Origin of the sequence: Aquimarina pacifica, assembly GCF_000520955.1 — a bacterium.
Taxonomy (GTDB): Bacteria; Bacteroidota; Bacteroidia; order Flavobacteriales; family Flavobacteriaceae; genus Aquimarina; species Aquimarina pacifica.
Window position 1 is genome coordinate 57672 of the sequence record NZ_JACC01000022.1, and the last position, 57671, is coordinate 115342.

At 33.3% G+C, this 57671-nt stretch carries 49 protein-coding genes, 1 tRNA gene and 1 pseudogene (2 of these 51 cut by a window edge); 19 read left to right on the forward strand and 32 right to left on the reverse strand.

Annotation, left to right across the window (positions count from 1 at the left end; all coding sequences use genetic code 11):
* On the reverse strand, nucleotides 1-2053 hold the 5' portion of the coding sequence (locus DZ60_RS0112460) for a CHAT domain-containing protein (RefSeq protein ID WP_025742400.1). The gene continues 1214 nt to the left of window position 1, outside the view; only the first 2053 of its 3267 coding nucleotides appear in the window; its start codon is at nucleotides 2051-2053; its stop codon lies beyond the left edge, outside the window.
* A gap of 170 nt (nucleotides 2054-2223) precedes the next feature.
* On the opposite strand from DZ60_RS0112460, the gene DZ60_RS0112465 reads away from it, so the two are divergent.
* Nucleotides 2224-2595, forward strand: a complete 372-nt coding sequence (locus tag DZ60_RS0112465) for a BlaI/MecI/CopY family transcriptional regulator (protein WP_025742401.1) — start codon at nucleotides 2224-2226, stop codon at nucleotides 2593-2595.
* On the forward strand, nucleotides 2592-4433 hold the full coding sequence (locus DZ60_RS24275) for a M56 family metallopeptidase (protein ID WP_025742402.1): 1842 nt from the start codon (nucleotides 2592-2594) through the stop codon (nucleotides 4431-4433). The genes DZ60_RS0112465 and DZ60_RS24275 overlap by 4 nt, the downstream gene beginning before the upstream one ends.
* A 156-nt stretch (nucleotides 4434-4589) precedes the next feature.
* Here the strand turns inward: DZ60_RS24275 and DZ60_RS0112475 are convergent, their stop codons facing one another.
* Nucleotides 4590-4931: a hypothetical protein gene (locus DZ60_RS0112475; protein WP_025742403.1), complete on the reverse strand. Its 342-nt coding sequence runs from the start codon at nucleotides 4929-4931 to the stop codon at nucleotides 4590-4592.
* Between the two features lie 547 nt (nucleotides 4932-5478).
* On the opposite strand from DZ60_RS0112475, the gene DZ60_RS0112480 reads away from it, so the two are divergent.
* Nucleotides 5479-6357, forward strand: coding sequence for a pseudouridine synthase (locus tag DZ60_RS0112480; RefSeq protein ID WP_025742404.1), 879 nt, complete (start codon nucleotides 5479-5481; stop codon nucleotides 6355-6357).
* 40 nt (nucleotides 6358-6397) lie between these two features.
* On the opposite strand, the gene DZ60_RS0112485 is transcribed toward DZ60_RS0112480, so the two are convergent.
* The 6 genes from DZ60_RS0112485 to DZ60_RS0112510 form a co-directional block, all read right to left on the reverse strand.
* Nucleotides 6398-7819, reverse strand: a complete 1422-nt coding sequence (locus tag DZ60_RS0112485; RefSeq protein WP_025742405.1) for a glycosyltransferase 87 family protein — start codon at nucleotides 7817-7819, stop codon at nucleotides 6398-6400.
* A 117-nt stretch (nucleotides 7820-7936) separates the two neighbouring features.
* Nucleotides 7937-9409 (reverse strand): cellulose synthase family protein, encoded by a 1473-nt coding sequence (locus DZ60_RS0112490; RefSeq protein ID WP_025742406.1) that lies wholly within the window; start codon nucleotides 9407-9409, stop codon nucleotides 7937-7939.
* Nucleotides 9410-9414: 5 nt separating this feature from the next.
* Nucleotides 9415-10107: a glycosyltransferase family 2 protein gene (locus DZ60_RS0112495; RefSeq protein WP_025742407.1), complete on the reverse strand. Its 693-nt coding sequence runs from the start codon at nucleotides 10105-10107 to the stop codon at nucleotides 9415-9417.
* Nucleotides 10108-10590, reverse strand: a complete 483-nt coding sequence (locus DZ60_RS0112500) for a toxin-antitoxin system YwqK family antitoxin (RefSeq protein ID WP_025742408.1) — start codon at nucleotides 10588-10590, stop codon at nucleotides 10108-10110.
* Between the two features lie 225 nt (nucleotides 10591-10815).
* Entirely contained in the window at nucleotides 10816-12417 is a 1602-nt protein-coding gene (locus DZ60_RS0112505; RefSeq protein WP_025742409.1) for a 4Fe-4S binding protein, read from the reverse strand.
* Between the two features lie 48 nt (nucleotides 12418-12465).
* Nucleotides 12466-13767: an NAD(P)/FAD-dependent oxidoreductase gene (locus tag DZ60_RS0112510; protein WP_025742410.1), complete on the reverse strand. Its 1302-nt coding sequence runs from the start codon at nucleotides 13765-13767 to the stop codon at nucleotides 12466-12468.
* Nucleotides 13768-14030: 263 nt separating this feature from the next.
* On the opposite strand from DZ60_RS0112510, the gene DZ60_RS0112515 reads away from it, so the two are divergent.
* Together DZ60_RS0112515 and DZ60_RS0112520 are read left to right on the forward strand one after the other, a co-directional pair.
* Nucleotides 14031-14753, forward strand: coding sequence for a DUF547 domain-containing protein (locus DZ60_RS0112515; RefSeq protein WP_025742411.1), 723 nt, complete (start codon nucleotides 14031-14033; stop codon nucleotides 14751-14753).
* A 267-nt stretch (nucleotides 14754-15020) separates the two neighbouring features.
* Nucleotides 15021-16016 (forward strand): glycoside hydrolase family 113, encoded by a 996-nt coding sequence (locus DZ60_RS0112520; protein ID WP_025742412.1) that lies wholly within the window; start codon nucleotides 15021-15023, stop codon nucleotides 16014-16016.
* A 4-nt stretch (nucleotides 16017-16020) separates the two neighbouring features.
* On the opposite strand, the gene DZ60_RS0112525 is transcribed toward DZ60_RS0112520, so the two are convergent.
* The 9 genes from DZ60_RS0112525 to DZ60_RS0112570 form a co-directional block, all read right to left on the reverse strand.
* Nucleotides 16021-17277, reverse strand: a complete 1257-nt coding sequence (locus tag DZ60_RS0112525; RefSeq protein WP_025742413.1) for a sensor histidine kinase — start codon at nucleotides 17275-17277, stop codon at nucleotides 16021-16023.
* Nucleotides 17278-17646: 369 nt separating this feature from the next.
* Complete coding sequence (locus DZ60_RS0112535; RefSeq protein WP_034229579.1) at nucleotides 17647-18360, reverse strand: TIGR04283 family arsenosugar biosynthesis glycosyltransferase; 714 nt, start codon at nucleotides 18358-18360, stop codon at nucleotides 17647-17649.
* A gap of 46 nt (nucleotides 18361-18406) precedes the next feature.
* On the reverse strand, nucleotides 18407-19120 hold the full coding sequence (locus DZ60_RS0112540; protein WP_025742415.1) for a DUF547 domain-containing protein: 714 nt from the start codon (nucleotides 19118-19120) through the stop codon (nucleotides 18407-18409).
* Between the two features lie 274 nt (nucleotides 19121-19394).
* Nucleotides 19395-20363, reverse strand: coding sequence for an arsenosugar biosynthesis arsenite methyltransferase ArsM (arsM, locus tag DZ60_RS0112545; protein ID WP_025742416.1), 969 nt, complete (start codon nucleotides 20361-20363; stop codon nucleotides 19395-19397).
* Nucleotides 20364-20481: 118 nt separating this feature from the next.
* A complete protein-coding gene (locus DZ60_RS0112550; RefSeq protein ID WP_025742417.1) occupies nucleotides 20482-21294 on the reverse strand; it encodes a purine-nucleoside phosphorylase in 813 nt (270 codons plus the stop codon).
* Complete coding sequence (locus tag DZ60_RS0112555) at nucleotides 21287-21940, reverse strand: TIGR04282 family arsenosugar biosynthesis glycosyltransferase (protein ID WP_051477644.1); 654 nt, start codon at nucleotides 21938-21940, stop codon at nucleotides 21287-21289. The genes DZ60_RS0112550 and DZ60_RS0112555 overlap by 8 nt, the downstream gene beginning before the upstream one ends.
* Complete coding sequence (locus DZ60_RS0112560) at nucleotides 21904-22401, reverse strand: rhodanese-like domain-containing protein (RefSeq protein ID WP_025742419.1); 498 nt, start codon at nucleotides 22399-22401, stop codon at nucleotides 21904-21906. Before DZ60_RS0112560 ends, DZ60_RS0112555 begins: the two co-directional genes overlap by 37 nt.
* A gap of 1 nt (nucleotide 22402) precedes the next feature.
* Complete coding sequence (gene arsS, locus DZ60_RS0112565; RefSeq protein ID WP_025742420.1) at nucleotides 22403-23470, reverse strand: arsenosugar biosynthesis radical SAM (seleno)protein ArsS; 1068 nt, start codon at nucleotides 23468-23470, stop codon at nucleotides 22403-22405.
* Between the two features lie 94 nt (nucleotides 23471-23564).
* A complete protein-coding gene (locus DZ60_RS0112570) occupies nucleotides 23565-23900 on the reverse strand; it encodes an arsenosugar biosynthesis-associated peroxidase-like protein (RefSeq protein ID WP_025742421.1) in 336 nt (111 codons plus the stop codon).
* Nucleotides 23901-24147: 247 nt separating this feature from the next.
* Between DZ60_RS0112570 and DZ60_RS0112575 the strand changes: the two genes are divergently transcribed.
* Nucleotides 24148-25164 carry a LacI family DNA-binding transcriptional regulator gene (locus DZ60_RS0112575; protein WP_025742422.1) on the forward strand — a complete coding sequence of 339 codons (1017 nt, stop codon included), beginning with the start codon at nucleotides 24148-24150 and terminating at the stop codon, nucleotides 25162-25164.
* Nucleotides 25165-25223: 59 nt separating this feature from the next.
* Nucleotides 25224-26900 (forward strand): glycerol-3-phosphate dehydrogenase/oxidase, encoded by a 1677-nt coding sequence (locus tag DZ60_RS0112580; protein ID WP_025742423.1) that lies wholly within the window; start codon nucleotides 25224-25226, stop codon nucleotides 26898-26900.
* 18 nt (nucleotides 26901-26918) lie between these two features.
* Here DZ60_RS0112580 and DZ60_RS0112585 read toward each other — a convergent pair whose 3' ends face one another.
* Entirely contained in the window at nucleotides 26919-27785 is an 867-nt protein-coding gene (locus DZ60_RS0112585; RefSeq protein ID WP_025742424.1) for a phosphatase PAP2 family protein, read from the reverse strand.
* A gap of 335 nt (nucleotides 27786-28120) precedes the next feature.
* Entirely contained in the window at nucleotides 28121-29467 is a 1347-nt protein-coding gene (locus DZ60_RS24280; protein ID WP_025742425.1) for an RICIN domain-containing protein, read from the reverse strand.
* A 353-nt stretch (nucleotides 29468-29820) separates the two neighbouring features.
* Here DZ60_RS24280 and DZ60_RS0112595 point away from each other — a divergent pair.
* A pseudogene (locus DZ60_RS0112595) lies at nucleotides 29821-30015 on the forward strand (cobaltochelatase subunit CobN); the annotation flags it as partial.
* Nucleotides 30016-30454: 439 nt separating this feature from the next.
* Here DZ60_RS0112595 and DZ60_RS0112600 read toward each other — a convergent pair.
* Nucleotides 30455-30527 (reverse strand) — tRNA-Phe (locus DZ60_RS0112600).
* A 98-nt stretch (nucleotides 30528-30625) separates the two neighbouring features.
* On the opposite strand from DZ60_RS0112600, the gene DZ60_RS0112605 reads away from it, so the two are divergent.
* From DZ60_RS0112605 to DZ60_RS0112635, 7 genes are all read left to right on the forward strand, one after another.
* On the forward strand, nucleotides 30626-31357 hold the full coding sequence (locus DZ60_RS0112605) for a type III pantothenate kinase (RefSeq protein WP_025742427.1): 732 nt from the start codon (nucleotides 30626-30628) through the stop codon (nucleotides 31355-31357).
* The gene (locus DZ60_RS0112610; protein WP_025742428.1) at nucleotides 31354-32598 is read left to right on the forward strand and encodes a hypothetical protein; all 1245 of its coding nucleotides are present in this window, start codon (nucleotides 31354-31356) and stop codon (nucleotides 32596-32598) included. Before DZ60_RS0112605 ends, DZ60_RS0112610 begins: the two co-directional genes overlap by 4 nt.
* 19 nt (nucleotides 32599-32617) lie before the next feature.
* On the forward strand, nucleotides 32618-33988 hold the full coding sequence (locus DZ60_RS0112615; protein ID WP_025742429.1) for a tetratricopeptide repeat protein: 1371 nt from the start codon (nucleotides 32618-32620) through the stop codon (nucleotides 33986-33988).
* Nucleotides 33989-34008: 20 nt separating this feature from the next.
* Nucleotides 34009-34545, forward strand: coding sequence for an LPS export ABC transporter periplasmic protein LptC (lptC, locus tag DZ60_RS0112620; protein WP_051477647.1), 537 nt, complete (start codon nucleotides 34009-34011; stop codon nucleotides 34543-34545).
* 9 nt (nucleotides 34546-34554) lie between these two features.
* Entirely contained in the window at nucleotides 34555-34749 is a 195-nt protein-coding gene (locus DZ60_RS0112625) for a hypothetical protein (protein ID WP_025742431.1), read from the forward strand.
* Nucleotides 34750-34752: 3 nt separating this feature from the next.
* Nucleotides 34753-36021 (forward strand): hemolysin family protein, encoded by a 1269-nt coding sequence (locus tag DZ60_RS0112630; RefSeq protein WP_025742432.1) that lies wholly within the window; start codon nucleotides 34753-34755, stop codon nucleotides 36019-36021.
* A gap of 225 nt (nucleotides 36022-36246) precedes the next feature.
* Nucleotides 36247-38367, forward strand: a complete 2121-nt coding sequence (locus DZ60_RS0112635; RefSeq protein WP_025742433.1) for a peptidylprolyl isomerase — start codon at nucleotides 36247-36249, stop codon at nucleotides 38365-38367.
* 236 nt (nucleotides 38368-38603) lie between these two features.
* Here the strand turns inward: DZ60_RS0112635 and galE are convergent, their stop codons facing one another.
* Nucleotides 38604-39620 carry a UDP-glucose 4-epimerase GalE gene (gene galE, locus DZ60_RS0112640; RefSeq protein WP_025742434.1) on the reverse strand — a complete coding sequence of 339 codons (1017 nt, stop codon included), beginning with the start codon at nucleotides 39618-39620 and terminating at the stop codon, nucleotides 38604-38606.
* A 42-nt stretch (nucleotides 39621-39662) separates the two neighbouring features.
* On the reverse strand, nucleotides 39663-40118 hold the full coding sequence (locus tag DZ60_RS0112645; RefSeq protein WP_025742435.1) for a GAF domain-containing protein: 456 nt from the start codon (nucleotides 40116-40118) through the stop codon (nucleotides 39663-39665).
* A 315-nt stretch (nucleotides 40119-40433) separates the two neighbouring features.
* Between DZ60_RS0112645 and DZ60_RS0112650 the strand changes: the two genes are divergently transcribed.
* Nucleotides 40434-40979 (forward strand): DUF3347 domain-containing protein, encoded by a 546-nt coding sequence (locus DZ60_RS0112650; RefSeq protein ID WP_034229597.1) that lies wholly within the window; start codon nucleotides 40434-40436, stop codon nucleotides 40977-40979.
* Nucleotides 40980-41177: 198 nt separating this feature from the next.
* A complete protein-coding gene (locus DZ60_RS0112655) occupies nucleotides 41178-41951 on the forward strand; it encodes a M15 family metallopeptidase (RefSeq protein WP_025742437.1) in 774 nt (257 codons plus the stop codon).
* Nucleotides 41952-42242: 291 nt separating this feature from the next.
* Here the strand turns inward: DZ60_RS0112655 and aceA are convergent, their stop codons facing one another.
* Both aceA and aceB read right to left on the reverse strand, forming a co-directional pair.
* The gene (aceA, locus tag DZ60_RS0112660) at nucleotides 42243-43520 is read right to left on the reverse strand and encodes an isocitrate lyase (protein ID WP_025742438.1); all 1278 of its coding nucleotides are present in this window, start codon (nucleotides 43518-43520) and stop codon (nucleotides 42243-42245) included.
* Between the two features lie 115 nt (nucleotides 43521-43635).
* Nucleotides 43636-45234, reverse strand: coding sequence for a malate synthase A (aceB, locus tag DZ60_RS0112665; protein WP_025742439.1), 1599 nt, complete (start codon nucleotides 45232-45234; stop codon nucleotides 43636-43638).
* A gap of 127 nt (nucleotides 45235-45361) precedes the next feature.
* On the opposite strand from aceB, the gene DZ60_RS0112670 reads away from it, so the two are divergent.
* Nucleotides 45362-46837, forward strand: a complete 1476-nt coding sequence (locus tag DZ60_RS0112670) for a helix-turn-helix domain-containing protein (protein ID WP_025742440.1) — start codon at nucleotides 45362-45364, stop codon at nucleotides 46835-46837.
* A 53-nt stretch (nucleotides 46838-46890) separates the two neighbouring features.
* Entirely contained in the window at nucleotides 46891-47886 is a 996-nt protein-coding gene (locus DZ60_RS0112675; protein WP_025742441.1) for a Gfo/Idh/MocA family protein, read from the forward strand.
* A gap of 304 nt (nucleotides 47887-48190) precedes the next feature.
* Here DZ60_RS0112675 and DZ60_RS0112680 read toward each other — a convergent pair whose 3' ends face one another.
* From DZ60_RS0112680 to DZ60_RS0112715, 8 genes are all read right to left on the reverse strand, one after another.
* Nucleotides 48191-49387, reverse strand: coding sequence for a nucleotidyltransferase family protein (locus DZ60_RS0112680; RefSeq protein ID WP_081740489.1), 1197 nt, complete (start codon nucleotides 49385-49387; stop codon nucleotides 48191-48193).
* Nucleotides 49384-50061 (reverse strand): glycosyltransferase family A protein, encoded by a 678-nt coding sequence (locus DZ60_RS0112685; protein WP_025742443.1) that lies wholly within the window; start codon nucleotides 50059-50061, stop codon nucleotides 49384-49386. The genes DZ60_RS0112680 and DZ60_RS0112685 overlap by 4 nt, the downstream gene beginning before the upstream one ends.
* A complete protein-coding gene (locus DZ60_RS24285) occupies nucleotides 50051-50767 on the reverse strand; it encodes a glycosyltransferase family 2 protein (protein WP_025742444.1) in 717 nt (238 codons plus the stop codon). Before DZ60_RS24285 ends, DZ60_RS0112685 begins: the two co-directional genes overlap by 11 nt.
* 20 nt (nucleotides 50768-50787) lie before the next feature.
* Nucleotides 50788-51195 (reverse strand): PqqD family protein, encoded by a 408-nt coding sequence (locus DZ60_RS0112695; RefSeq protein ID WP_025742445.1) that lies wholly within the window; start codon nucleotides 51193-51195, stop codon nucleotides 50788-50790.
* 129 nt (nucleotides 51196-51324) lie between these two features.
* The gene (locus DZ60_RS0112700) at nucleotides 51325-52980 is read right to left on the reverse strand and encodes an ATP-binding cassette domain-containing protein (RefSeq protein WP_025742446.1); all 1656 of its coding nucleotides are present in this window, start codon (nucleotides 52978-52980) and stop codon (nucleotides 51325-51327) included.
* Nucleotides 52981-53000: 20 nt separating this feature from the next.
* Entirely contained in the window at nucleotides 53001-54035 is a 1035-nt protein-coding gene (locus DZ60_RS0112705; RefSeq protein ID WP_025742447.1) for a hypothetical protein, read from the reverse strand.
* Between the two features lies 1 nt (nucleotide 54036).
* Complete coding sequence (locus tag DZ60_RS24290; protein WP_025742448.1) at nucleotides 54037-54738, reverse strand: glycosyltransferase; 702 nt, start codon at nucleotides 54736-54738, stop codon at nucleotides 54037-54039.
* A gap of 8 nt (nucleotides 54739-54746) precedes the next feature.
* A protein-coding gene (locus tag DZ60_RS0112715; RefSeq protein WP_025742449.1) for a CHAT domain-containing protein crosses the window boundary here: on the reverse strand, nucleotides 54747-57671 show its 3' portion. 321 nt of this gene lie beyond the right edge of the window; the window shows 2925 of its 3246 coding nt (coding positions 322-3246); its start codon lies off the right edge, out of view; the stop codon is at nucleotides 54747-54749.

The window sequence follows — 57671 nt, forward strand, 5'->3', positions numbered from 1 at the left end:
TTAGTTGATAATATTTTGGATAGTTTTTTTCTAATACAAGAAGTAAAGAGTCTTGTCTTCTGTTTATATCAAAAAGTTCATTTTCATACCTTTTTATTTTAGAAGAGTCAATAGTTGCCTTTGACTGTACTTCAATAATTTTTGATTGATAGTAAGCTTTATCTGTTTTTAGGTTTTTCTCTATTTCAAGTAAAGCCGCTGGCAATCCAGAAACTTCCTTGGCATCCATATCAGCAAGTAGTTCTTTTAATATATTGGCCTTGCTTTTCTCAGCATAAAATAAGGCTTTTTCTAAGTTTTCTTCTTTTTGACTGTCTTCATAAAGTAATAACTGAGCTGTTATTGCATCGGCATAGATTTCTTTTCCTAATTTAACCAAAGATAGTTTGTCTTCGTAGTTTTGAAATGACTGACGAACTTTATCGATTATCAAGGGGATTTTATTGTAAATAGCAACACTTTGTAGTATATCTTGTTTTTTATGATTGTGCTTATATCGAGACGCTAAAACGCTAGCTTTGCCTTTTAGAGAGGTTAGTAATATTTCTAAATTATAATATTGATGTAGGTCTAAGCTTTTGTTATCTGATTTTTTACTGTCCTTAGTATTTGCCAAAATGGCGTTGTCATAGGATGCAATGGATTCATCGTACTTTTGTTGTTTATAATAAACTTCAGCGATATGATTTTGAAGGTCAGATGTTCGTAAGTCCGTTACTCCATATGCTGTTTTATGCATTTCTAAACTTTTTCTAAAGTAAGATAATGCTTTGTCATATTCGCATTTGTCAATATATAACTGTCCTAAGGGAACATATGCTTGGGCGGTTTTGATATGATGTTCACCGAACATGTTTTTTGTAATGTTTAGGCTCTTTGTTAAAAAAGCCAATGCTGTGTCATATTCTTTCTTTAATGAATACATGGAGGCGAAGTTTCTGTATTGTACAGCGATCTTGTCATGGTTTTTTCCATAAATACCTTCATACACTTGCAATGCTTTTTGATTATATAGTAACGCATTTTCATAATCATTTGTTTGTGTCAGAACAGACGAAATATTAGCATAGTTGTCACCGATTTCGGGATTATTTTCTCCATAAATTTCAAGCCCTATTTGTAGGCATTGCTGATAATATTGCAAGGCTTTATCATATTCTTTGTTTTCGTACATAAGAGCACCAAAGTTTTTGTATAACATATTTAATCCATAGTTGTCTTTCTCTCTGGTTAGAATAGTTAATGCTTGTTGATACTGTTGTAATGCCTTGTCATTTTGTTTGATTTTTTCATATGCAGAACCCTTATTAACGTAGCTATAGCCTATGTATAAATGATCTTCACCATAGTTTTTGATAGATATTTCTGAAAATTTCTTGTAATATTCTAATGCTTTTTTGGGTTGGTCAAGGGAAGAATAAATGCCCCCAATATTAAAATACGTATTCCCAATTTTTTGATTGTAGGGATCTGTTATTTTTAAGTAAATATTCACTTCCTTTTTATAAAACGTAATAGCCTTATCATATTCAGCGATAGCACTATATATCCTTGCAAGATACCCATACGACTGGGCTATCTTTAGATGATTTTCTGGAAATATTTGTTGCCGTATTTTCAATGCTTTTAAACGATAAATAATCGTGTTGTCATAATCAGAGAGTTTTTCGTAATAAAACCCAATATTGTTGTAAGCATAGGCCTCATCCTCAGTATCTTTTAGCTGATGTGCTGAAATTATTTTTAAGGCGGTTTCAGCATCTTTCTTGGATGCGTTAATATTTCCTATCCGCCATTTGTTGTGAGATAATTTGCTATAACAACTAACTACTTTTTTCCATGTTTTGACCTTTTTATAAAGCGGTAAAGCTTGTTTAAAAAACTTTAAAGAGGTTTCATATTTTCTTTCGTGTAGTAAAGAATCAGCTTTTTGATAGTATTGAGAGGCGAGTAGCGTATCGATTTTTACCTGAGCTTGTATTGAATTAAATGACAGAATGCTAATAATGATACAAATTTGAGTTATGATAATAACAGAAATATGTTGCTTCATGAGTATTTGATGTTGTTGAGGTTATAGAAACAAAGAACGTAAAAATGTTAGTTTATTGGGTGTTAAAAATATTGTCTGGCTAATTTGTTGAATGTATCGTGAAAATAAAAATTTGCAATTTCGGATTCTTTACTCTACATTTGTAGAACTATCTCTAATAATGTAGAACAATGCAATTGTCAAAAACAGAAGAACAACTTATGCAATATCTCTGGAAACTAGAGAAAGCCTTTATGAAGGATTTACTTGATGAATTTCCAGAACCTAAGCCGGCAACCACTACAGTAGCAACATTGCTTAAGAGAATGACCGACAAGGGATTTGTGCAGTATACGTTGTATGGCAAGTCAAGAGAATATTATCCGTTGGTCAAAAAGACGGATTATTTTTCTAAGCATGTAAATGGTTTAATAAAGAACTTTTTTAACGACTCAGCGTCGCAGTTTGCATCATTCTTTACTTCAGAAACGAATCTTTCGACTTCTGAATTAGAAGAACTCAAAAAAATTGTAGATCAACAAATCCAAAAACAAAAGAAATGATTATCTATCTACTAAAATCGTCCCTTTGTATGCTATTGCTATGGGGATTCTATGTATTGTTTTTAGAAAAAGAAAACATGCATTATGTCAAAAGATGGTACTTGATGTTTAGTTTGTTTTTTGCATTGATTATTCCTTTGGTCACATTTTCTTATGAAACCGAAGCTATTGTTGAAGCAGAAACCATGGCTCCTGTTGTTACTCAAGAAGTCATAGCGGCTAATGTTGTTAATGACCAGATTGCAGGAGCTTCATACCCATATTGGATGTTTTTATTATGGGGTATTTACGGGATAGGGGTTTTAGTTTTTGGTTTTAGATTTGTTAAGCATCTCAAATGTCTTACTAGAGAAATCAAAAGAAATGAGCAATTAGAAGAGCCATCTCATATCAATGTATTGGTTCCTGATACTATAATACCACATACTTTTCTGAATTATATTTTTGTTCCTAAAAAGGAATATCATGAAAAAAGAATCCCAGAAGAAGTGTTGCTTCATGAAAAAACACATGTGAGTCAAAAGCATACGCTAGATATACTTTTTGTAGAAATTCTACAAGTACTCTTTTGGTTCAATCCATTATTAGTTTGGATTAAAAAATGTATAAAGTTAAATCACGAATTTCTAGCAGATCAGACAGTGCTTAAACGTGAGTTTTCAGTTCAAAATTACATGAACTTACTCGTAACATATCCAAACGGTCCTCATCAGGCCGGTTTTGCGAGTCCTATTAATTATTCATTAACCAAAAAACGAATTCTTATGATGTCACAACAATTTTCTAAAAAAAGAGCAATAGCTCGAATACTATTGCTCTTACCGGTTTTATTAGGGTGTATGCTGTTATTTAATAATAAAATTGTCGCTCAGCAAACGAATGTAGCACATGTAAAAATTGCAGATAATACAGATCCCGATAAAAAAATTAAAATTCGTGTAAAGGGAGAGCAAATTACTGTCAATGGTACGGCAACTGATTTATCTGGTTTTACAAAAGCAATCGATGAAGTTACAAGACAATGGAAAGATGATGAGTTAAAAGCTGCTCAATTTGATATTCAAGTAATGAATTCGAATGATCAATTCCTTGACAAGTTAAATGCGGCTTACGAAAAAACACGTTTACATATATCAAATCCAGATGGACACAGCCTTATTCCACCTGCGCCACCAGCAGAGCCCAAATCACCAAAATCAGATACAAGTACAGTTCCTGCACCCCCACCAGTAGCTAAAGAACCGGTGTTAGAAGAAAAAGCCGTTCCTTCTCCTCCTAAAGTAAAGAAATACCCTTGTGGAGGTAAAAAAGTGACTGTTATCGTGCCGAGCGAATCTTCGGTTCATTCTTCTTCTTATTATGAACAAGAGATTGTAGAAGCATTAGAAAAAGCTGAACAGGCAAGAGCAATGGCAGAAGAAGAAGAAGAAATGATACTCATCGCAGATGCTGGCGATGAACATGAGATTGTGATTCTAGATGCTAAGAAAGATCAGTATGCTGCATTAGAAGCAGTATATGAGGCTAAAGCGTTTGAAATAATTGATGTAGAACGAATTCGTCATGAAGCACGTATGGCGCAAGAGGCATCATTACAAGTAAGAGAAGAGGCAATGAGAAATGCAGAAAAAGCCAGATTAATAGCCGAGGAAAGGGTACATGTTCATGCAGAAAAGGTACGTGAGGAAGCCAGAAAATATGCAGAAAAAGCTCGAAAGCAGGCAGAAAAAGAACGCCAGAAAGCATATAAAGTTAGAGATAAAGCTTTGAGACAAGCAGAAAAGGCACGCGAAGAAGCTCGAAAAGCAGCCTATAAGGCAGCAAAAAATGCTAAATAGAAAGTTTAAACAATAATAAATACAATAAAAAGAGGCTAATCTCTCATTACTATACTATGTAGTAATTAGGATTTAGCCTCTTTTGTTATTATACCACTAACTGACTTTCAATGGTATTAGGTATTTTTTGTATACCTAATCGGGAAGGGGAAATTTTTATGACTTTAATATCTTTAATCTCATTCGGTATATTTTTCCGGTTTCAGTATTGATATTCGTCTTTATTTTTTTGTAGTTCAATCTGCCTTTTACATAATCATCCACTCCCATTTTTTCAGAATTTACAGTAAGCACAACGATTTCTCCATTGGCATTCAAAGTAAATTCAACGTTTGCCTTAACTTCATTTTGTTCGATGTCCATTTTAGGAGCTTCTAGAAGTGTCGTGATTTCTTGTCTTAATTGTTGTTTTGGGTTTGCATCGATTGTATTATTTGCGAATACTTGTGATGAAACAATAATTACCAATGCTGCGAATACTACTTTTACGTTTTTCATTTTTTTTAGTTTTTTGTTTGCAGGTTAAAATAGATTATGAAACTATTTGTTCATTTTTACAGGGCAAATGTAGTCGGGATCAGGGGTTCCTTTTTCAATTAAATGTTTCTAAAAAGTTTATAAATTGTTACTATTACGTTAAGTATTGATTTTTAGTTTAAAATTAAAATTTGACATATTTGTATGTTTAAGAAGTTATTGTATTGTGAATTATGCAAATTTCAATCATATTTATGTAAATAATTATTTTTTAAATATATAATTTTGATAAATCAATAATTTAATAAAAGTTTTTAATATTATCTAAATGTTAAGAGTAGGATTTTACTTACGTCAGCATGTTGCGTATATGAGTTTACGACTTGCTCTTTTTTATGGATTCGGTTTTTATTTTTTTAGTGTACGATTAGTGTTGTAAAGGGTGTTTTTCTAAACTATTTTTATATACTGTAGTATCACTACCAAATGGTGGTATACATGAAGTTAGGAGAATAATAAATGTAAAACCTAAGGTGTAAAGAATTATCTTTGCAAAAAATTAAAGATTATGAGTCGAGGGCAAGGTCCTGATAAGGGAAAATCAAGAGGGAAAAGAGATGGTAATGCAGGAAGTAATCCTAATGCAAGAGATAAAAATGTGTCCCGACAAGGAAGTAAGCCATACAGAGGTAAAAGTTCTCAGAAGAAGTCAAATACATCGCCGAAGAAACTTGTTGATTCTGATGAGATGAGACTTAATAAGTATGTGGGAAACTCTGGAGTGTGCTCAAGACGAGAAGCTGATTTGTATATTCAAACAGGTAGTGTGTGGGTGAACGGAAAACCCATTACTGAGATGGGGTATAAAGTAAAGCTTACAGATGAGGTGAAATTTGATGGACGTGTCATCACGCCATACAAGAAAGAATATGTGCTTCTTAATAAGCCTAAAGGGTTTGTAACCAGTACAAGCCCAGAGAAAACAAGAACAGTAATGGATTTGGTGTCTAATGCTTCAAAATCAGTGTTAAAACCTGTCGGTAGGTTAGAACGTAATACTACTGGGTTGCTTTTGTTTACTAATGATGTCGATTTAGAAAAGAAACTTACGCATCATAAAAGCGGAGTGCGTAAATTATTTCATGTAGAATTGGAGCGTAATCTAAAGTTTGAAGACTTACAGAAAATAGAAAAAGGGATAAAGTTAGAGGAAGGTTTTATTACCGTTGATGAGATTTCTTATATAGAAGGAGTGTCTAAAAATGAAATAGGGATTGAATTACAGTCTTCTAAGAATGGTATTATTCATAAGCTTTTTGAACACCTTAATTATAGTGTGGTCAAGTTAGATAGAGTGATTTTTGCTGGATTAACAAAGAAAGATCTTCCTAGAGGGCACTGGAGAATTCTTACAGAGCAAGAAGTGGTTAATTTGCGAATCATGTAAAGCGGCGCTTTAAAGTAATTTTAGACAGATTAATATGTAATTACATATTATGTAATACGGGCATATCTAGTGGTTTCTTTTTGAATAACTCCCATATAAAAAGCGCGAATACTAATACATACTCAAGGCCAACCATCCACAAATTTTCTTTAAAATCAGGATGTATATAAGCCGTATAGCTAAGTATTACTGTAAGGGACCAGAGAATAGGGAACCTGTATTTGGTGAAGATACATAGTGATAACGGAACTGCAATATACCATGGGTGGACCGTAGTTGATAGAAAATAATAGATGCATATGCCTAATAGCATTGCAGTGATTAGTTGCTTCGTATCTCTATTTTTTCTAAAGAATGTTATGCATAGTAATATGATGATTACTATTAATGGAATTATTTTACCGGTAGTCTCTATGATATTCCATCCTACAATTTGATAACCGATCCATCTGATCACAAAATAAATACTGGCATTAAATTCGAAATTCTGAAACCATAGACGAATAGTACTGCTAAAGTTAGTAAGGAAAGATCCTGATAAAAACGGAGCAAAAGTTAGAAAGACGGTCATCAGAACTATACTATAAAATCGAAACAATTTTGATATTCCGGTGGTTGTGAGTTGATTGTTTGTGGTCGTGTTAAAAACAAGCTTTTGAAAAAATAAAGGCAAAAATAACAACGGAATTAGTTTTACTGATATAGAAAGTCCTAAGATAATGGCAGCCCAATACCAATATCCTTTATGTAAGAGGTATAATGAGTATATGATGAAAAAGACCATAATTCCTTCAAAATGAAGGTTGCCGGTACATTCGATAATAATAAAAGGATTAAGGATGTACCAGAAGATTCTTTCTTTTGGTAAGTCTAAAGCTTGTAGTAGTTTTTTTCCGAAGAAAAAAGTACCTATATCTGCAAGTATGAGTAGTGTTCTGAATACCATAGCAGAGCCTATAATACTTTTGCCGGAAAATATAGCCGCAATAGCATAACAGAATTGAGAGATGGGTGGGTAATTGGTGTAGTGACTACCATTAAGTTGCCCCATACCATTATACAGTTCTTGGGCTTGGGTAATAGGAATATTTTCTTGAGTAACCCAGACTTCGGGTAGCGATAAGTAAGGGTTTAATCCTTCTATCAACATTCTACCATCCCAGATAAACCTGTAAAAATCTTGAGATAAATTAGGGACTGCGAAGAAGAAAATAATTCGATATATAAGTGCCGAAACTGCTAATATTTTCCAATGAGTTTGTGTTCGGTGGATACTTGCGTAAGATAGGGCAAATAGGCTAACCCATACACTAATTAGTAAGGTGACATCTGTACGTTCTACTTGGTAAGCGAATCCCCAATATAGGGAACAACTGAGTACGAGTAAGGATATAGAAAACCAATATGATTCGTCTAATTTGCCTAAAAATTTACCTAAAGAAGAAATTGAGAAACGATACATAAAACAAACATACTTGTTTTTTGTTAATTCAGTTCTATGTCATGGTCTGTTATGATTTTCAATACCACCACATATGTTTTTACTAATAATTTCTTCTTGCTATTCTAAGAATATGGCTTAAAACTTAGATGTAACGGATTTAAAAAATACAAATGCGAACCCCAAGAATAACATAATATGAAATAAGAATAGACCAAAATCCTGAAGAGCAAAGGCGCTATATAGGGCAAAACCAAAATAACCCATTAAAAATGCTTCTAGGATAGTGTTTCCTGAAATATTTTTATTAATATACTTATTCTCTTTCCATGAGCCCTTTAGTGCTTCTATATTAAATTTGGGAGTACGAACAAATTCACTTTTCTTACCAAAATGACCTTCTAATACTGCCATAGAATTATGTACAGAGAATCCCATTGCAATAGAGAAAAAAGTAAAGAACATTTTTATGTATTCTAGGAAATTCCAGAATCCTTTGCCATGTATTTTTTTGAATGTATGCCAATAACAAAAGAAAAATATAACTGTACTTAGTGCAAAAAATGCAATTACGTTAAAATACCAGCTAAATAGAGGGTTGTTATTTTTTATGTACATTACGGGTACGCTAAGAACTGCTACCAAAAGTACTAACAAGAACATGCTGCTATTAAGAAGGTGGAAAAAGCTATGAAATTTGGTTTTAAGCGGTACCGTTTTATCTTTGAGAAGTTTCCAGTATAGTTTCTGAAAATTTTCTGCTGCGCCCTTATTCCATCTAAATTGTTGAGAGCGAGCTGCACTAATAACTACAGGTAATTCTGCAGGAGTTTCTACTTCTTCGAGGTATTTGAACTTCCATTTTTTAAGTTGTGCTCTGTAGCTTAAGTCTAGATCTTCGGTAAGGGTGTCTCCTTGCCAATTTCCTGCGTCTTCAATGCATTCTTTTCGCCAAACACCTGCGGTTCCATTAAAATTAATGAAATGATCTTTAAAATTACGCCCTACTTGCTCCATGGTAAAATGGAAATCTAAAGCAAATGCTTGAATTTTTGTAAGCATTGAGTAGTCTCTGTTGATATGACCCCATCGGGTTTGTACAACCCCAATTTTTTTATCTTTAAAATAAGGAATGGTTTGTAATAACCATTTTTTTCCGGGTAAAAAATCAGCATCAAAAATGGCAAAAAATTCTCCTTTTGCTATTTTTAAACCTTCTTTAAGTGCCCCAGCCTTAAAACCAACTCGGTTCTCTCGGCGTATGTGTGTAATATCTAATCCAGTTTCCTGAAGTTTTTTGATATGTGTAGCGGTAGAAATAACAGATTCATCTGTCGAGTCATCTAATACCTGAATTTCTAATTTATTTTTAGGATACTCAAGTTCGGCAATATTGTCTAAGAGCCGATCCATTACATATAGTTCATTGTATACGGGCAATTGTACCGTAACATAAGGGATTTCTTCTTCTTTAGAAAAATCAAAAGTTACAGAATCATCTGAGTGCTTTCGAGATTTTAGATAATTAAAAAGAAGATTCAGTTGGGCCAGGCTATACAAGAATATGATTAGCAAGGCAAGTGTGTAAATTATGATGATAGCAATATCCATTCGTACTACGTAAAGCTATATTTAAAAATCCAATTCAAAATCTTAACGCCTGCAAATATAGCACCTTTTATGGTTCCTGAAACTTTTGAGACACCAATTCTCCTTTTGTAACGTACAGGTATCTCTGTATAGCTGTGTTTATTCTTTAAGATTTTTAACTGCATTTCTACTGTCCAGCCATAGGTTTTGTCAGTCATACCAAGAGATAACAGCGTATTGTATTTGATTGCTCTAAAGGGACCAAGATCGGTAAATTTTGCACCAAAAAAAAGTTTCATTAAACTTGTAGCGAGCCAATTTCCGAATATTTGAGGAAAGGTCATTGAGCCAGATTCTCTTAATCTCTTTACTCTGGATCCGATAACCATATCGATGTCTTGTTCTATTATCGGTAAAATTATCTTACTAAGTTCTTCAGGATAGTCACTATAATCCCCATCTAAAAAGACAATAATATCAGGTTTGATATCTTTTGAAGCGATATACTCCATACCCTTAAGACATGCATAACCATATCCTTTTCTTGGTTCTTTAACAACAGTAGCGCCGGCATTTTTTGCTACTTTTTCTGTGTTATCGGTAGAATTATTACTTACTACCACAATCTCATTAACAATATCTGGGATTTCTTTTATAACATGACCTATAGAGTCTTGTTCATTATAAGCCGGTATGATTACGTGTATGATTGGAGGCATTTATAGGGATGCATTGGGATTATCTCTTTTAAAACTAAAAATATCAGTCCACTCACCAGTTTTCTTATCCTTGATATATTGTTCAGCTTTAAAAAGTTTATTGTTTTTATACAATAGACAAAACCCTTCTTTTTTATTGTTTTTATATTGATGCTTTCGAGTTATTCGGGATGCAATATCGTAAATAATCCACCATTTTTCTGCTTTATCATTTATAAAATGCCCTTCTTTGAGAATTTTTCCATTTGTTGAATAAAAATACCAATATCCTTCTTTCTTATTGTCTTTATAAGATCCTTTATGAGAAACTTTTCCGTTGGGGTGATAAAAATACCAAAAACCTTCTTTTGAAGTAGTGGATTTCCAACCTTGGGTTTTGGTTAAACCATTATTATAGTAGTCATAATGATACTTTTTTTGGGCGATACTGATATTTCCTGTCAATAAAAATAAAAACAAGAAAACTAAATAGTGTTGATTCATAAGTACGCATATTAGAAGTGATTATTTTAGACGAGAACTCCTAGTACTACTAACAGGTTTTAACAAATACTTATGATAAGTAAAGGTTTCTGGGGTGGTCTACTTTTTTTTGGACATTATAGGTTAGTGAAACGGGATGGTTTTATATAAGAATTCTCATCTGGTCTACAAATAAACATTTGAACATCAGATGAGAATTTAAAAAACTTAAGAGGATACGGGATATTAGTTTTTATTTACATAATCCATAAGGTCAACGTCATTACCCAAAAGTATTTCGTTAGCATTAATGCGCCCATCTAATCCATCATTTTCTAGTTTTAGAACACCACGAGGGCATACCGCAGAGCAGATACCACATCCGACACAGCTTGATCTTACAATATTTTCTCCTTTTTGTGCATACGCACGTACATCAATTCCCATTTCACAATAAGTAGAACAATTTCCGCAGGAGATGCATTGTCCTCCATTTGTAGTAATTCTAAATTTAGAAAATAATCGTTGCTGAAACCCAAGAATTGCAGCCATCGGGCAACCAAAACGACACCATGCACGATTTCCTAAAATAGGGTAAAAACCAGTGCCTATTACTCCTGAGAAAATAGATCCTATGTATAATCCGTATGCAGATCGTAAGCTTCCGGATTTAACAAAGAAGATTTCTGTAGTTGTACCGGTAAAATGCATACCTAAAATAAGAGCTAATATAACAAAGTATCCTATGGCACCGTATTTAGCATCTTTTCCTAGTTCTTTTCTTTTAAAAAGCATAACCAATCCGAATATGACGGTTAGAAATACACTAATACTTATTAGAAATGTGCTGCGAGTTAGCCAGTATTTGGTTGGGTCGCTACCTAGATAACTATAAATAACAGCAATAGTCATAATGACTGAGAATACCAGTACGGTATGTATTAGCCAACGCTCTAATTTCCAAGCGCTAACTTTCTTGCTTGAGAGTTGTCTAAAGGAGTCACCGGCGGTCTCTGCTAATCCGCCACAACCACATACCCATGAACAATACCAACGTTTTCCGAATTTGTAAGTCAAGATAGGAGAGATGATAAAAATAGTGACTATTCCAAAAATTAGTAATCCTAAACCAAGATTTCCTGAAGATAAAAGACCATTTATAGAGTATCCATCAAATAGATAGTAGTTTAAAGGCCACATGCTTTTGAGATCATAATATGGTAAGTTGTACTCTGGGCTCGTATTTAATCGGGCCATAAATTCAGGAATTAGAAACGCGAATCCCAGTTGAAAAAACATTACGGATACTGTTCGTATTTGTTGATATCTATTGTGTCGATATTTTAGAATAAATTTATATCCGAAACCCAAAATTGCAATGGTGTAGAGAGTTCCGTAAACAAACCATTGACTTGCGGGTCTGCCACTCAACAAAATACTTAAAGGATCGAATAAGCCAACTAATCCGGTATTAGAGGCTCCGTTTGTGCCCATTCCCAGAAGTTCTGCTTTAAAATATAATATAATATAAAAAACAGTAAGTAGTACTCCCGTAATCCATCCTAATACTCCTCTAGAGGAAATCGACTTGAACCAAACTCCATCATTTTTAATTCCTTCTAATTTGGTAAGATATGCGTGATTAGCATACAAGACAGTTCCTGTTAATATTAGAACTAAGGCAATTGTTAAGAATATACCTTTGTTAGGGAAATTAGTATTTAGTAAAGAAAGGATTAATAGTAAAAGTCCTGAAAAACCAATAGCTAAAGCTAATTTTTGTTTTGTTGAAATCCCTGTAACATCTGGGTTAGCAAGGGACATACTATGATTTAATTTATTACTCATAATGTTTTTTTTAGTAGCCCATATGTTAACTATGGGGTCATGATGGGTTTATGCGTTTTGAAGCTGCGATTTTTGGTATGCACGCAAAATATCGGCCTCATATTTTGTGTAAAATTCTGGATCAAAATTGGCCTTTATCAAATGCTTGATAACGTAGTCAACATCTTTTTTTTCTGAAAGCCATTGATCAAATACTTCATGTCTCATTCTTATACCGAAAGTGTTAATCCCTAAGAATTCGTTGGTTTCTTTATGATAAGATACTGTTACGCATTTAGTATCATCATTATGTATCCAATGAAACTGTTTTTCATATTCTTTTGGGCGGGCGAATACCCAACCGTAAGTTTGGTATTCAATATCTAGAAATTTTGCACTATTAAACCAATGCCCAGGCTTGTATTCGATTCTGTTTCCGCAAATGGTTTGCGCTAATGTTTCTCCCATCATTCTCCCGGTATACCAAACGGCTTCAATAGGACGACGGTTTCCTATGGCTTCATGTTGTTCTGCACAGTCACCAATGGCAAATATATCAGGGATATTTGTTTCGAGGAATCGATTTACTTTTACTCCACGACCCAAATCAATACCCGAATCTTTTAAGAAGTTAATATTGGGAGAAACTCCTGCGGTCAGCCCGACAACATCACAGTCAATTACTTCTCCTGTTTCTTGTATTACAATAGATTTGACTTTGCCAGTATCATCGGCAAGGATTTCCTTTAGATTTACTCCTAGTCTAAGATCTATATGATGATTTCGAATATGTCGATTGATCATACTGCTTTCTCCAGCTGGTAGTACGCCATTCCAAAAACTATCTTCACGTACTAAAAAAGTAACAGGAATATTACGTGAATGTAACATTTCGGCTAATTCGATACCTATTAATCCCCCACCAACAATAACGGCTCTTTTGCATTCGGTATTATTAGGAGCATATTTTTCTAGTTTTTCGAGATCTTGCTTATGATACATGCCCATTACTCCATCAAGATCCTGTCCTGGCCATCCAAATTTATTGGGCTTAGAACCGGTTGCGATAATCAACTTATCATAGGACAGAGACTCATTATTATCAAATAGAACTTCTTTGGTTTCGCTTTTTATTCGTGTTACAAATCCCTTTTTAAGATCAATATTGTTTTTTTTCCAAAACCAATTTTCATAGGGTTGTGTATGTTCAAATTTCATATGCCCCATATAGACATACATAAGAGCAGTACGAGAAAAGAAGTAATCGGTTTCGGCAGAAACAATGGTGATTTTTTTATCAGAAAGTTTTCGAATATGCCTGGCGGCCGTAACACCAGAGATTCCATTTCCTATAATTACAATGTGTTCCATAAAAAAATGATTGTGGGTTTTATTAATTCTCTAGAGAATTGAATCGTATTTAGCAGTAAGTCGTATATAAATATAAGAACTTAAGTAATCGGAATAATTTAGAATCGATCTAAAAGTCTACGTATGTGTAAGGATTTTAATTTTAGGTGAACTTGATTTTAGAAGAGTTAAGACTATAGTTTGTTTGTAAGTTGTCTAATCTATATTCGACCTATTTTACATCGAAGGTTAATTTTATTAAAAGACACTTAAAACCACGGATCATGAGAAAACTAATAATTATTATAGCCCTGCTCACAATTAATTTAAGTTTTGGGCAGACGACAAAAGATTTTTTTGTGAAGTCTGATGTTTTTTTAAAGAAGTATGTTTTTAAAGGAAAAGTAGATTATAAGGCTGTTAAGCATGATATTTCCTTGCTTGAGGAAGTACTTGATATTGCGTCTAAAGTTCGAGTAAGTAAAGCACAACCAAAAACATATAAGTCCTTTTATATTAATGCGTATAATCTAGCTGTAATAAAAGGTGTTGTTGACAATTACCCTATAAAATCCCCGTTAGATGTAAAGGGTTTTTTTGACACGACTCAATATAATTTAGCAGGAAAAAAAACTACACTGAATGATCTAGAGAATATTATTTTAAGAAAACAGTTTCCTGCCGAAGCTCGTTTTCATTTTGTGCTGGTATGTGCTGGTTTGGGATGTCCTCCAATTATTAATGAGGCTTATAAACCAAATTCTCTAGAAACTCAATTACAGCGACAAACCGTAAAAGCTCTTAATAACCCCTATTTCATTAAAGTAACGCAAAAAAAGGTGCAGTTATCCAAGATTTTTGAGTGGTATAAAGTTGACTTTGTGAAAAATGGGTCAGAAATTGATTTTATAAACAAATTTAGAAAAGAAAAACTTCCTTTTGATGCTATCGTTTCATATTACGCATATGATTGGAGACTTAATGAAACGAAACATACTAGTTTGTAAGAGTTAGGAATCATGTTACATATTGGCTTTTGATAGGTGTATTATTGTCAAATCATGTAATATATTTAAGGTACTACTTTTTATTTATTTACTGGTTTAGGTATATAAATGCTCTAATAGGTTCTTTGATTTAAGCGGATAAAGATTACTGGTTACATTTCTTATATTAGGATTAAAATACGTACTGTTGTTTTGGGTAAAAATAAAATTGTATTTTAATCTTGGTATAACTGGGTGTAAAGTTATTTTAATCTAAATAGGTTGTAAATGAGAACATTGTTTGTAATGGTGTTTTGTGTTTTTTGTAGTTGTTTTGGCCAGACAAATAAGATAAACGGAATAAGTTTTGTCGGATCCCCACAAGAGATAGCAAAAACTCATATTGATCACGTCGTTGATGTTAATGCTAAGTGGGCCGCTGTTATGCCATTTGGGTATATAAAAAGCCTTAAGACTCCTTCTGTTGTTTTTGATATACAAGGGCAGTGGTGGGGAGAGCGTAGAGAAGGTGCAAAAAAAACAGTTTCATTGTTGCAGGATCAGGGGATTTGTGTAATGCTAAAACCCCAAATATGGGTTTGGAAAGGGGAATTTACAGGTAATATCGCAATGGATTCTGAAGCGGATTGGATGCAATTTGAAAAGACCTATGAGAACTTTATGCTTGTATATGCAGAGCTAGCTTCAGAAATGAATATAGAAATGCTATGTATAGGTACTGAGTTACATAGTTTTGTACAAGAAAGATCGAAGTTTTGGGATCAATTAATTTCTAAAATAAAACGTGTTTATAAAGGAGCGATTACCTATGCAGAGAATTGGGATCAATTTGATAAAGTACCTTTTTGGGACCAGTTAGATTATATAGGAATTGATGCTTATTTTCCTATTTCTAGTAGTAGGACTCCTAGTGTAGAAGAACTTCAGAAGGGCTGGCAGACGCATAAAACCAAAATAAAGACGCTGCAACAAAAAATAAAGAACCCCATCTTGTTTACAGAATATGGATATCGAAGTGTTCATTTTACAGCAAAATTGCCTTGGGATACAAACGAATTTGATGGTAGTGTTAACTTGCAAGCACAAACAAATGCATTGACAGCTCTATATACAGAATTTTGGAAAGAACCTTGGTTTGCTGGAGGCTTTCTATGGAAATGGTTTCATAATCATAATGCGGTAGGAGGAGATCAAGATAATCGATTTACAATACAAAATAAACCCGCAGAAAATGTTATAAAAACTTTTTATGCCCAGGAATAGCATATTAAGCAGATCTACTAAAAGGGAAGTATAAATTTATAACAGTTCCTTTATTTCGCTCACTTCGTACTTCAAAAGTGCCATTTTGTTTTTCTACCAATTTTTTTGCAATACTTAATCCAAAACCACTACCTTCTTCATTTTCTGTGCCATAGGTAGATTCGTTTTTTTCACTTTTGAATAGTTTGTAAAGACGTTCTTTGCAAATTCCTACACCTTGATCCATAATACTTATTCGCACTTGTCGATCTAGTTTTTCTGATTTTACGATAATATAGGATCCACGATGCGAGAATTTGATAGCGTTTGCAATTAAATTACGCATAACGGTTTCCATCATTGTACTATTCATTGGAATTTGTAAGTCTTTTGGTAATTTATTGATCAAATGAATCTGTTTTGCTTTCCTATCCAAACTAGAAAATTCAAATACACGATCTATTATGGTTGATATTTCTTGTTTTTCTAAAAGAATTTCTGATTGCTGTTTGTAGGTTTTCCCCCAGTGTAATAGATCTTCAAGTAATTGATTCCCTTTATCAGCAGATTCTTTTAATAGACTTTTTATTTGGGTCTTTTCTTCTTCACTTTTAACTTCATCAATCATTTCTACTAAAGATTTTAATTGATGAAAAGGGGTTCTTAAGTCATGACCAATAATTCTAAAGAGATCGTCTTTGGATTGATTCATTTCTCTTAACTCTTCGTTTTTTATTTTGATGAATCTGTTGGCTTCTTTTACTTTTCTAGATAGCTTTATAAGTATACGTTGACAGTAAAAAGTAACTAACAAAGTGCTGCTTACGATCATGCCAAAAAACACAAATTTTTCTATCGGAAAACTAGGGAATGCCATAGAGCAACTTATTATAAAGCCTAGGTTAAGTGTCAATAAAAACAGAATATGCTTAAAATGAACAAGCATCCCTAACCCAAAAATGATTAATATTAAAATAAGCTGTACTTTTAAAAAATATGCTTCAAATTGAAAATTAGGATCTTGTATACCGATGGCAAGAGAACCCATAAATAGAAAAACAATTGTATAATCCGATATTACCAACACATTAGATTGTGATATCCAACCGATCATATGAGAAATAATAGCGGCTATAACCACAGCAAACATGATTACATCTCTATAAAAGAAGGGGCTAAATCCATCCGCATTGTATTGAACAAAACCGTCTAAAAGCACTCCTGGTACTATAGCGATTAAAACAGAAAATAAGACTTTATCAAATGTGAAAAATTTTTTCATACCTACATTAGGGTGTTATTTAATCATACAATCTTTTAAGGCCCCATAACGTAATAATGAATCATATTGTGTAGCGATAAAATGTGTTTTTTTATCTATGATATACTGCAATATAGGTATTACATAAATTATCAGCAAGAAAAAACTTACTTTTTAAATAAAAAACATCAAAAACATCGATGAAATGCATATTTTTTTCTTTTAAAAACATGTTGATAATGTTAAACAGTAATTTTTTTATGGTTTTTTGCAACCTGTATTTGAGCTGTTTTTATTAGAGTTTTATTAATATGATAATATTAAAAATAGCATGTAATTACATGTTAAAATAGCATATAAATTAATGTTAGAGAGAATTTGAATCTTGTTTTAATTTGCGACCCTATCCTTGTAATATTGGTATAAATCTTCAGAAGAAGCTCCCATCCATTTTCTCATATGAATATTAAAAAAATGATATTGTAACCTCCAGACACCAATTTCTTTGTACCTACGCGCAGAGGTAATCACATCTTTTGGTATAATTACAAATGTATTTATAGCAAAAAGACGATCTACTAGGTCATTATCTTCATAAACTATAAATTTTTCATCATAGCCTCCAATTTCAGTAAAGAGGGTAGTCGTTATAAATTGACTTTGATCTCCTCCGCGACAACGTTTACTTTTAAATTGGGTGAGCCATCCTAAAAAACGAAGCCACCAATGGTTATGATCAAACTTCATTCTAAAACAACCAGCTTCATTTCCTTTTTTCACTTCGTTAAGAATATAGTTGTCAAAATCAGTAGGTGGTAACGAATCGGCATGAAGAAAATATAAGATCTCACTTTCTGCTTTTTGGGCACCTGCATTAAGTTGTTTTGCACGCCCTTTTGAAGAGGATATTAATTTTATAGTAATGAGTTCTCGGTTTGATATGTCTTGTACAATATCTTTTGATTTATCTGTGCTGCCCCCATCAACCACTAAGATTTCTTTTATGTTGTTTCCAGAATCTGATGCAACCTGAGTTAAATGAGAAAGCAGCTTACCTATGGTAGCTGCTTCATTAAGAATAGGGATTATAATTGAAATTTTCAATGCAAGAAGGTCTTTTTATTCTGTTCTAAGGTGTACCAGAGTGCTACTATTCATTTAGCATCCAATTATATTCTTTGTAACCTTTACTAGATTGATTTGTAATTTTTACAGTAGCATAGTTATTAATAAAATCAACAACATTGCCGCCGTTTATTTTAAAATCTTTCTTAAACCATGAAAATATTTGAGAAACACTAACAACCTTTTCTGTAATATAATTTCTGGTGGGATCATTAATAAATTTTCTTGTCTGTTCTTCAAGAGCTTGATCGAGATTATCTCCTGTGTAGGCTTTGTTCCAGACAACTGGACACGAAACCGAGGCACAATTGATTGCAAAATGAATTCTAGGATCTCCAAATTTTCTTAATATTTTATGCTCTAAATCATTAAGACTATACCATTCACCATCAATTTTAAAAAACTTTTTATCCCATGGTTTATCTAAGTCCTTAATACTTTTAAGTGGGTAGCTATCGATAATAAGCTTTATTGTATATGCGTTGTAGGCATTAATCCAATAGGCCAATTTTTCTTGTTTTGTCCAATTTTCTTTAGGAGGGTTTTCCGAAAGTTGAGAAAAGTAAAGATAAAGTTGAGAGCTATCTCTCATAAAACCAGTATAGTTTACCCTACCATCTGGAGAAACATTTAATACTAAGGCTTGGTCCCATACGCTATGATCGAACGTGTTTTGTGCCTCAATAGTACCAAAAGTACTAATAAGAATAAATAGTGTTATGGTATTTTTGATGTTCATAATGCTACCTTTTTAGGGATTACTTAATTAGTTATTTTTGCAATACAGTAATGTAATTCGTTAAATTCAATCTTCCCCAGAACTTTGGGTTTAGTAGTAAATTATCTAATAAACTTACACCTGTATTGTTTTTTAAGTAAAAATGGATTGCATTTTTTGTTCGAGGATATAGAAGCTAAAATCCAAAAACTGCAAACTGTTTTCATTTAAAAAAAAGCAAAAGTGATGCCAGATCATTTTCTTTGAATCATTTTCATCACTTTATTTACTTCAATTAACAACATCCTCCACCATCATAATGGTAGGTCGATTCACTGATAAAAAGGTCATCTCTATTAAGGTTTGACAAGGCAGTAGCAGTTTTGTCACATACAGCAATAGGCTGGTTTTTTAATAATACATGCCCCTTTTTGTCATCAAAATAATCTTGGTCTCCGTAGTAAATTGCAGCTTTTCCTGTAAAAATACAAGGCCCATCCTTAGGCATAGGGTCTTTGATAGCTGCTACTTCTATAGATTCTATATAAATAAGTTCATCTGTATTATAATGTTTAGGGTCTAAGATTCTGTATGGCTTGCGAGCTCTTATTTCTATAGTGCCAAAACCAACATCGGTAAGTGCTTTGACATACTCGGCAATTGGTAGACTACCACTAAGACAAAGGGCTCTTAATCGCTCGTCATTGCGAAGTGCATCATTCATAGGTTGTTCGCAAGTAGGGTCACTCATAACTAATCTGCCGTGAGGTTTTATAACACGATACATTTCCTGAATAGCTTTTTTAAGATCTTCAGCTTTGAAAATGTTGAATAGACAATTCTGAGCAGCAACATCGATACTGTTATCTTCTACAGGTAAATTAAGTGCATCACCATACCTTAGATCGACAAATGAACTGTCAAACCAATCATTTTGATTTTCGGCTTCCTTAAAGTTTTTGCGAGAAGCTTCAAGCATTTCGTTTACTACATCAACACCTATAACACCGTTTTTTTGACGAGAAAAGTAAGAAAACTGTAATAACTCCATTCCGCCACCAACACCAACATATAATATTTTTGGAGAATTTGTAAGGTCTCGGGCATTGACCGTACTACCACAACCATAGTTCATTTCCTGCATTATTTTTGGAATTTTAAGCCCAGGAAGTTCCCAAATAGGATTAGTGGTGCAACACAATCCGATATCAGGTGTAAGTGCTGCTTCTTTATAAACATCGTGAGTAGTATCTAAATAGCTCATAATTTTACTTTTATCTATGTCTAATATCTAAAGTATTAGTGGTTTTTAATTTTAATAATAGTCTTAATATATACACCTATAAAGTAGGCATGTACTTTGAGATGTTCATTAAGATCCGCTATAGTGTTTGTATTAATTCTTTAAAAAGAACGATCATTTCTGGTTCTGCTTTTTTTGCCATGGCAATTATTTCTTCGATATTTACCGGAAGCAGGTTATCAGGGTCACATTCATCTGTTAATACAGAAACGGCAGCTACAGGAAGATCTAAGTGGTTGGCGACAATAATTTCGGGCACTGTACTCATCCCTACGGCATCAGCTCCAATGTTTTTTAGATATCGATATTCGGCACGAGTTTCTAGCTGAGGTCCTAGTACCGATGCATATACTCCTTTATGAAGGTTAATGTTATTCTTAACCGCAATTGCTTCTAATTTGGTGTTCATTTTCAGGTCATAAGGAGCACTCATATCGGTAAACCTACTGCCTAATTGCTCGACACCCTTAAAGGCAAGAGGGGACCCTCCTTGTAAATTAATATGGTCATCGATAAGCATAAGTTCTCCTTTTTTGAAATCCAAATTAATAGCTCCCGAGGCATTTGACACTAAAAGGGTTTTAATACCTAATTTATGCATTATTCTAACAGGGTAGGTAACATCTTGCAAGGAGTACCCTTCATACAAATGAAACCTTCCTTGCATCACTATTACTAGTTTACCTTCTAGCTTACCATAGATTAATTTTCCTTTATGAAACTCTACTGTTGCTGTAGGAAAGTTGGGAATATGATTATAGCTAATTTCTTTGATAATCTCTATTTCATTAATCAATTGCCCCAATCCTGTTCCTAGAATGATCCCTATTTCTGGATTGTCAAAACCTTTTTCCTGAAGGAATTCTGTTGTTTCTTCTATAAGTTTAATCATTGTTTTGTTGAATTATAAATTTTTGAAAAACGGTAATGTCTTTTATATCTTCATAATAATCAATGTCATTACGTTCTTCTAATAGTTTTATTTGTTGATCTTTTATGTTTTCTAAGGTGTCTCTGAGTACCGTTTCTGTTCCCCAGTTTTTATCCTTAAAAACCAGTGAATTTAAGCATTTCATTCCTAATAAGTAATATCCGCCATCTTCTGCAGGCCCTATAACATAATCATGAGTCTCTAAATCTAAAAAAGCGTTTTCTAAATCTTGTTGACTTAAGTCGTACATATCGCTACCTATAATAATTACATTAGCAAACCCTTGTTCAAATCCTTTCTCAAAAGCATTTTTCATTCGTACTCCTAAGTCTTCTCCGATTTGCTTTTGTTTGCTGTAAATTTTTTCATCCCAAAAATCGTTTTCCCTGATTTTTTCAGAATAATACACTTCTTTATGCACAGGTAAGTTTTTGGTTATTGAAACCGTATGTTCTAGTAAGAATGAATATACTTCAAGTGCTTTTTGATCTCCGATGGTAGCCGCTAAGCGAGTTTTGCATTTGCCTAACTCTGGATTTCTTGTAAAAATTAATAAAAGATTCTTTTTTTTCAATTTGAGTATACTTTTTTTCCTTGATAAAGCCATGCACTCCATTCTTCAGAATAAGCATGAATATTATCTGTAATTTCTTCTTTTGTTGTAAAGACAGGATAGCCTTTGTTTTTCCATTCAAAAATACCGCCGTATAAATTGGAAGTGTTTATGTATCCTGCTTTCTTGAGGCGTTTTCCGATATTCTCAGATCGAATACCTAGACTACAATACACAACAATATGAGCGTCTTTTGAAATATTTTTTCGGATAAACGATTTTATCTTAAAATGATTATACCCAATATGAATGGCATTTTTTAAATGACTTACATTATATTCTTCTTTTTCTCTAGTGTCAAATAGAATAACCGAATCCTGAATGGAGGCTAATCTTTCTGTAGAAATATAAGGAATACTTCTGTCAGTATACTGATCAAGTAATTGATCTAAAGTTTGCTGCGCTGCACAGAAACAAGAAATGACAAGAAAGATAGATGTGATATAACTTTTCATTTTATGCAACGGTTCCCTGACAACTACTTCCTGCCCCTGCGGTGCATCCATAACAATGTTGTGAAATAACAATGTTTCTTTTCTGAAGTACTTCTTCATTATAGTCACTAATATGCTTTACTTTGCTTGCGACTTTAAGACCAAGCATTTGGTTAAAATCACAATCGTAAAGCCATCCATCCCAGCTAACTGAGATTGTGTTTGTACACATTACATTGGATACGGCAGATGGGTTATAAGCTTCGACCAAAGAATACATATAATCTTCATAGTTTTCTGAGGCAATCAAGTAATCCAAAAATCTACTAATGGGCAGGTTGGTAATAGCAAACAATTGATGAAAGTTGATATTAAAATCTTCTAGCAGTGCTTTTTTGAAATCTTTTTGCATTGCTTCTTGATTTGTTGGTAAAAAAGCACCTGATGGATTGTAGACTAAGTCTAGCCTTAATTTACTGTCAGGCATGCCATATCCTCTATCATTTAGTTCTTGTAATGCTTTTATTGAGGCGTCAAAAACACCATTACCGCGCTGTTTATCGGTTTTTCCTTTTGTCCAATGAGGCATTGATGACACTACATGTACATTATGGGCAGCAAAAAAATCAGGGAGGTCATAGTATTTTTTATTGGCTCTAATGATTGTGAGATTACTACGGACAATAAAATCTTTGATTCCTAGTTTGCTGGCTTCTTCTACAAACCATCTGAAGTTAGGATTCATTTCTGGAGCTCCACCCGTTAAGTCCAAGGTATGAGCTCCCGTGTTTTTTATAACGTCGAGACATTGCTGCATGGTCTCTCTGGTCATGATTTCTTTACGGTCGGGCCCTGCATCTACATGACAATGCTCACAAACCTGATTGCACATGTAGCCAACATTTATTTGTAGGATTTCTAGTTTCTTTGGTTGTAATGAAGAATGACCGTTTTGTGCAATTTTATCTGCAAATTTTGGAAGTTCTCCGCTTTCAAAAATTCCATTATTTAGGATTTCTAGTTGCCTATTGGTATTGGCTAATTCATCATTGCGTTTATGAAGAGATTGTTTTGTTTTTACTTCTGGCATCTTCTTTAGTTAGATTTTATTTTTCCTTTTTAGGAATCATATTTTCTATTGTGATATATGAGTTCCAAAAAATTAAGAGGGACTGTTTAGCTCCTTACATAGATAGTTTTTCGTATTTATTCATCATTTGTACTCCATGGACTAAAGTTGCACCACTTTCTATTGCGGCACCTGCATGCACTGCCTCCATCATTTCCTCCTTAGTAATACCGCGCTGTAAACCGTCTTTAGTGTAAGCGTCTATGCAATACGGGCATTTTACGACATGCGAAACGGCAAGGGCAATAAGAGACTTTTCTCTGGCACTCAGAGCTCCTTCTTCAAAAACCTTTCCATAATAATCAAAGAATTTAGTCCCCAATTCTTCACTCCATTCTGTGATTTTTCCAAATTTCCTGAGATCTGCAGGGTCATAGTATGTTTTAGACATGCTTTGTTTTTTTTTGTGACATATGTATTTATATATCTGTCGTGAATACTGCATCAATCCTTACAATAAAATTGATGTTACTAGGTTCTAAGATAAAAAACTCGAATTAATAAACGAGTACTTTTTTTGGGTAAAAGATAGTATTAAGAATACAAAGTTGGTGTTATATCATAGTACATTTATAAAAAAGCTTATTTTTAGCCCTACAAATCCTTGAAAAGGGACAAAAAACTGAAAAATCAAGGTTATGAGGAAAAAAGTTACACTCAAGCAACTTGCCAAAGAATTGAACTTGTCGATTTCTACAGTTTCAAAATCACTAAAAAATGATTCGGAAATAAGTGAAAAGACTATAAAAAGAGTGCACGAACTTGCAAGCTTTTATAATTATAAGCCTAATGCGTTGGCCGTGAGTCTGAAGAGTAGTAAAACTAAAACAATTGGGGTTATTTTACCTGAAATCCTTAATCATTTTTTTGCAGAGGCTTTGTTCGGGATAGAAAAAGAAGCTTCTGAGAACGGTTATAAAATTGTTACTTGTATAACCAATGAATCTCATAAAAAAGAAATAGAATATGTAGAGATGCTTAATTATAGCAGTGTAGATGGATTTATTGTAGCATTGAGTCAGGAGACGCAAGTTGTCAACGATTTAAGTCATTTTGAGGTTCTGAAAAGGGATAATGTACCTATGGTGATGTTTGATAGGGTAACCAATGATATTGATTGTGATAGAGTAATAGTTGATGATATGGAGGCTTCAAAGAATGCGATACAACATTTAATCAATACAGGATGTAAGAAAATTGCGATAATAACCTCAATAAGTGCTTTAAGTGTTGCTAAGCTTAGGATTGAAGGAGCAAGAGAAGTAACGGCTATGAATCCTGATGTTTCTTTAATAGAGTTGTTTGTAAAAGATGGTGATGATATAGAGTCTGAAATAGAAAAATTTCTTGAAAATCATAATGTTGATGCTGTTCTTGGTCTTGATGAAACAAGTGCTGCTATTTGTGTTAATATGTCTATTAAATTAGGACGCAAAATTCCTGAGGATATATCTATTATCGGATTTGCAGATGGTCTGTTGTCACAACATTCATATCCAAAACTTACAGTTGTCTCTCAGCATGCGAAGGATTTAGGGAGAAGAGCTGCGCAGATTTTACTTAATCAGTTGATTAATTTTTCAGAAGACTATAAAACAACAACAGAGATAGTCAAGACGTCTTTAATTCTTAGGGATTCTACATTGCGACAATAATTTTTTTTGCGAAACAAGGTTGTTTCAGAAGTAGTAATACTAAATATAGTTTATAAAATATGAGGTCTCTAAGAGAAGAAACTCATCTACAATTTTCTATTCTGGATCGTAGCCAGCAGTTGGATAGTGCAAAAAAAGAAATGTATGACCTTGTAATTATAGGAGGCGGAATTACAGGTGCAGGGATTGCTCTTGATGCTATTTCTAGAGGTTTAAAAGTGTGTTTGATAGAAAAAAATGACTTCGCTTCAGGGACAAGTAATAAGTCAACCAAACTTGTTCATGGTGGGCTAAGATATTTAAAACAGTTTGAGATTGCATTAGTAAAAGAATCTGGTAGAGAACGCGCCAAAGTTCATAAGCTAGCACCGCATTTGGTTGTCCCCGAAAAAATGTTGCTTCCTCTTATACAAGGAGGAACGTATGGTAAACTGATGACTTCTTTGGGATTGGTGGTGTATGATTTCCTTGCCAATGTAGAAGGAGAGGATAAGCGCAAAATGTTGAGCATTAACGAAACACTAAGCAAAGAACCTCTTCTTAATAAAGAAGGATTGCTTGGGGGTGGTTATTATGCTGAATACAGAACTGATGATGCTAGATTAACTATTGAGTTAATAAAAAAAGCAGCCTCTTTTGGAGCAAATTGTTTGAACTATTGTGAGATGACTTCTTTTAATTATGATAACGATAAGAAGGTAGAGAGTTTGCAATGTTTTGATCATAATGAAGATCGTTCTTTTGCAATCAGGTCTCACAAATTTATCTCAGCAGCCGGGCCATGGGTAGATGTATTGCGTAAAAAGGATTATTCAATTGATGAAAAGTATTTACATCTTACCAAAGGAGTACATCTTGTATTTTCTAGAGAACGATTTCCTCTTGAGCAATCTATTTACTTCGATGTCCCAGATGGTCGGATGATTTTTGCAATTCCGAGAGGAAGAACAGTGTATGTGGGGACGACCGATACTGATTATGTTGGAGATCTCGATAGAGTCGTTGCAACAAAAGAAGATGCCTTGTATTTATTAAAAGCAGTAAATAATATGTTTCCTGATATCTGTCTTACACAAGAAGATATCGAATCTAATTGGGCTGGGTTGCGTCCGCTAATTCATGAGGAAGGTAAAGATCCATCAGAACTGTCAAGAAAGGATGAGATTTTTATATCAGAAACGGGGCTTATCTCAATTGCTGGAGGAAAGTTAACAGGGTATCGTAAGATGGCTCAACGGGCAGTAGATGCAGTTACAGATGCAATGGATTCAGAAATGAGGAGTAGGTTCTCTAAATCAAAAACTGAAAAAATTAGGCTAACAAGTAACCCTCTTCTTGATACAGGTGAAGTGAATCTATATGAGGAATTAATCATAAACAAACTTAAGGATTTGGGGATAAGTGATCCTTATTTTGGCTGGTATGTAACCTCTACATATGGTAGGCAGTCTGATATAATTATTGATAAAATGTCTTTTTTTACTAAGAATTCTCAATTAGAAAAATTGATAAGAGCTGAACTGTGGTATAGTGTGCATTATGAGATGACTAATGGCTTAGCAGATTTTTTTGTTAGAAGGACAGGTAGACTCTATTTTAATATCAAAAGCGTGCGGGACTACAGAAAGATGGTAGAAGAAGACTTTGTTTATTATTTTAATTGGGATACAAAAAGAATTGAAAAAGAAAATATTTTGTTAGATGAATTATTACAAGACGCAACTACTTATTATTAATAAAGTTGGTTGCCAAATTTAAAAGCTACCAACAATACCAAGTTGATTGGCTCCGAGCCGAAAATTCCATCTGATTTTGTTTTTTTTATCGGTAATTAGGTATCTTTTCTCTTTTTTGAGGTAATTACTCGCGCTATCCACTACAATAATACTAATTGCAATTCCGGCGGTAATATCTGTTAACCAATGAGCTCCTTCCCAAAGACGGGATACTGGAGTAATAAGTCCGAGAGCATAAATACCACTTTTGGTAAATATATTATCAAACTGTTTGGCAAATGCATGTGCAGTTGTCATTGCTAAAATAGCGTGTCCTGACATAAAAGAGTGGTATCCAGGTTCATGATTGTAGAATCTAAAACTAAAATTTCCTTCTCCCACATTTGGTCGTGCTCGTCCAAATAGTGTTTTACTAGTAGTTTGTATCAATCCACCTGCCGTAGCTGATGCGATTAGTAAAACTCCCGTTTTTCGTATTTTTTCATTTTTTGTAAGTAATCCCAGCGTATAAACACTACCTGTTAATCCATAATTAATTAATGGTTTTCCAAAATGAAACCCGGCATCTTTAATAATGTCGGGGATACTTTCTTTTTGTTTTGTGAAGTATGAGTTTGCGGGTTCGTCAAGCGTCAATAAAATTGATTGCCCTACAAGGCTTCCTGCAAAAATAGCCCAGTCATTTTTTTTCCATTTCAATGGTTGGCTGTACACATGTTTTATACCGCCATAAATAGATAATCCGTCATATTTTATTAGTTGCCAGATAGATTCTTTTTTTTGTTGGGTGTTTAAAGAATCCTTATTTGTGTATGAATTCTGAGTATAGCCGCTATAAAAGATAAATAGCAAAGAAAGGGTGAATATCGCTTTGGAGTGGATCATTGATAAGGTTTACATGTCAAAAATAATAACAAGTAGACAATTTCTTCAATTCGATTCCTGCTAAAGCGGTGATTTTTTCTTTTTTTTAACAAGAATTGTTTTGTGTGGTATTTATTAAAAGGGGTTTAAAAATATAAGTTTTTGATTATAGGTGTTTTAGTTTTATAACAAATGACAAAGAAAATGCGATGCATTTAATCCGGGATATTTTTTTGAGACAATTTTATCATGATTTTAAGATTTGGTAGGCCAAGAAGAATTGTATTAAATGAATATATAAGAAAGAGACTGTCTTTTGTAGACAGTCTCTTTGTTTTTTATAAACTTAAAAAAGATTAATTGGTATGTGTGATTTTTAAGTTCTTAATTCTAACGATGGCATTAGATCCATCGTAACTAGCGCCTTTAGATTCTTGAATATAGTTACCAACTTTAAAATAGTTGTCATCCTTGTCTGTATCCATCTTTTGCGAAAATACTTGGCTTCCGTTTACATAAAGCCTAACATAGTCATCAGAATTATACGTTATTTTCATTGTGTATGAGGTGTCTAGTTTATAGCCATTATCAATAAATTGGCTGCTACCTATTACATCTTCGGTTATATATCCGCTGATTTTAAGTCTTACATTACCAGATGATTGTCCGGCGTTTCCGTAAAATTGTACTCTTATAATATCATCTACAGAGCTGCCGGGGCCATGTATTTGCCCTACGCATACTACCCCAGCATTGTTATTTACATTGTTTGATAGTTGGTCTACTCTTACTGTAAACTCCATTGAGTTTGTACCTTCGTTTGTCCAGTATTCTTCAGAGCCACTTCCGTTCATTTCGCGTAATTCAACCCTTGGGTTATCCGAATTTTCAGATCCACCCAGACCTCGATAGCATTTAAAAAACACCCATTCACCATCAGTATAAAAATAGTTGCTATCCTCATAACTTCCTAGATTTGGCATGTTATCTACATAATTAGGGTCGTTGCTTGGGCTCCCTGTAAAACCATTAAGTTTCCAGTCATTGCTAGTAATCCCTAAAACTGCTGCTGGAGAATCACCGGTCGTAGGAGGATTTGAGCTTCCGCCAACTTCGGTAAAAAACCATTTTTGGCTCTGCCATCCTTTATAAGCATATTGAGCAACATTACTTCCATTGGCAGTTCCTTGAGCCCATAGACTTTTACCGCTATCTCTGTTTTTAAGTCTAAAATAACCATCTCCAACAGATAGTATTTGCCATTCTTGATGAGTGGTACCTGCGTAAGCCCATTGCTGGACATTAGCACCGTTAGAATTGCTACCTGCGGAGACCTCAAGTGATTTTCCGCTATCTACTCCTTTTAACCTTACATATCCGTCTCCAACAGATAGTATTTGCCATTGTCTATGGGTCCCAGTTGTGTTGGCATTAGTTCCCCATAATTGTAGGTTAGCTCCATTGTTGTTGCTTTTGTTGGCAATATCTAATGTGCGTCCGCTTTTTAAATTTTTAATAGTATAAGTCTTTCCAACAGCGGGAGTTGCTTTGGATTCTATTACTGCGTCTGTAGTAATATCTATGTCAGTTTCTTCAAGAGTTTCATTGGTACAAGAAAATAAGAGTGCTGCAAGTAGCACTGCGAATAATTGCCCGTAGGGAAAGAAATAATCCCTTTTTTGATTTAAAAAATGAGTTTTCATGTGATAAAATTTTAGTGTTAAAATTGTGCTGCAATTGTTTAATTGGTTAACCAATTAACATGATATAAAATTAACTAATTTTTAATAGAAAATTAAACATAATTGCCATTTTTTTATTTTTGACACTGTTAAAATGGTTATTAGGTATTTTTATTATGCATTTTTTAAGAATAGTGTACATGTGCTTGTTTGGTTATTTTTTGAAATTCACATTTTTTTGATGTTTAAAAGATCTATTTTTTTAGTTATTTTTTGAAAAATGTATGATGTCGTAGTAAGTTTTTTATCCGATGTTATAGGGGTAAACGAGTCAGGATAAATAGGAGTGAGAAGTAGTTTTAGAAGGTGCTTTTGAAATGGCTGCTACCATGGATTATTTATTTGCCTACGATGCCACCACGAACTTAATAGAAGATTTTATGTACGAACAAATCACTGAAAACTATTTGTTCGATGAGGGTAATAAAGCTTTTATAGAAGCACATAATCCATGGGTGTTAAAAGATATGTCCGAACGTATGTTAGAGGTCATTCAAAGAGGAATGTGAGAAAACCCATCTGAGGAAACGATAGCCGAATTAAAGGAAATCTATAAAAATGCAGATGCCATCACAGAATAAAAAACGTAATATATTCATGCATTAAATGAAGCAGTATATTTAATTTAAATCTCCAGATAACATTTCTAGTTTATAAGTCCCGCTTGCTATCCGGTATAAACCTCTAGTTCCAGTAAAGTAGATATACATTAATTACTTTTTTTTAAAAATTAAGGATCACATAAAGGATAGATTTTTTCGAACCATACGTTTGGTTTTATGAGGAAAAACGCTTTTAATGGGAAATAGCCGTTTTAAATACTTGTAAAACCCTTAAAAAAGAAAAAAATGAGATGGGTTATCAGATATTGTTTTAAGATTCAGATAATTAAAAATCAATAGTTTATTAATAAAAAAAAGCCCAAACAAATTGTTTGGGCTTTTGAGGTGGTGCCTCCAGGAATCGAACCAGGGACACAAGGATTTTCAGTCCTTTGCTCTACCAACTGAGCTAAGGCACCTCGCTGTAAGCGGATGCAAATATAGAACGCTTTTTTTAATACTCAAAAGAAAAAATTAAAAAAATCGTTTTGTAAGTTTGCAACTTAGGTAAAAAACTATGAATCTTGTTATTGATGTAGGCAATACATATACTAAAATTGGAGTGTTTAAGGCTTCAGAAATTATCTATAAGACTGCGGTTAAACAGGTTGATTTTGAAGAAATTATATCTGATATTGATACTGAGTACCCAGAAATTGAACACGCAATTATTTCGTCTGTAGGTAGTCTTGAGATAAAAAACAGTAATCAAGTAAAAAAACTTTTTGATCTCCTTGTTCTAGATCACAATGTACCTCTACCCTTTAAAAATTTATATGAAACACCAACAACACTTGGGATTGATCGTCTTGCACTCGTTGCTAGCGCTGTAGCTCAGTATCCAAAAAAAGATGTGTTGGTGATTGATGCCGGGACCTGTATAACATATGATTTTAAAAATAAGAAGGAAGAGTATCTCGGTGGAGCTATTGCACCCGGGTTACAACTAAGATATAAAAGCCTTAATAATTATACCGCAAAATTACCGTTGTTAGAGATAACATCTCCAGAACATCAGATAGGAAAAACAACTAATGAGGCAATACATTCGGGTGTGATTTTTGGAGTTTTACATGAAATTGATGGAGTAATCGAACAATATTGCAACATTTATCCTGATTTAACAGTTATTTTAACCGGTGGGGATGTCGATTTTTTGTCTAAAAGATTAAAAAATGGCATATTTGCCACTTCCAATTTTTTATTGGAGGGATTAAACAGCATTTTGGTATTTAATAAAAGTAAATGATAAAGAAGATTTTAGTAATTGTGTTGGTGTTTGTTGGTGGGATATCGTATGCTCAGGAAGGAACCTCTTCACCGTATTCTTTTTACGGGGTAGGAAGTCAGAAGTTTAAAGGAACTGTAGAGAATAGATCTATGGGAGGGCTTAGTGTTTTGGGCGATAGTATTCATTTAAACCTTCAAAATCCAGCTGCGTACGGTGAGTTAGCACTTACAACCTATACGATAGGTACATCATATCGTAATTTTGAGATAGGCAATGTAACAGAATCTTCTTCTGGAGATGACACTTCTTTAGATTATTTAGCAGTAGGAATTCCTGCAGGAAAGTTTGGTTTTGGTTTTGGAGTTGTTCCTCTTACTTCTGTAGGGTATAAACTAGTCGATGTGGTCGAAGATGAAAGTGAAGTTTTGTTTACAGGAACAGGGGGATTAAATAAGGTTTTCGTATCAACAGGGTATAAGCTTAACAAAAATCTGAATATAGGTTTAGATTTAAATTATAACTTTGGAAATATTGAAAGAAAATCGCTATTAACCTTAGAAGACATTCAATATAGTACAAGAGAAATAACAAGCTCGAATTTGTCAGCTTTTAGTGTGTCATTCGGTGTAATGTATAAGGCTATGATTTCTCAGAAATTAGAGTTGTCAGCATCTATAGTGTCAACGCCATCATTTGATTTGTCTTCTGAGTCAATAAGGGAACTTGCAACCGTAATAGTAACCACTAGTGGTCAAGAGGGAGTTGTAGAAGAGCAGGAGATCGAAATTAATGATGAGGAAATAAACTTGCCCGCAGAGTTTAAATTCGGAACTGGTATTGGAGAGCCTTTAAAATGGTTCGTGGGGGCAGAATACGTGTATGCAGATGCAGGAGAATATACGAATTTTGTATCCGGACAAAATAAGATAGAGTATGAAGACGTTTCAAAACTTAAAATAGGGGGGTATTTTGTGCCTAAATATAATTCATTAACAAGCTATTTTAGTCGTGTTGTATATCGCGCAGGATTACGTCTAGAAGAAACAGGTTTAAGTATCAATGATCAGACGATAGAAGAGTTTGGCATATCTTTTGGAGTAGGATTACCAGTTGGCCGATTATTTTCGAATACCAATATAGGTTTTGAATACGGTCAGCGAGGAACAAAAGATTTTGGACTTGTACAAGAAGCATTTTTTAATGTATCCCTCAGTTTCTCTTTGAATGATAAATGGTTTAGAAAAATAAAATTTAATTAATTACAATAATATAAAAGCTATGAATACCAAAATTATACTTACTATAGCAACAGGATTGGTTTTGGGCACAGTAAATATAAGTGCTCAAGCTATTGACTGTAGGACTACAGCTTCGGTTGCATACGAGCATGCCAAGGTCAAGAATTATGATGCCGCAGAGGAGCCTTTATGGAAGGTGAGAAAAGAATGTCCTACTTACAGTGTTGCTACATTTCAATTCGGACAAAAGTTACTTACTGCAAAATATAAAAAAGCTGCTGCTACAGATAAAGTCGCACTGGCAAAAGAGAAAATCACTTTGTGGAAAGAACGCTATCAGTATTTTGCAGCGAAAACTAAAATAGGAGATATGCATTCTGATATAGGTCAGTTAATGTATGACAACAAAATAGGAACTACAGAAAGTCAGTTTGCTGAATTTGACAAAGCATACACGCAGGATAAAGCAAATTTCAAAAGACCTAAGAAGTTATACACTTATTTCTCTCTTTTAGTAGATCTGCATGGTAGTGGGAAAAAAGAATTGCAATCTGTTTTTGATATGTATGATGATATTACAGAAAAAATAGAGGATGAAGAAAGTAGATTAGCAAAGATAATCGCAACATTAAGCGAAAAAGAAGAAGCAGGGACTGCTTTGTCATCAAAAGAGAAGAAAAAACTTAAGAATGCAGGAATCAATTTAACAGCATTTAGTAAAGTAAAGGCAGGTATTAATCAAAAACTTGGTGAACTTGCAGATTGTAAAAACTTAATTCCTTTATATAATGGTCAATTTGCCTCTAAGAGTTCAGATATCAATTGGGTAAAAAGTGCATCTAGAAGAATGTATGCTAAGGAATGTACTGATGATCCATTGTTTTTTAAGTTAGTAGAGTCGCAACATAAATTAGAGCCCTCTGCAAAAACAGCTTATTACTTAGGTATATTAGCGCTTAAGGATAAAAAGACAACCACAGCTTTAAAGTATTTTAATCAATCAGCAGAACTAGAAACAAAATCTAGTGATAAGGCAAAAGTATATTTCAAGATTGGTGAAGTAATGAAAAAGCAAGGTAGTAAAGGGAAAGCTAGAACTTACTATAAGAAAGCCTTAAGTTACAAACCATCTATGGGTGTGTGTTACTTAAGAATTGCAACTATGATTGCAGGTAGTGCAAACAATTGTGGAGCAGATGTATTTAGTAAAAGAGCTGTATACTGGTTAGCAGAAAACTATGCTCGTAAGGCAGGAAAAGTTGATCCAAGTTTAAAGTCTACAGCAAATAAATATGCTGCAAATTATAGAGCAAAAGCACCAACAAAGACGGATATATTTAATAATCCAGGGATAAAGTCTGTGAGTGTAGGGTGTTGGATTGGAGAAACCGTAAAGGTACCTAAGCTGTAATGCAATCAAAAAAAAAGTATATGATTATAAACGTTGTCACAGTATTTGCTGTGACAATGTTTTTTTCATGTCAATCAAATAAAAGAAATTCTCAGCAATATGTAATCTCAGAAGAAGCTCCGATAGCAGAAGCTTTTGAGGTTAATTTAAAGTATACTGATTCTGGAAGGCTTACGGCAATACTAAAAACATCGAGAGTGTTAGACTATTCGAATAAGTCGTTTCCTTATCATGAGTTTCCTGATGGGATTGTTTTAGATATTATTGATGAGGAAGGTAAAACAAGTATAGTGACTGCAGATTATGCTATTTCGTATCAACAAACGGGTATTATTGATATGAAAGGAAACGTAGATATACGTACCTCTGATAGTACTCATTTGCAGGCAAAACAACTGTATTGGGATCAATCTCTTAGTTGGGTTTTTACAGATCAGCCATATAAGAGCCACCTTCCTGACGGGACAATTAATGAAGCCGATGGTTTTGATGCTAATCAGGATTTTACTATCTTGAATTCAAGAATTAATGACGGAGTGATGTTTATTGAAGAGTAATCTAATACTATGACTAAAGTATTTAAGTTTTTTGAGTATGCCTATTTGGCAATTGTATGTTTTTTTGCATATCAGGCATATGTAGAATGGGGTCAGGATGGAGGAAGAAGTACATTGTATCTTTTTTTTGCTGGTGCTGCCATATTCATGTTTTTTTTTAAAAGAAATTTCAGAAGAAAATTTGAAAGAAGTAACAAAGGTTAGTTCATGGAAATACAAATCATTGTTATTGTATTTTGTCTTATCCTTTCGGCCTTTTTTTCGGGCATGGAAATCGCTTATGTTTCCTCTAATAAAATTCACATTGAAATAGAAAAAAAGCAAGGAGGTTTTATCTCTAATGTGCTTACAAGATTAACTAAGAAACCTTCAAAATTTATTGCGACCATGCTGGTCGGTAATAACATTGCGTTGGTTATTTATGGGTTCTATATGGGCGCTTTGTTAACAGCTTCTATCGAAGGATATTTTCCTGAAATGGTTGCTAGTTTTAATTTATTACTGCAAACACTTATTTCGACTTTTTTTATTTTAATTACGGCAGAATTTTTACCCAAAGTATTTTTTCAGATATATTCGAATACCTTGCTTAAAGCATTTTCGTTTCCTGCATATTTTTTTTATGTACTCTTTTCTCCAATTTCTTCTTTTGTGATTTGGGTTTCAGATTTGGTTCTCAAGAAATTTTTTAAAACCGAAGGTGATGAGGTGCAGCTTGCTTTCAGTAAAACAGAACTGGGAGATTATATTAGTGAGCAAATGCAAACCGTAGAGGAACATGATGATATCGATAGTGAAATACAGATTTTTCAGAATGCATTAGATTTTTCAGATGTAAAATCTAGAGAAGTCATGGTCCCGAGGACAGAAATTGTCGCGGTAGAAAAGTCTCAATCGATAGAAGTAATAAGTAAATTGTTTATTGATACAGGATTGTCAAAAATTATTGTATACAATGGAAGTGTTGATGATATTATAGGTTATGTGCATTCTTTTGAGTTGTTTAAGAAACCAAAATCTATTCGGGCCATATTACTTCCTGTGGTCTTTGTGCCAGAAACTATGTTTGTAAAGGATGTTTTGAATCTTTTAATCAAAAAACATAAAAGCATTGCAGTTGTAATAGATGAATACGGAGGTACAAGTGGTATTATAACTGTAGAGGATATTGTAGAAGAGCTTTTTGGAGAGATCGAAGACGAGCATGATTCTGTAGAACTTACAGAAGAGCAGATCTCAGAGCATACATATCGATTTTCTGCGAGAATTGAAGTAGATCATATTAATGAATCTTATAAGCTGGACTTGCCAGAAGATGAAAACTATGAAACGCTCGGCGGTATGATTGTGAATCATACCGAAGAAATTCCTGAAGAAGGTGATGAGGTTGTGATTAATGCCTTTAAAATTAAAATTATAGAAACTTCGAATACTAAAATCGAGCTTGTCGAGTTATATGTGCAATCAGAGGATTAGTCATGATTTTCGGTTAGGGACTCTATAACTTAAATAATGCTTTAATACTTATTTGAAGCAAAAAATTGTACTCCTTCAAAAGAATTCATAGCTATATTTAGTGCGTCATTCTCTGGTAAACAACCAAAGGATAAAAACTTCAATAAGACTTTTAGTTTTTAATTGGTATTATTACAATAAAATGGTATTTTCGCCCACTATATTTTGAATAAATAATTACACATCATGGCAGTTTTAAATAAAATCAGACAACGTTCGGTTTTTCTAATAGTGATAATTGCATTAGCATTATTCTCATTTGTATTAGCAGATTTGATCCGTAATGGAGGAGCTATTTCTCAAAAAGCAGAGAGTACAATAGCAACCATTAATGGGCAAGATATTGACCGAACAGATTTCGCCAAAAAAGTAGAGGCAGCTTCTAGAAATTTTGGAGGTAGAGGATCTAGTATTCAGGCTGTAAATTATGTTTGGAATCAAGAAGTACGTGAAGTAGTTTTTGGAGAGCAATTTGAAGAATTAGGAATTGAAGTAGGAGCAGATCAAGTAAATACATTGTTAGAAGAATCATTGGCAAATAACCCTACGTTTCAAAATGAAGCTGGCGTTTTTGATAAAGCCAAAATGCAAGAATATGTGGCAAATGTTAAAGAAACATCTCCGCAAGCATATCAACAATGGTTGGATTATGAGGCTTCAATTGGTAAAGGAGCTAGGCAAGAAACATACCTAACTATGATTAAGGCGGGAATTGGATCGACCCTCAAAGAAGGTGAGTTAGTTTATAAAATGGAAAATGATAAGGTTGATATTAAATATGTACAACTACCTTATACTAGTATTCCTGATGCAGATATTACAATAAGTGATTCTGAGATACAATCTTATATCAGTGCTCATGCAGAAGAATATCAAGCCGAGGCTTCAAGAAGTATTAAGTATGTAATGTTTAAGGAGGAGCCAAGTGAAGAAGATGAAAACCAAGTAATGAGTGATGTGTCTGCTTTATTAAATGATCGTGTAGAATTTAATAAGGATACTAGTACTACAGATTCAATTTTAGGGTTTAGAAATATAAAGGACGCAAAGAGTTTTGTAAATCAACATTCAGCTCTGAAATTTGATGATCGTTTTGTGTTCAAGAAAGACTTGCCAAGTGTAGTTGCAGATACATTATATAATCTAGAAATAGGAGATGTATATGGTCCGTATAAGGATAAAGAATATATCAAAATCTCTAAAATTGTAGCGAATAAGCAAATGCCAGATTCTGTAAAAGCAAGTCATATACTAATTTCTTGGGAAGGTCTCGGTACTGCAGGTGATACAAAACGCACAAAAGAAGAAGCAAAAACCTTAGCCGATAGTATTCTTACAGTGACAAAAGCTGATAAGACTAAGTTCGCTGCTTTGGCACCAGAATTTTCTGCTGATAGTTCTAACAAGGACAAAGGTGGTGATTTAGGATATTTTGTTCCAGGAGCTATGGTGCCGGCATTCAATACATTTTGTTTCGAAAGTGAGACAGGAGATCAGGGTATTGTAGAAACACAATTTGGATACCATATTATCACTATAGAGGATCAGAAGAACTTTCAAAAGGCAGTGCAGGTAGCTACTATAGCACAAAAAGTAGAGCCTAGTGAAAAAACGATCAATGAAATTTTTACAGAAACAACAAAATTTCAAATCTCTGCAAAGGATAAAGATTTTGAGACAGTTTCTAAAGAAGGTGAGTTAACAGTAAGACCTGTAAATAAAGTTAAGGAATTAGACGAAAATATTCCAGGATTAGGTGCAAACAGATCAATTGTACAATGGGCATTTAATGAAGAGTCTAAAGTAGGTGATATCAAACGTTTTGACATTCCTGAAGGATATGCTGTAGTACAGTTGACTGCAAAATCTGAAAAGGGACTTATGACGGTAAAAGATGCAACCGCAAAAGTAAAATCAATTTTGATCAAAGAAAAGAAGGCTGAGCAATTAAAAAGTAAAATTACAGGAAGTGCACTTGATGCAATAGCAAAAAATCAAGGTCAAACCGTGAAAACGGCATCTTCATTGAGTATGAAAACCCCAACAATTGGTGGAGCAGGAACTGAGCCAAAAGTAGTAGGAACTGCATTCGCATTAGAAACCGGAACTGTTTCTAAACCTGTTGTAGGTACAAATGGAGTATATGTAATAGAGGTAACCAAAAAGACTCCAGGTAGTGGTTTAGATACATATATGAGCTATGCTGCGCAAGCTACTAAAAAGAATGCTGAACAAGTAAATACGAAAGTGTTTGAGGCACTAAAAGAAGCGGCAGAAATAGAAGATAAGAGAGCTAAGTTCTACTAAAAAAGAAAGCCTAAAACGACGAAATATAAATACTTTTTGTATACTTATTTCGAATGAACTTAAATAAACTAGTCCTAAAAAAAGACAAAAAAAAGAGGTGAATAATTTCACCTCTTTTTTTTGTCTTTTTTTTAATTAAACCCTCTAGTTTTTTAAAGCAAAAACTAAAATTCGATATGTTATATCAATAATAATGGGCTTCAAGTTTTTTTTAAACTTAATTGTATGTTTTTATTTTAACCTCTTACTTTTTGCTCCCATTTCCAGGCAGAGCTTAAGGAATCATCAAGACTACTTTTTGATGTCCATCCTAATTCTGTATTGGCTTTTGTTGTATCGGCATAGGCAGCAGTTATATCTCCTGTCCTTCTTTCTACAATTTTGTAGTTCAATTTTTGGCCTGATACTTTTTCAAAAGAAGATATCACTTCTAAAACCGTACTACCCGTACCTGTACCAACATTGAATACTTCGTAATTAGCTTTATTTTTATCTTCTAATAAACGTTGTAGTGCTACCACATGTGCTTTTGCTAAATCTACGACGTGAATGTAGTCTCTTATGCAGGTACCATCAGATGTAGGGTAATCATCACCAAAAACAGAAAGTTGTTCTCTAAGTCCAATTCCTGTTTGTGTAATAAAAGGAATAAGGTTTTGAGGAACACCAATAGGTAGTTCTCCAATCTCTGCAGAGGGATGCGCACCAATAGGGTTAAAATAACGAAGAGCAATTGCTTTTAGTCCAGATGTTACTTTACAAGTGTCACTAATGATTTCTTCACCAATTTGTTTGGTGTTTCCATAAGGAGATTCAGCTACTTTTACCGGGGCGTCCTCAGTAATTGGTAATTCATCTGCTTGACCATATACAGTACATGAAGAACTGAAAATGAAACTGGCTTCAGGTTTTTTTGCTAATTCTTGTAATAAATAAACCAATGTAGTCAGATTATTTTCATAATATAACAACGGATTCTCTACGCTTTCTCCAACCGCTTTAGAAGCTGCAAAATGAATGACACCATCAATATCCTTATGTCTATTAAAAAAATCTTGTACTTTGCTTTTATCTCTTAGATCAAAGTTCTCAAAAATAACATCTTTTCCTGTGATGGTTTTAATTCCATTAAGTACTTCTGGAGACGAATTAGAGCAGTTGTCTATGATAACTACCTCGTAGCCTTTGTGCTGTAATTCTGTTACGGTATGAGAGCCTATAAACCCCAATCCTCCTGTGACTAAGATTTTCATATATGTATTGGTTTAGTATTTTGTGAAACGAAGGAACAATAATTAAAGGATTTTAGCAACTTCTTGATTTACAAATTCTAAAAATCGTTCATCTTTTTCTGTGAAGGGATCAGCCGCATTTGAGTCGATATCAATTTGACCTATATTTTGTCCACCTTTAAACAAAGGAATTACAATTTCTGATTTAACACTTAGACTGCAGGCAATGTAGTTGTCCTGAGCTTGTACATCAGGTACTACAAAGTTTTTGTCACTTACGGCTACTTGACCACAAATTCCTTTTCCGAAAGGAATAATCACATGATCCGTTTCTTCACCCGCGAATGAATGTAGTTTGAGTTCTTCTTTTTCTCCATTTTTAAAATAAAAACCAACCCAATCGTAATAATCAACACTTTCTCGAAGTAAATGACAGACCATGCTTAATTTGTCATTTGTAGATTGATTTTCGCTTTTAAGTATGTTTGTTACTCGTACTCTTAATTTTTCAAATGGCATTCCTTAACAATTTTACTGACAAAAATATCTAAAATATTTAAAAGAGCCCCATTGAGCAAATAGTATAGTTTTGTTAAAAATTAAATTATCGGTAGAATATAGATATACTTGTTTTATAAAATAGGTCTAATTTTCTTTAGAGTTCGTTATCATAGCAAGTTCATGTTATGGGGTAAAACACAAATTAAAAATCATATTAAAGTAAAAAAATAGGGTTATTATAATAAATTTGAATACTCAATTGAGTTGCTAATGCATTCAGATTTATCTTGAGTATCATTCGCAATCGCAGTAAATATGTTTAAATTATCTAAAATGAAAAAAATATTTTTGCCAGTATTGATGATTTTTTTGTGTTTAAGTTCATGTAAAAAAGACGAAAAACCAGAGGTCTCTACAAAAGATGAAAAAAAAGACGCCTCAATCGATTCTGTTACTAAAAAGGAAGAGTTACAGGTCAAGTTTTCTAATAAAACAGATCAGAAGTTGTATCAGGTTTATATAGAGATTAAGTCGGCATTAGTTAATTCTGATAGTATTTCTGTGCAAAAATCTGCAAAAAAGATAGAAGACATTGTTATATCATCAGAAGAGACCAAACAACTAAAAGCTACAAGTAAATTGATTTCCTTGACTAAGGACCTTAAGAAGCAAAGAGATTTTTTTATTTCTTTGACACAAGAAATAGAAAAGCAGATCCGTATGTCAGAAATTACATCAGGAGCTGTGTATAAACAGTTTTGTCCTATGGCTTTTGATGGAGAAGGAGGATATTGGCTATCGGATTCTAAGGAAATAAGGAACCCTTATTTTGGAGACAAAATGCTTACATGCGGTCATATAAAGGAAGTTTTTGAGTAAGACCTAATTGAGTAATGCATGAATAAGTAATAAAGGATATTTCTATTTTGGTATTGTCAGAAAACACTGATAATTACAAAATATTTAACTATATTTATAGATGTCAAGTGAAAAATTAACAAGATTTTGAGGGAAGTCTATGTTGATTGATGATAATTTATTAAATAATTATTGTTTTTGGAATAAACAAAAAAGGATATGAGTAAGAGAAAATTGATAGCGTTAATTTTTTCTGTGCTATTTATTTCATGTAGTAATGATGTAAAGATTATTTCTGGACCAACTGTGCAAACGTTGGCTCTTTTAGAAAAATCAAAAGCATTAAAATTACGTGGTGAAAAAGTAGAGCAGAGTTTGCTTAGAAAAAAGGATTCTATAGAGATGCTTTCTGATGGAAATAAAATGCCAGTTCAAAATTTATCTGGTGATAAAGACTTTGTGGATATAGAACGCATATCAAAAGACTTTGTTTTGGATATGCGATACGCTACTGCTGATAATTTTTTAAAAGAAAAAGTATATTCTTGTGCGAAATGTTATGTCAGAGAAGAAGTGGCAAAAGCTCTTATGCAGGTTAATGCAGCTTTGATAAAAAAAGGATATAAACTTAAGTTTTTTGATTGCTATCGACCGTATAGTGTACAAAAAAAGATGTGGAAGATTTTTCCTAACCCCGGTTATGTAGCAGATCCAAAAGGAGGATCCGTTCATAATAGAGGGGCAGCTGTAGACGTTACTTTAGTGCAGAATGATGGTACTTTTGTGGATATGGGTACAGGTTTTGATCATTTTGGAAAAGAAGCACATCATTCTTACAGTAATTTTTCTAAAACAATAATAAGCCACCGAAAGCTCTTGCGAGAAACGATGGAGAAATATGGTTTTAGAACGATAAAGACAGAATGGTGGCATTATAACTTTACGGGAAATAAAAAATTTACAATATCAGATTATAAATGGACATGCGAATAATACTATTTAAAATGTAGTTTTAACCTATAATTATATTTTAAGTAGTTATAATTCTTGTGATAACTATTGGTAATTTTTTATCCGAAACTATACAACGAAACGACATCCATAGTAGTGAATGTCGTTTCTGAAGTACACTTATAAAATCGGAAAAAATTATATATGCAAATTATTACCCAATAAATGCTATAATTAGATTATAAATCTGTTTGTTCTCTAATTATTTATATAGCCGAAACAAGACGAATTCAAATCCTTTTTTTTGCTTCTCATTTCTTAGTTCATTAGAAATTAAAATTGTTCTACTTCTGTGCTACCTTTCATTGCCACAGTAGATGATTTACCTACAGTTACAGTATTCTGTACAGCATCAAAGTACGTTGTCCCTACAAATCCTTGATGCTTAATAGCTCTAAATCCATATTTTTGTAAAGCAAATTCTCGTTCTTGTAATTCAGAATATCCTGCCATACCTCGTTCTTTATAAGCTTTTGATAATTCAAACATACTTGTATTAAGAGCATGAAAACCAGCTAGAGTGATAAATTGAAATTTATACCCCATTGATGCAAGTTCTTCTCTAAATGTTTCCATTTCTTCTACAGATAGTTTTGCAGCCCAATTAAATGAAGGGGAGCAATTATAGGCTAGCATTTGGTCTGGGTACTGAGCATGTATTGCATCGGCAAATTTGCGTGCCTGTTCTAGATCAGGGTTACTAGTTTCCATCCAAATAAGATCTGCATAGGGCGCATAAGATAACCCTCTATCTATTCCTTGTTCAATACCATTACTCACATTAAAAAAGCCTTCTTCGGTTCGTTCTCCTGTAATAAATTTCTGATCACGGTCATCTATATCACTAGTCAATAGATTAGCAGCATCAGCATCAGTTCGAGCAATGATAATAGCAGGTACGCCCATTACATCTGCTGCGAGTCGAGCCGCTACTAATTTATTAATAGCTTCCTGGGTTGGCACTAATACCTTACCGCCTAGGTGGCCACATTTTTTTGCAGAACTCAATTGATCTTCAAAGTGAACACCGCTTGCACCGGCTTCTATCATTGATTTCATTAGTTCGAATGCATTTAAATTTCCGCCAAAACCAGCTTCAGCATCAGCAACAATAGGTACTAAATAGTCTTTTTTGTTTTTTGTTTTGTTAACCACTTGTATTTGATCCGAGCGTAAAAGAGCATTGTTAATTCTCTTTACTACTTGAGGAACACTATTTACTGGATACAAGGATTGATCTGGGTACATTTGCCCCGCAATGTTAGCATCGGCAGCAACCTGCCATCCGCTTAGATAGATAGCTTCTAATCCAGCTTCTACTTCTTGTACTGCCTGGTTTCCAGTCAAGGCACCAAGTCCAGCTACAAATTCTTGAGTTCTTAGTTTCATCCATAATTTTTCTGAACCTAATTTGGCAATACTATGTTCTATCTGATATGATCCCTGTAATCTTACTACCTCTTCTGCAGAATAAGGGCGATGTACGTTTTTCCATCTCGGATTTGTGGTCCAATCAATAATTAACTTTTCTATTCTTTCTTCTGTATTCATGATTCTGGGTTTTTATTTTGTGTTTATTTTTGTGGAGCGGAGGAAAGAAAATACGATTGTGAGACGTATATTTCTTTCCTCTTTTTGCTCTCTTTATGTGATGTGATTTAGAATATTATAAATAGGTATATGTTCTAGTAGTAAGGAACTCTTCGAATTTCTCATCAGTAACTAAATCATAGAATACCTGAATTGCATTTTGGTAATTTTTGCTTTCAAAAAGAAGGTCTCCTATTTGTTCTTGAATAATCGTAAGTTCATTATCAAAAAGATGATGAAATAATTGATTGTCAAACCTTCTGCCGTCTTCAAGAATAACTTCGTTTTGTAGCCATTGCCATATTTGGGTTCTACTGATTTCTGCCGTAGCGGCATCTTCCATTAGATTGTATAATGCAACAGCACCATTTCCATTTAGCCAATGCGCGATATAATGAATTCCTACATTGATATTATCCCGTATCCCTTTTTCTGTAATAGTTCCTGCTGGGATTTCTAATAAATTTTGTTCCGTAATTTTTATATCATTACGTTTTACATCTATTTGATTTGGATTAGGCATATGAAGATTAAAAATATCCATAGCCAATGTCACTAATCCAGGATGGGCTACCCACGTACCGTCATGCCCATTTTTTACCTCACGTTCTTTATCTGCACGTACTTTGGCAAAAGCAAGTTCATTACTCTGCGGGTTATTCTTGATGGGTATTTGAGCTGCCATACCACCGATAGCTAATATTTTTCTTTTATGACATCGTTGAATCACTAAGGTACTGTAGGCATCCATAAATGGACTAGTCATACCTACTTGATCTCTATTGGGAACTACAAAATCTGTATGGTTTCGTAATTTTTTGATATAACTGAATATGTAATCCCATCGGCCGCAATTTAAACCTACAATATGGTCTTTTAAGGCATAAATAATTTCATCTAATTGAAAACTAGCAGTAATCGTTTCTATCAAAACGGTCACTTTTATGGCTCCATGTTCAATGCCAAGATATTCCTCAGAAAAGTCGATTACATCATTCCACCAGATGGCTTCGGTAAAGTGTTCTAGTTTAGGAATGTAATAATAAGGTCCTGTACCATTTTCTTTTAACTGTTTGTTGTTATGAAACAAGTATAAGCCAAAATCAAATAGAGAAGCGCTCATTTCTTGATCCTTAATAGTAAGGTGCTTTTCTGTTAGATGTAAACCTCTGGGACGAACAATTAGTGTTGCGGTCTCTTCTTTGAGTCGATAGGTGCGATCGTTTTTCGAATTATAAAACGAAATAGTTTTATCAACTGCATCTTTAAGGTTTTTTTGTCCTTCTAGACAATTTTCCCATAAAGGGGCATTACTATCTTCAAAATCGGCCATGAATGTTTTGGCTCCAGAATTTAAGGCGTTAATGACCATTTTTCTATCTACAGGTCCGGTAATTTCGACTCTGCGGTCCTGTAGGTCTTGAGGAATTGGAGCAACGGACCATTCGCTTTGGCGAATTTCCTTTGTGTTTTCTGGAAAAGAAGGATACGTTCCCAGATCTAACAATTGCTGTTGAAGGTCTCGATTTTTTAGAAGTACCAATCGTCTTTCATTAAAACGATTTTGTAGAACTTCTAAGAACGTTAGTGCCTCATCGGTCAAAATTTCTGGATGATAGTTTTTAACTTTTCTTGAGAAGTTAATTTGGTGACTAAGATTTGTTTGTGTTTCCATACCTATATCGTTTTGAGTGAACAAACATATAAAAAAGTTTTTTACAAAACAAGCGAACGTTCGCTAAAAATGATATTTTGTTTTTTTTAGTCTTTACGCAAAAAGTGTTATTTTTGATCTTATGGCAATAGCAGAAGAGTATATAAAATTGATTTTTGGTCTGAAAATCAAGCAGATAAGAACGGATAAGGAATTGTCTCTTTTTGGATTATCAAAATTATGCGGGCTTTCTAAGTCCTATTTGAATGAAATCGAAAAAGGGAAAAAATATCCAAAAACAGATAAAATAATTAAACTAGCAGAGGCTTTTGATGTTTCTTATGATCAATTAGTTTCTTTGAAATTAGATAAAAATTTAGCTCCCATTGGCGAGATTTTACAATCGGGAATTTTAGACGAAATACCACTAGAGTTGTTTGGTATACAGCAAAGTGATTTAATTGATATCATTGCAAATGCGCCTTCAAAAGTCAATGCATTCATAAGTACCATTATCGAAATTGCACAACACTATAATATGAGTCGTGAAGGGTTCTACTTAGCCTCTTTACGATCTTATCAGGAAGCTCAGAATAATTTTTTTAAGGATCTAGAAGAAAAAGCAGTACAGTGTGCAAACTCGTATCAATTAGATTTGACCGGAAAAGTGACGTCAAATGACCTAGAAGAGGTTCTTAAAGAAGAATATGGATATACAATCATTAGTGAAGGCATCCCTAACCATGAAGAATTAGACAATCTTAGATCTGTGTTCGTTCCGGCAAGTAAAACATTGTTACTTTCTAATGGTGTTGATGAGGCTCAGAAAACTTTTATTTACGCCAAAGAACTTGGATATCAATATCTTAATATTACTGATAGGCCATATACCTTCTCATGGATAAAATATGATAATTTTGATGAAGTCTTACATAATTTTTATGCTTCTTATTTTGCTGGAGCACTCATAATACCAAGAAATCATCTTAAGGAACATCTAAAAGGATTATTTTCGATTAATCGTTTCTCAGAATCTGATTTTCATAAAATAATGAAGTTATACAATGCATCTCCAGAATCTTTTTATCAGCGCCTTACGAATATTTTACCGCAAGATTTTGGAATGCAGAATGTATTTTTTCTTCGTTTTACACACAAATTGGGTATAGAAAAATTTAATCTGGTAAAAGAATTACACATTACGCATCAACAACAGCCTCATGCGAATGAAACTAATGAGCATTATTGTAGGAGATGGATGGCTATAAAAACTCTAAAGAGAGCGGCCATTGAAGATTTGGAGTACGCTTTTAATATTCAGATTTCAGATTATGAGAGTACCGATCAGGAATATTTAGTATTTACTTCGGCAACAAAAGACCCTTTTAAGAAAGGGTATTATCGAAGTATTGGTATTGGTTTTTTGATTTCTCCTGCTTTAGAGAAGAAAATAGGTTTTGTCGCAGATCCCAAAATCCCAAAGGTAAAAGTAGGAGTCACTTGCGAGTCGTGTTCGGTAATTGATTGTGATGTAAGAGTGGCACCTCCAAAACGATTACAGACAAAAGAAAAAAATAAGAAAACGTCTCTTTTGGTAGATGAAATTTTGAAGCAGTATTCTTAAAATCTGAAGTAAACTTTTTTCTGACAGAACAGTAATAAAAGAGATACTATTATATGCCCAAAAGTAAAAAATTAGGAATTGCCTTGGTAGGACTGGGGTCTTATAGTACTTATAATCTTGCACCGTCATTACGACAATGTGAGCATTGTTATCTTGCCGGGATAGTTACAGGAACTCCTGTTAAAGCCTCGATGTGGTCAAGAAATTATAAGATAGATAAAAAGAATATATACAATTATGCTAATTTTGATGAAATAGCTGCAAATGACTCGATTGATATAGTCTATCTCGCTGTACCAACATTTATGCGTGCAGAATATGCTATTAGAGCTGCAATGGCCGGGAAGCATATAATTTGTGAAAAACCTATGGCAGCATCTTCTCAGGAATGTCTCAAAATTATTGAATCCTGTAAAAAGAATAATGTTAAAGTATCTGTAGGGTATCGATTGCAGTACGATCCTTATCATTCTTATTTGACGACATTGCAAAATGATCTGGATAACCCGGTAAAAAGTGTAAAAGGAGGTTTTGGATTTAAGTTTAACACCTCTGGTAATTGGAGATTGGATCACAAAAAACCTGGAGGGGGTGCGTTAATGGATTTAGGGGTTTATGGAGTTCAGGCAGCATGTGCTATTTTTGGAATGATTCCCCAAGCTGTATCTGCCAAAAGGAAAAAAGGTTCTTCTAAATTGCCTGAAGAAGAAATGATAACTTTTCAACTTTATTTTGAAAATAATAGTACCGCAGTTTTTACGACAGGATACACCGATGCAATAAATTATCTTCAAGTAGAAACAACAAATGATACAGTAGTATTAGAAAATGCTTTTTCTTTTTCAAACCTAAAAATGAAGCATACAGGTTATGATTTGAGTTTTGAGTCTGTAAATCAAAACCAGCTTTTAATGGATGACTTTTCCTTATCATTACTAGGAGACAGGTCTTTGAAGATTAACGGTGAAATGGGTAGGAGAGATATTATGATTATAGAAGCTGTTTTTGATGCCCTTGCAAGTGGGAAAAGAATTCCTATCGATATTTAGGGTTAGTCAATATTCAAAAGACATAGTTTTATTGTAGAGAAAGTTTCTAACAAGTATTACTATAAGAAGAAGCCTGATAAATTAGAATATTTTGTCATGAGTTAGATTATAAGTAAGAAGAACAACTTCATGATAAAGCTCAGAAATATAATTAAAATTGGTGTTTTCTCGATTAACAGAGTACCATTATTAAAAATCGAATAAAGAAGGCATGAAATGAGAGGAATGTGTCTGATGAACTCATTTTAGTTTATAGTTTAATATTAGAGAATATAGAATTAAAAAATAAAGTAGTTTGGATTCCTTATTTTCTTAAAAGTTTACGCTTAGGCGAAATAATTTTATCCACCAAAGTAATAAAACACATAATTAATACTTGCAAGTAATTTTTCTTCTCCCACTCATATGCATAATGATTTAATAGGGATCGCATAATTTTGATAGGATTATTGGTATGCTTTCTTCGAATTTGAGATACTTTTAGCTTTACTAATGCAAAACTGTTTTCAGTTCTAGATTTTGTAGCAATAATAACTAATGGGTTTTGTACTGTTTTGTGGGATATCAGAAAAGTAGATATTTCATCAGGAATAGAGATAAAACCTTGCGTCTGTAAATATAATAACGCTTCCTGAAAAGGAGAAATAGATTGTTGTTCTCTAATCAGTTTGTAAAACATGTTCCACATGGTGGTATCAAAACTTTTTATAATCAAAGTTGCATCTGCAATCCATCGAATAGCGGGTATTTCGTTATACTGATATCCATGTAAGATTGTAAAAAACAATTCATAAGCAGGGTGTAGGGTTTTGTACCCAAAATCATTAGATATAGAATGTTTCCAGATATTTTTATAAAATGATTCTTTAAGAGGGTAATAAGACACTCTATAATGAAGGTCTAAATCGAGTTTGTCTTTATCGAAAGAATGTGCACTTACTTGAGAAAGAGGAAGATGATAGGGGTTTCTCGATTTAGATGTCCATCCATTGTTTAACACAAGATCTACAGCTTGATCCCAGGATTTCTGCGGTACGATTATGTCTAAATCAACAGTAGGGCGTTTTCCATAATCCTGATAATATTTTTCTGATAAGGCAATACCTTTAAAAATCATAAGCTCAATGCCCTTTTGATTGAATGCTTTGGACAAATCATGGAGCCTCGATTTTAGTATTTGATTTTTGTACCAGATGTATTTATAATAACTTTTGAGCTGTACAATAAGTGAATGTGTATATTCTTGATCAGAGATATTTTTGTATAGTAGAGAGAGTAATCTTTGAGAGCCAAGATCTAAGCTATCATATATTTGAGGAAGAACAGCTCCTTTCTCGATACTAGCGTTGTTAATATCGAGATCGATCATTTTTACCCATTTTTCAAATGATTGTATAGATTCTTCGCCAGTTAGGAGACAGGCTCGAAGCAATAATAATTGTTGGGCGTTGGGTAAAATCCCTGATTGCTGAGCTAAGAAATTCAAATCTTCATTCATCATTGTGATCTTCGTCTGTCTAGAATTGCTTTTAACACTTTCGGAAAATCATTTTTCATTTCCTTGTTTAGTAATGTTTGATTAGTACCGTGAATTCGTCGTTGTACCAATACTTCAGGAAGAATATATTCATTTAGTCCTATATCTTTGAATCTCGCATACCATTCTAATAAATCTTGGGTATTACTATTTGTATCAAACATACCGACTTTTAGAAAAGAAGAAGTTCTAACTAATAGCGCAGATTTATGAATTCCTACCATTGTTTTAGGTGAGAAATCAATTGTTTTGATTAGGTCTGCGTCCATATCAGGAGAGAGAAAATTTGTAATGTTCGTAAAAACTAAATCTAATGAAGGTTCGTTTATAAAACATTGTATCTGCTTTTCAATTTTACTTTTGTGCCAGAGATCATCGTGATCCAGCAATGCAAAAAAATCTCCTTTTGAAGCTTTAATACCCGTATTAAGTGCTACAGCTGTACCTTGATTTTTTTGATATATATATTGTATATTATCAAACTGTTGTATAATATCCTTGGTGGCATCCGTAGATCCGTCATCTACAACAATAATTTCTGCAATCGGGTATGTTTGTGCCAATATACTGTCAATACTTTCCTTAATAAAATTTGCTGCATTATATGCGGGAATGATAACAGAGATTTTATTTTTCATGATTAATAATTATGGGGTCAAGGCTTTTGAGTTGATCAGCAAATCGTCTTCGGTCTAATGATTTCTTAAGTACTTCTAGGATACCACTGCCTTTAAATGATAGGTCATTTGTGCTATTTTTATTATGGACTCTATAGTTGAGTGTAACTTTATCAATGATCTTCATAGATGTTTTTGCTTCGCGAACTCTCAAAAACCAATCTTGATCTTCACTTAATCGTAATGTTTCGTCAAAAGCCCCTACTTTGCTAAAAACATTTTTTTTAATTAATAATGATCCCAGATGTGCGTTAAAGTGAGGGGTTTCTAATTTTTCGGTTTCCTTACGTTTTATACTTTCTGGCATAAAAAAATAGCTTGTTAGTCCTCCTATTATTTCTAAAGACGGATCTGCAGTTAATTGCTGAAGTTGTTCTTTAATTTTGTTACTAGGCCAAATGTCATCTGAATCTAAAAAAGCAAGTACCGTTCCGGTGGCCAATTTGATTCCTTTATTTCTTGAGAACGATGGTCCAGAGTTTTGTGAATTAGAAAATACTAAAACTTCTGGAAATTTTTTTTTGATCAATGAAATGGTGTTATCTGTAGATGCATCATCGATACATATAACTTCATTAAATGCAAAATTCTGGTCATAAACACTTTGTAGCGCTTCTATAATAAACTGTTCACTATTATATGTTGGTATGATTACTGAAACAGTCATAGGTATAGAAGGAAGGTATATTATTGCTCAGATTCTTCTTTGGGCTTTACAGGCCAGCCTTGTTCTTCATCAACCTCATGTATTGGATCTAACATGATAAGATCAGACATATCATCATATTTAGAGTATGTAATGGCCTTAAAAGTTTTTACCTCTTCTGGTTCGATCTCCTCTGTCGATTCATTGGTGCTTAGGTTGGCTAGCTTTTCTTCAACAAGAAAATTAATAAAGTGATCTATTTGCTCTTCATCTAAAGAAGTAAGCTGATCAAAGGATTTTTTTATGGCGGTCTGACTACAGTTTTTCTCAATTAACAACCAAATATCCAAAGCAGTTTCTTTAAGACTATAATAGATACCTGAATCAAGATTTACGACAACTATCTCATCATCAAATTTATCACTTACTACTTTAGGATTTAGAATCATATTAGTAACTTTTTTAAAATAATATTTTTGGTTGTAAGTTCCTTGTTTATCTCAAAAACCAGTAAAATCAGTCTAGTTACAAAGATAAAATTTTATTTAAGACTGCAACCTACTCAAATATAGCCTAAACTACTTGATTAAGGATAAATTTCCCCGAGATAAATAGTATGTTTTATCTGCTAAATCCTTGAATAAGGAATGATGGCTGATTATTATTATGCTAATGTCTTTTTGTTTTTTAATAGTTTTTACCATAGAGATGATCGAAGTGCTATCTAGGTGATTTGTAGGTTCATCCATAATTAATAGCTCGGGATTTGTAATTAGAGCTCTTAGAATAGAAATTCTCTGTACTTGACCGCTGGATAGATTTTTTCCTCCCTGAATTATTTGAGTTTCTAATCCGTTTTGAAATTCTTTGATGAGTTCAATAAAAATAGGGCTGCTCTTTAATTTTTCTAAGAAATTAGGACTAGATACCCCAAACATCAAATTTTGCCGAATAGTACCATTAACAAGTACTTGTTGTTGAGGGATGTATCCAATCTTACTTCTGAGTTCTCCGAGATCAATACTATCATAACTTGTGTTTTCAGCGAATATTTCTCCTGACAGTGGGGAATAAAACCCTAAAATAAGATTGATAAGAGAGCTTTTTCCAGAGCCATTAGCTCCGGTTATTAATACAGTTTCCCCTCGTTTTATATCAAAATCAATATGATTTAATAATCGCTGCTCTTTTTGATATTCAAAAGTGATGTTTTTTAGAGTGATGTTTCCAGAAAAATCGATGTGCAAAGGTGTTTTGTTAGAGGTTTTGATTATGCTACTATCATGCAGGTCGTATATTTTTTCGAGAGCTATAGTGCCCAGATTCATTGTGCTCCATTGTGATTGTATTAAGGTAGCTGTTCGTCTAATGAACACAATCAGAAAGTACAGTCCAAAAATATTACCATAAGAATAAATGCCTAGTAATATCTGTACAGACCCTAATACAATTAGTAAAGTTGCTGAGATATTAATAATGAGCTCATTGATCACTTTACTATTCCATCCTTTTTTGGCTGCATCAGTTCCTTGATCAGTCATTGTACTAGAGTATTGAGAAGCTTCTACTGTCTCTAGCGATTCTAGGTTTCGCATTTTTATAAGTACATGCTTATGAGATAGGTGATTGACATAAGAGGATAATGTGTCTTTTGTAAGATTGTATTGTCGGATACTTTGAAGCGTGCTTTTGCGAAGTTTTTGCTGAAAAAGAACACCAATAATACCAAGTGCCAAGGTTGTTAAACCTATCACAGGATTATAGATAACCATAATACCCACTCCTATACAAAATAGTGTGATTTGAGGGATTATTATACTTAGCAGGCCATCAATCATCATATCCACAGTCTCAATATCAGATACTGTTCTGTCGACTAGTTTGGCTTGATCAGTTTTATCAAAAAAGACTTTTTTAGCCTTTATTATAGAGGTCAACAATTCTTTTTGTAATCGAAGAACTGCATTTTTTGTGATTTTTAAAAATATATTCCTGTGAATAATAGACAGCAGGCTTTGAAGTAAAGTTAACGCGATAATACTGCCTGAGTTGATTAACAACCCTTGTAAATCTTGATTAGGAATGTTGTTGTCAAAAATTAACTTGATTAAGTATACTGATGGTAATAGTAGTACAGACTGAAAGATAGAAAATAATAATGCATATATAAGTATATGTCTATTTTCTGTAGTATACTCTTTAAAAAAACGTTTTATGGTTTTGTTGAATATCAAATACGCATGATTTTATCAAGTTATTGCAAAGATTGTATAAATTCATCTAATATATTAGGTAAAGCAGTAGAATCTTTGCCAAGTAATAGCTTATACGTTTTTGTTATGCGAGCAAATTCAGACATTTTTGCAAAAGCCTCTTCACGTAAACCTGGTAGCTGAAACAAGGTGGTTGGAGCTAATGCAAGCATTGCTTCGCTACTACTACAGGGAACAATAGTTGTCTTGTCTGCATCTGTCACTGTTGGTAAAAGTGTTGCCAGAACGGGCATTTTCTTTATCAAGCTTTCTTTATGTTTAGGATACAGTAAGATACGATATTTGTCATCAATAGGGGCATTGAGGTCTTTTACATTAACGTTGAGCTTAGGTAATAACTTTAGTGAGTTATGATTTACTTTTGTCAATGAAAAGAGGCTGTATACTTCTTGGTTTTTGCAATCTAGCAATACGTAATCATCTCCTGCGACTTTAAGCATAGAATTAACGCAAGCAAGAGTAGAAGTAGATTTTCCTGAACCTCCTTTACCAACTAACAAAACACCTCCTTTTTCTGTCCCTACAGCACCTGCATGCACAGGTTGAAAGCTACTGTCCTTAAACCACCAATGAAAAACCATTCTTAATGGAAAGTCGGATTCCCAATATGGGATGTCATTTTGCGATCTAACCCAATAATATCCCTCATTTTTTAGTGTATCTAACATGTAGATAGCTTCTGATCCGGGTTGGTGAAGTGTGAAAAATCGATCATTACTATAGGATTGAATAAAGCCTAAATGATGTCTCTCTTCTAGTTCCCAAGGGATATCAGGAAATGCTTTTGTCGGTTTTTCTTCCCAAAAATGAAGAGTAAGACAAGGGGCTACTTCGGTTGATACAGGAATAGACAGATGGCTGAACGCTTTATAAAATATTGGGATTAATGAATCTCCCAAAAATTTCATTTGAATGGTAAATGCCCCCACTTGAATAGTTCTTATAGTACTGCTCTTTTCTGTAGTCTTTTGATTATATTGTGATGCGAGTTTTTTAAAATAAGCTTCGATCTTCACACTAGTTATTTTTAGATTGTTTGCGTTTCCTTTTTATAGATAGAAAAATGGCTCGAGATAGTTCCTTGAGAGAAGCAGCTGCGTGCCTTGATTCATTAGTTGCATGGATTCTTTTTTTTAGGACTATAGCATCCGTTTGAAAAAAAGAGATGCCCGCGTCTTTTATTCTAAAAAACCAGTCAAAATCACTGCTGAACCTGAAAGAGATGTCGAAATCACCATAATTACTGAATAATCTTTTATCAATAAGTGCACATCCCAAAAGATACCCATCTAGATTTTGATTGACTTGTTCAGGTTTTACCCATTTTGGGATTTCGTCAAGACCATCAAGGAACCATTGTTGTTTGCCAATAACTATATTGTGATCTTGATTTTTGGTAAAACAAATCAGTCGATCAGCTAGACTTGTATGTGTCCATATATCATCTTGATCAATAAAAGCAATTAAGTTTCCTTGAGCCATTTTGATACCCAAATTACGAGCGGCAGCGACTCCTGCATTTTCCTGAAACACATAGGTTACCTCTTTAAATTTTTCAATAATTTGTTTACTTTGATCCTGCGATCCATCATCAATAACAATAATCTCCTTTGGTTGTATTGTTTGATCAATGATACTTCTAAGACACTCTTGCAAGAAAGCTTCTCCATTGTATACCGGAAGAATTACACTAATTTCTTGATTTTTTTGAAGCTCCATATTGTGCTCTAATTTCTTTTGAAACGTTTGTATCCTAAAAATACAATAGTTAGAAGAACAATTGCTCCAAATATCCAATACCAAAGTATATTTATCCCAAAATCAATAGGAGTAGGATCGCCAACAAGGTAGAAACTACCCCAGTAAAAAGGAGTTGCAGTATGAAAATCAGCATTTGCTAAATATTGTAATTTGGCCCGTTGTAACGCTTTGGATTTGCGCATTCCCTTTTTAAGGTTAGTGTAAAAATATTTCATGAGTGCTGGGGTGGTTCGGTCGGATATTTCCCAACTACTAAGTAGTAGACTTTTTGTGCCGGCGTACTGAAACGCATTGCCTAAACTCATAATTCCTTCGCCTTTAGCTATTTTTCCAGCACCTGTATTACAGGCGCTTAACACAGTTAATTCTGTAGGAATATCTAAAGCAAAAAGCTCATGACCATATAATAGATTATCTTCTATAGTATCTTTGCTTTTTGTAAAAAAGAGTTTAGAGTTTTCTGGATGTTTGTTATCTACTTCTCCATGTAATGCCAGATGCAAGATTTTATAGCGATTTGCATTTTTCTTAAAAGTAGCCTCGTCGGCATCTGTACCAAAATAATATTGACCATCCATAATATCTGCAATGGCTTTAATCTCTTTACGTGTTCCCGGGAGATCATCTCCAGTATTGCGCAAGGTCGCTAAACTTATGTTTTTTGATGTAACTACATTTGCACTGTCAGAAAAAGAAAAAGCAAGACATCCATCTTGTTTTTCAGTTTGTAGTTTTTGTTTAAAAGGACTGAACAGTAAGGTAGCAGAATTAGCATAGGAAATTGCATAGTCTCTTAATAAATAAGGTAACTCTTTAGTTTTAACATTTAATTGTGTATTCTGCTCTGTGAGTAATAACTCAAAATTCAAGTGCCATAAGACACCATCTGGGATGATAATTATTTCATTTCCAACAAGTTGTTTTTCTATTGGTGCCATGATCTCATTATACAACTTATAGGCTAATGATGCATATGTATTATTATCTTTTGAAGTTATTGCCTCGTGAATTGTTCTTATGTTTTTTTCCAACTCAGTAGCTTGAATTTTCTTGATTGCAAAGTTGTTTTTAGAAATAATAAAAGCGTAAGTGGTACTGTCTGAAGTAAAAAACTCTAATAGCGTGGTTTTTTTATCTAGTTTTTTTTGTATTTCTGAGACAGTTACAACTTTATTTTGATGTCTGATTTTATAATATTTTGGATGTTCCTCTTCAAGGATTTGAGTAAGAGAATCCTGTCTGCGTACTACGCCAAAAAGTTTACTTTCGTATTCTTGTATACTTGTTACATCTATTGAATCTCTAGATTTCTCTGCAAGAATTCGTGATTGATAAAAAGCACGTTTAGATTTTAAAGTACTTTCTAGTACGGTTATTTCATGTGATAACCCTGCAAACTTTTTAGCATTATTGTCTAGTAGGAGATCTTTTAAGATATTTGACTTACTTTTTTCACTATAATAAAGTGCTTTTTCGAAGGTTCTTTGATCATTATTCGATTCAAAAAGTAATAATTGAGCAGTAATCGCATCAGCATACATTTCTTTGGCTTGTTCTGCTAAGGTTACTTTGTCTGAATAATTTTGATATGATCGCTTAAAGAAATTCATTAATTGATCCAGATTATTGTATAGGGCGATGCTTTGTTCTAGGTATTGTATGTTTTTATCTTTTTCGTAATATTTTTGAAGAGTTCTAGATTTTTCGATAAGCGTTGTGAATAATTGGTGTAAGTCTGAATAATGGTTAGGGTCAAATTTTTTTTTGTGAGTTGTCTTGCTTATGTTTTTTGTGTTGACTTGTATAGACTTGTCAAAATATGATAGTGCTTCTGTATACTTTTTTTGTTTGCTATATATCCTTCCTATATTATTATAAGAAATAGAGACTAATTTAAAATGTTGTTTTGATTTTTCTTTTAATACCGCTAAGCTTTTTTGATAGCTTTGAATAGCCTTTGTATAGGCCTCTTTTTTCTCATATATTACTCCTATGTTTTTATGAGAATTTGCAATATCCGAATGGTTTTTATCCAAAATAAGATGTTCTATTCCTAATGATTTGTGATAGTAATTTAAGGCAAGGTCATATTCTTTTTTATCAGCATAAAGATTTCCCATATTATTATAAATATTTGAAACTTCTGAATGATTTTTCCCAAATGCTTTTATGTATATATGCAGTGCTTTAGTTAAATATATTAGAGATTTTTCTTTATCTAATTTGCTATAGGTAGTTCCGATATTTCCATAAACACCTGCTACCGTAGGATGATCTTTTCCGTAAATCTTTTTCCATAATTCCAGACTTTTTTTAAAATATTCTAATGATTTATTTAGTTCATTATTATTGGCGTATATGTTTCCAATATTATTATATGCCGAACTTAATAAAAAGTAATTTTCTTCTTTTTTAAAAATAAACAATGCTTTTTTACAATATTTTAAGGCAAGATTAGGTTGGTTTAATTCGATATATATGTTTCCAATATTTAGGTATCCATAACCAGCATATAGATGATCTTCTCCTCTGTTTTTAATTGTAATGGATAAATGTTTTTCATAATATTTTAGTGCTTTATCAAACTTTTGAAGACATTTATACATAACTCCTAAATTATTGTTTATGTCACCAACTTTAACATGGTTGGAATCAAAAATCTCTTGATAAATCGCTAGAGATTTATCATAATATTTTATAGCATCTCTAAATTTTTCTGTATAATAGTAAAATAAGCCAATACTTTGATAAGATTTTACAATTTCTAGATGAACGGGAGGAAATCTTTTTTTTCTTATGATTAATGCTTTTTGATAAAAAGAAAGTACCTTGTTATATTCTCCTTTTTCTTGGTAATACCTTCCAATATTGTCGAAGGCATTAGCTTCTTC

What these genes read in the sequence shown, in the direction of transcription:
- DZ60_RS0112465 (WP_025742401.1), top strand. Translation starts at nt 2,224, where the DNA reads ATGCAATTGTCAAAAACAGAAGAACAACTTATGCAATATCTCTGGAAA.
- DZ60_RS24275 (WP_025742402.1), top strand. Translation starts at nt 2,592, where the DNA reads ATGATTATCTATCTACTAAAATCGTCCCTTTGTATGCTATTGCTATGG.
- DZ60_RS0112475 (WP_025742403.1), bottom strand. Translation starts at nt 4,931, where the DNA reads ATGAAAAACGTAAAAGTAGTATTCGCAGCATTGGTAATTATTGTTTCA.
- DZ60_RS0112480 (WP_025742404.1), top strand. Translation starts at nt 5,479, where the DNA reads ATGAGTCGAGGGCAAGGTCCTGATAAGGGAAAATCAAGAGGGAAAAGA.
- DZ60_RS0112485 (WP_025742405.1), bottom strand. Translation starts at nt 7,819, where the DNA reads ATGTATCGTTTCTCAATTTCTTCTTTAGGTAAATTTTTAGGCAAATTA.
- DZ60_RS0112490 (WP_025742406.1), bottom strand. Translation starts at nt 9,409, where the DNA reads ATGGATATTGCTATCATCATAATTTACACACTTGCCTTGCTAATCATA.
- DZ60_RS0112495 (WP_025742407.1), bottom strand. Translation starts at nt 10,107, where the DNA reads ATGCCTCCAATCATACACGTAATCATACCGGCTTATAATGAACAAGAC.
- DZ60_RS0112500 (WP_025742408.1), bottom strand. Translation starts at nt 10,590, where the DNA reads ATGAATCAACACTATTTAGTTTTCTTGTTTTTATTTTTATTGACAGGA.
- DZ60_RS0112505 (WP_025742409.1), bottom strand. Translation starts at nt 12,417, where the DNA reads ATGAGTAATAAATTAAATCATAGTATGTCCCTTGCTAACCCAGATGTT.
- DZ60_RS0112510 (WP_025742410.1), bottom strand. Translation starts at nt 13,767, where the DNA reads ATGGAACACATTGTAATTATAGGAAATGGAATCTCTGGTGTTACGGCC.
- DZ60_RS0112515 (WP_025742411.1), top strand. Translation starts at nt 14,031, where the DNA reads ATGAGAAAACTAATAATTATTATAGCCCTGCTCACAATTAATTTAAGT.
- DZ60_RS0112520 (WP_025742412.1), top strand. Translation starts at nt 15,021, where the DNA reads ATGAGAACATTGTTTGTAATGGTGTTTTGTGTTTTTTGTAGTTGTTTT.
- DZ60_RS0112525 (WP_025742413.1), bottom strand. Translation starts at nt 17,277, where the DNA reads ATGAAAAAATTTTTCACATTTGATAAAGTCTTATTTTCTGTTTTAATC.
- DZ60_RS0112540 (WP_025742415.1), bottom strand. Translation starts at nt 19,120, where the DNA reads ATGAACATCAAAAATACCATAACACTATTTATTCTTATTAGTACTTTT.
- arsM (WP_025742416.1), bottom strand. Translation starts at nt 20,363, where the DNA reads ATGAGCTATTTAGATACTACTCACGATGTTTATAAAGAAGCAGCACTT.
- DZ60_RS0112550 (WP_025742417.1), bottom strand. Translation starts at nt 21,294, where the DNA reads ATGATTAAACTTATAGAAGAAACAACAGAATTCCTTCAGGAAAAAGGT.
- DZ60_RS0112555 (WP_051477644.1), bottom strand. Translation starts at nt 21,940, where the DNA reads ATGGCTTTATCAAGGAAAAAAAGTATACTCAAATTGAAAAAAAAGAAT.
- DZ60_RS0112560 (WP_025742419.1), bottom strand. Translation starts at nt 22,401, where the DNA reads ATGAAAAGTTATATCACATCTATCTTTCTTGTCATTTCTTGTTTCTGT.
- arsS (WP_025742420.1), bottom strand. Translation starts at nt 23,470, where the DNA reads ATGCCAGAAGTAAAAACAAAACAATCTCTTCATAAACGCAATGATGAA.
- DZ60_RS0112570 (WP_025742421.1), bottom strand. Translation starts at nt 23,900, where the DNA reads ATGTCTAAAACATACTATGACCCTGCAGATCTCAGGAAATTTGGAAAA.
- DZ60_RS0112575 (WP_025742422.1), top strand. Translation starts at nt 24,148, where the DNA reads ATGAGGAAAAAAGTTACACTCAAGCAACTTGCCAAAGAATTGAACTTG.
- DZ60_RS0112580 (WP_025742423.1), top strand. Translation starts at nt 25,224, where the DNA reads ATGAGGTCTCTAAGAGAAGAAACTCATCTACAATTTTCTATTCTGGAT.
- DZ60_RS0112585 (WP_025742424.1), bottom strand. Translation starts at nt 27,785, where the DNA reads ATGATCCACTCCAAAGCGATATTCACCCTTTCTTTGCTATTTATCTTT.
- DZ60_RS24280 (WP_025742425.1), bottom strand. Translation starts at nt 29,467, where the DNA reads ATGAAAACTCATTTTTTAAATCAAAAAAGGGATTATTTCTTTCCCTAC.
- DZ60_RS0112605 (WP_025742427.1), top strand. Translation starts at nt 30,626, where the DNA reads ATGAATCTTGTTATTGATGTAGGCAATACATATACTAAAATTGGAGTG.
- DZ60_RS0112610 (WP_025742428.1), top strand. Translation starts at nt 31,354, where the DNA reads ATGATAAAGAAGATTTTAGTAATTGTGTTGGTGTTTGTTGGTGGGATA.
- DZ60_RS0112615 (WP_025742429.1), top strand. Translation starts at nt 32,618, where the DNA reads ATGAATACCAAAATTATACTTACTATAGCAACAGGATTGGTTTTGGGC.
- lptC (WP_051477647.1), top strand. Translation starts at nt 34,009, where the DNA reads ATGATTATAAACGTTGTCACAGTATTTGCTGTGACAATGTTTTTTTCA.
- DZ60_RS0112625 (WP_025742431.1), top strand. Translation starts at nt 34,555, where the DNA reads ATGACTAAAGTATTTAAGTTTTTTGAGTATGCCTATTTGGCAATTGTA.
- DZ60_RS0112630 (WP_025742432.1), top strand. Translation starts at nt 34,753, where the DNA reads ATGGAAATACAAATCATTGTTATTGTATTTTGTCTTATCCTTTCGGCC.
- DZ60_RS0112635 (WP_025742433.1), top strand. Translation starts at nt 36,247, where the DNA reads ATGGCAGTTTTAAATAAAATCAGACAACGTTCGGTTTTTCTAATAGTG.
- galE (WP_025742434.1), bottom strand. Translation starts at nt 39,620, where the DNA reads ATGAAAATCTTAGTCACAGGAGGATTGGGGTTTATAGGCTCTCATACC.
- DZ60_RS0112645 (WP_025742435.1), bottom strand. Translation starts at nt 40,118, where the DNA reads ATGCCATTTGAAAAATTAAGAGTACGAGTAACAAACATACTTAAAAGC.
- DZ60_RS0112650 (WP_034229597.1), top strand. Translation starts at nt 40,434, where the DNA reads ATGAAAAAAATATTTTTGCCAGTATTGATGATTTTTTTGTGTTTAAGT.
- DZ60_RS0112655 (WP_025742437.1), top strand. Translation starts at nt 41,178, where the DNA reads ATGAGTAAGAGAAAATTGATAGCGTTAATTTTTTCTGTGCTATTTATT.
- aceA (WP_025742438.1), bottom strand. Translation starts at nt 43,520, where the DNA reads ATGAATACAGAAGAAAGAATAGAAAAGTTAATTATTGATTGGACCACA.
- aceB (WP_025742439.1), bottom strand. Translation starts at nt 45,234, where the DNA reads ATGGAAACACAAACAAATCTTAGTCACCAAATTAACTTCTCAAGAAAA.
- DZ60_RS0112675 (WP_025742441.1), top strand. Translation starts at nt 46,891, where the DNA reads ATGCCCAAAAGTAAAAAATTAGGAATTGCCTTGGTAGGACTGGGGTCT.
- DZ60_RS0112680 (WP_081740489.1), bottom strand. Translation starts at nt 49,387, where the DNA reads ATGATGAATGAAGATTTGAATTTCTTAGCTCAGCAATCAGGGATTTTA.
- DZ60_RS0112685 (WP_025742443.1), bottom strand. Translation starts at nt 50,061, where the DNA reads ATGAAAAATAAAATCTCTGTTATCATTCCCGCATATAATGCAGCAAAT.
- DZ60_RS24285 (WP_025742444.1), bottom strand. Translation starts at nt 50,767, where the DNA reads ATGACTGTTTCAGTAATCATACCAACATATAATAGTGAACAGTTTATT.
- DZ60_RS0112695 (WP_025742445.1), bottom strand. Translation starts at nt 51,195, where the DNA reads ATGATTCTAAATCCTAAAGTAGTAAGTGATAAATTTGATGATGAGATA.
- DZ60_RS24290 (WP_025742448.1), bottom strand. Translation starts at nt 54,738, where the DNA reads ATGGAGCTTCAAAAAAATCAAGAAATTAGTGTAATTCTTCCGGTATAC.